General features: G+C 64.6%; 41 protein-coding genes, 4 pseudogenes and 1 other annotated feature (2 of these 46 cut by a window edge). Of the genes and pseudogenes, 18 read left to right on the top strand and 27 right to left on the bottom strand.

Annotated features, from left to right (window positions below):
• Positions 1 to 833, bottom strand: partial view of a sensor histidine kinase gene (locus tag ACORJG_RS11445; protein WP_427789136.1) — the start only. Its footprint begins 988 nt before the window's first position; 833 of the gene's 1,821 nt are visible here — the first part of the coding sequence; it begins with the start codon at positions 831 to 833; its stop codon lies off the left edge, out of view.
• Positions 834 to 1,088: 255 nt separating this feature from the next.
• Here ACORJG_RS11445 and ACORJG_RS11440 point away from each other — a divergent pair, with 255 nt between their 5' ends.
• Together ACORJG_RS11440 and ACORJG_RS11435 are read left to right on the top strand one after the other, a co-directional pair.
• The gene (locus tag ACORJG_RS11440; protein ID WP_427789135.1) at positions 1,089 to 2,444 is read left to right on the top strand and encodes a dicarboxylate/amino acid:cation symporter; all 1,356 of its coding nucleotides are present in this window, start codon (positions 1,089 to 1,091) and stop codon (positions 2,442 to 2,444) included.
• Between the two features lie 217 nt (positions 2,445 to 2,661).
• A complete protein-coding gene (locus ACORJG_RS11435) occupies positions 2,662 to 4,548 on the top strand; it encodes a gamma-glutamyltransferase family protein (protein WP_427789134.1) in 1,887 nt (628 codons plus the stop codon).
• 62 nt (positions 4,549 to 4,610) lie between these two features.
• Here the strand turns inward: ACORJG_RS11435 and ACORJG_RS11430 are convergent, their stop codons facing one another.
• Positions 4,611 to 6,335: a S1 family peptidase gene (locus tag ACORJG_RS11430; protein ID WP_427789133.1), complete on the bottom strand. Its 1,725-nt coding sequence runs from the start codon at positions 6,333 to 6,335 to the stop codon at positions 4,611 to 4,613.
• Positions 6,336 to 7,164: 829 nt separating this feature from the next.
• On the opposite strand from ACORJG_RS11430, the gene ACORJG_RS11425 reads away from it, so the two are divergent.
• Positions 7,165 to 8,148, top strand: coding sequence for a hypothetical protein (locus ACORJG_RS11425; RefSeq protein ID WP_427789132.1), 984 nt, complete (start codon positions 7,165 to 7,167; stop codon positions 8,146 to 8,148).
• A gap of 1 nt (position 8,149) precedes the next feature.
• Positions 8,150 to 9,139, top strand: a complete 990-nt coding sequence (locus tag ACORJG_RS11420; RefSeq protein ID WP_427789131.1) for a hypothetical protein — start codon at positions 8,150 to 8,152, stop codon at positions 9,137 to 9,139.
• 551 nt (positions 9,140 to 9,690) lie between these two features.
• Here the strand turns inward: ACORJG_RS11420 and ACORJG_RS11415 are convergent.
• The 6 genes and pseudogenes from ACORJG_RS11415 to ACORJG_RS11390 all read right to left on the bottom strand — a co-directional run bounded on the left by ACORJG_RS11415 (position 9,691) and on the right by ACORJG_RS11390 (position 15,368).
• Positions 9,691 to 9,819 carry a hypothetical protein gene (locus tag ACORJG_RS11415; protein WP_427789130.1) on the bottom strand — a complete coding sequence of 43 codons (129 nt, stop codon included), beginning with the start codon at positions 9,817 to 9,819 and terminating at the stop codon, positions 9,691 to 9,693.
• A 144-nt stretch (positions 9,820 to 9,963) separates the two neighbouring features.
• On the bottom strand, positions 9,964 to 10,146 hold the full coding sequence (locus ACORJG_RS11410; RefSeq protein ID WP_427789129.1) for a hypothetical protein: 183 nt from the start codon (positions 10,144 to 10,146) through the stop codon (positions 9,964 to 9,966).
• A gap of 500 nt (positions 10,147 to 10,646) precedes the next feature.
• On the bottom strand, positions 10,647 to 12,212 hold the full coding sequence (locus tag ACORJG_RS11405; RefSeq protein ID WP_427793028.1) for a hypothetical protein: 1,566 nt from the start codon (positions 12,210 to 12,212) through the stop codon (positions 10,647 to 10,649).
• Positions 12,213 to 12,269: 57 nt separating this feature from the next.
• Positions 12,270 to 13,136 (bottom strand): annotated as a pseudogene (locus tag ACORJG_RS11400) (hypothetical protein); the annotation flags it as partial.
• Positions 13,137 to 13,279: 143 nt separating this feature from the next.
• The gene (locus ACORJG_RS11395) at positions 13,280 to 14,413 is read right to left on the bottom strand and encodes a helix-turn-helix transcriptional regulator (RefSeq protein WP_427789128.1); all 1,134 of its coding nucleotides are present in this window, start codon (positions 14,411 to 14,413) and stop codon (positions 13,280 to 13,282) included.
• A gap of 247 nt (positions 14,414 to 14,660) precedes the next feature.
• Entirely contained in the window at positions 14,661 to 15,368 is a 708-nt protein-coding gene (locus ACORJG_RS11390; RefSeq protein WP_427789127.1) for an SDR family NAD(P)-dependent oxidoreductase, read from the bottom strand.
• A gap of 75 nt (positions 15,369 to 15,443) precedes the next feature.
• Here ACORJG_RS11390 and ACORJG_RS11385 point away from each other — a divergent pair, with 75 nt between their 5' ends.
• Positions 15,444 to 16,373, top strand: coding sequence for a LysR family transcriptional regulator (locus ACORJG_RS11385; RefSeq protein WP_427789126.1), 930 nt, complete (start codon positions 15,444 to 15,446; stop codon positions 16,371 to 16,373).
• A 395-nt stretch (positions 16,374 to 16,768) separates the two neighbouring features.
• Here the strand turns inward: ACORJG_RS11385 and ACORJG_RS11380 are convergent, their stop codons facing one another.
• Both ACORJG_RS11380 and ACORJG_RS11375 read right to left on the bottom strand, forming a co-directional pair.
• Positions 16,769 to 17,980, bottom strand: a complete 1,212-nt coding sequence (locus ACORJG_RS11380) for a dipeptidase (RefSeq protein ID WP_427789125.1) — start codon at positions 17,978 to 17,980, stop codon at positions 16,769 to 16,771.
• A gap of 41 nt (positions 17,981 to 18,021) precedes the next feature.
• Positions 18,022 to 20,340 (bottom strand): TonB-dependent receptor domain-containing protein, encoded by a 2,319-nt coding sequence (locus tag ACORJG_RS11375; RefSeq protein ID WP_427789124.1) that lies wholly within the window; start codon positions 20,338 to 20,340, stop codon positions 18,022 to 18,024.
• A 331-nt stretch (positions 20,341 to 20,671) separates the two neighbouring features.
• On the opposite strand from ACORJG_RS11375, the pseudogene ACORJG_RS11370 reads away from it, so the two are divergent.
• Positions 20,672 to 21,094 (top strand): annotated as a pseudogene (locus ACORJG_RS11370) (transposase); the annotation flags it as partial.
• Positions 20,954 to 21,070: a sequence feature (AL1L pseudoknot), on the top strand. It overlaps the preceding pseudogene by 117 nt.
• A gap of 566 nt (positions 21,095 to 21,660) precedes the next feature.
• Here ACORJG_RS11370 and ACORJG_RS11365 read toward each other — a convergent pair.
• Positions 21,661 to 21,864 carry a helix-turn-helix domain-containing protein gene (locus tag ACORJG_RS11365; RefSeq protein WP_427789123.1) on the bottom strand — a complete coding sequence of 68 codons (204 nt, stop codon included), beginning with the start codon at positions 21,862 to 21,864 and terminating at the stop codon, positions 21,661 to 21,663.
• A 462-nt stretch (positions 21,865 to 22,326) separates the two neighbouring features.
• Between ACORJG_RS11365 and ACORJG_RS11360 the strand changes: the two genes are divergently transcribed.
• The 5 genes from ACORJG_RS11360 (at position 22,327) to ACORJG_RS11340 (ending at position 29,192) form a co-directional block, all read left to right on the top strand.
• Positions 22,327 to 22,827: an RNA polymerase sigma factor gene (locus ACORJG_RS11360; RefSeq protein WP_427789122.1), complete on the top strand. Its 501-nt coding sequence runs from the start codon at positions 22,327 to 22,329 to the stop codon at positions 22,825 to 22,827.
• Positions 22,824 to 23,825, top strand: coding sequence for a FecR family protein (locus ACORJG_RS11355; protein ID WP_427789121.1), 1,002 nt, complete (start codon positions 22,824 to 22,826; stop codon positions 23,823 to 23,825). The genes ACORJG_RS11360 and ACORJG_RS11355 overlap by 4 nt, the downstream gene beginning before the upstream one ends.
• A 129-nt stretch (positions 23,826 to 23,954) precedes the next feature.
• The gene (locus ACORJG_RS11350) at positions 23,955 to 26,648 is read left to right on the top strand and encodes a TonB-dependent receptor domain-containing protein (RefSeq protein WP_427789120.1); all 2,694 of its coding nucleotides are present in this window, start codon (positions 23,955 to 23,957) and stop codon (positions 26,646 to 26,648) included.
• 98 nt (positions 26,649 to 26,746) lie between these two features.
• On the top strand, positions 26,747 to 28,423 hold the full coding sequence (locus tag ACORJG_RS11345; protein ID WP_427789119.1) for an alkaline phosphatase D family protein: 1,677 nt from the start codon (positions 26,747 to 26,749) through the stop codon (positions 28,421 to 28,423).
• A gap of 7 nt (positions 28,424 to 28,430) precedes the next feature.
• On the top strand, positions 28,431 to 29,192 hold the full coding sequence (locus tag ACORJG_RS11340; RefSeq protein ID WP_427789118.1) for an acid phosphatase: 762 nt from the start codon (positions 28,431 to 28,433) through the stop codon (positions 29,190 to 29,192).
• Positions 29,193 to 29,254: 62 nt separating this feature from the next.
• Here the strand turns inward: ACORJG_RS11340 and ACORJG_RS11335 are convergent.
• From ACORJG_RS11335 to ACORJG_RS11325, 3 genes are all read right to left on the bottom strand, one after another.
• A protein-coding gene (locus tag ACORJG_RS11335) for an IS5 family transposase (RefSeq protein ID WP_427789117.1) occupies positions 29,255 to 29,973 on the bottom strand; the annotation gives its coding sequence in 2 pieces (ribosomal slippage) (positions 29,255 to 29,676 and positions 29,676 to 29,973; 720 coding nt in all).
• Between the two features lie 128 nt (positions 29,974 to 30,101).
• Positions 30,102 to 31,292: an acyl-CoA dehydrogenase family protein gene (locus ACORJG_RS11330; protein WP_427789116.1), complete on the bottom strand. Its 1,191-nt coding sequence runs from the start codon at positions 31,290 to 31,292 to the stop codon at positions 30,102 to 30,104.
• A complete protein-coding gene (locus ACORJG_RS11325) occupies positions 31,289 to 32,359 on the bottom strand; it encodes a phosphotransferase family protein (RefSeq protein WP_427789115.1) in 1,071 nt (356 codons plus the stop codon). Before ACORJG_RS11325 ends, ACORJG_RS11330 begins: the two co-directional genes overlap by 4 nt.
• A gap of 113 nt (positions 32,360 to 32,472) precedes the next feature.
• On the opposite strand from ACORJG_RS11325, the gene ACORJG_RS11320 reads away from it, so the two are divergent.
• The 3 genes from ACORJG_RS11320 (at position 32,473) to ACORJG_RS11310 (ending at position 37,169) form a co-directional block, all read left to right on the top strand.
• Entirely contained in the window at positions 32,473 to 33,954 is a 1,482-nt protein-coding gene (locus ACORJG_RS11320; protein ID WP_427789114.1) for a carotenoid oxygenase family protein, read from the top strand.
• A gap of 108 nt (positions 33,955 to 34,062) precedes the next feature.
• Entirely contained in the window at positions 34,063 to 35,931 is a 1,869-nt protein-coding gene (locus ACORJG_RS11315; protein ID WP_427789113.1) for an AMP-binding protein, read from the top strand.
• A 17-nt stretch (positions 35,932 to 35,948) separates the two neighbouring features.
• The gene (locus ACORJG_RS11310) at positions 35,949 to 37,169 is read left to right on the top strand and encodes an acetyl-CoA acetyltransferase (RefSeq protein WP_427789112.1); all 1,221 of its coding nucleotides are present in this window, start codon (positions 35,949 to 35,951) and stop codon (positions 37,167 to 37,169) included.
• Between the two features lie 6 nt (positions 37,170 to 37,175).
• Here ACORJG_RS11310 and ACORJG_RS11305 read toward each other — a convergent pair whose 3' ends face one another.
• The 10 genes from ACORJG_RS11305 to ACORJG_RS11260 all read right to left on the bottom strand — a co-directional run bounded on the left by ACORJG_RS11305 (position 37,176) and on the right by ACORJG_RS11260 (position 49,374).
• On the bottom strand, positions 37,176 to 37,661 hold the full coding sequence (locus ACORJG_RS11305; protein WP_427789111.1) for a PaaI family thioesterase: 486 nt from the start codon (positions 37,659 to 37,661) through the stop codon (positions 37,176 to 37,178).
• On the bottom strand, positions 37,658 to 38,605 hold the full coding sequence (locus ACORJG_RS11300) for an NAD(P)H-dependent flavin oxidoreductase (RefSeq protein ID WP_427789110.1): 948 nt from the start codon (positions 38,603 to 38,605) through the stop codon (positions 37,658 to 37,660). The genes ACORJG_RS11305 and ACORJG_RS11300 overlap by 4 nt, the downstream gene beginning before the upstream one ends.
• Complete coding sequence (locus ACORJG_RS11295; protein WP_427789109.1) at positions 38,602 to 40,329, bottom strand: class I adenylate-forming enzyme family protein; 1,728 nt, start codon at positions 40,327 to 40,329, stop codon at positions 38,602 to 38,604. The genes ACORJG_RS11300 and ACORJG_RS11295 overlap by 4 nt, the downstream gene beginning before the upstream one ends.
• A gap of 37 nt (positions 40,330 to 40,366) precedes the next feature.
• Complete coding sequence (locus ACORJG_RS11290) at positions 40,367 to 41,845, bottom strand: class I adenylate-forming enzyme family protein (protein WP_427789108.1); 1,479 nt, start codon at positions 41,843 to 41,845, stop codon at positions 40,367 to 40,369.
• Complete coding sequence (locus ACORJG_RS11285) at positions 41,842 to 43,071, bottom strand: thiolase family protein (RefSeq protein WP_427789107.1); 1,230 nt, start codon at positions 43,069 to 43,071, stop codon at positions 41,842 to 41,844. The genes ACORJG_RS11290 and ACORJG_RS11285 overlap by 4 nt, the downstream gene beginning before the upstream one ends.
• On the bottom strand, positions 43,068 to 44,750 hold the full coding sequence (locus tag ACORJG_RS11280; protein ID WP_427789106.1) for an aldehyde dehydrogenase family protein: 1,683 nt from the start codon (positions 44,748 to 44,750) through the stop codon (positions 43,068 to 43,070). The genes ACORJG_RS11285 and ACORJG_RS11280 overlap by 4 nt, the downstream gene beginning before the upstream one ends.
• Positions 44,751 to 44,753: 3 nt before the next feature.
• Positions 44,754 to 45,899 carry an acyl-CoA thiolase gene (locus ACORJG_RS11275; protein ID WP_427789105.1) on the bottom strand — a complete coding sequence of 382 codons (1,146 nt, stop codon included), beginning with the start codon at positions 45,897 to 45,899 and terminating at the stop codon, positions 44,754 to 44,756.
• Positions 45,900 to 45,903: 4 nt separating this feature from the next.
• Positions 45,904 to 47,364, bottom strand: a complete 1,461-nt coding sequence (locus tag ACORJG_RS11270) for a carotenoid oxygenase family protein (protein ID WP_427789104.1) — start codon at positions 47,362 to 47,364, stop codon at positions 45,904 to 45,906.
• Between the two features lie 91 nt (positions 47,365 to 47,455).
• Positions 47,456 to 48,355, bottom strand: a complete 900-nt coding sequence (locus ACORJG_RS11265) for an SDR family NAD(P)-dependent oxidoreductase (protein WP_427789103.1) — start codon at positions 48,353 to 48,355, stop codon at positions 47,456 to 47,458.
• Positions 48,352 to 49,374 carry a DUF1295 domain-containing protein gene (locus ACORJG_RS11260; RefSeq protein ID WP_427789102.1) on the bottom strand — a complete coding sequence of 341 codons (1,023 nt, stop codon included), beginning with the start codon at positions 49,372 to 49,374 and terminating at the stop codon, positions 48,352 to 48,354. The genes ACORJG_RS11265 and ACORJG_RS11260 overlap by 4 nt, the downstream gene beginning before the upstream one ends.
• Positions 49,375 to 49,447: 73 nt before the next feature.
• Here ACORJG_RS11260 and ACORJG_RS11255 point away from each other — a divergent pair, with 73 nt between their 5' ends.
• Entirely contained in the window at positions 49,448 to 51,649 is a 2,202-nt protein-coding gene (locus ACORJG_RS11255) for a TonB-dependent receptor (protein ID WP_427789101.1), read from the top strand.
• A gap of 57 nt (positions 51,650 to 51,706) precedes the next feature.
• Here the strand turns inward: ACORJG_RS11255 and ACORJG_RS11250 are convergent, their stop codons facing one another.
• Positions 51,707 to 52,657, bottom strand: coding sequence for a winged helix-turn-helix transcriptional regulator (locus ACORJG_RS11250; RefSeq protein WP_427789100.1), 951 nt, complete (start codon positions 52,655 to 52,657; stop codon positions 51,707 to 51,709).
• A 486-nt stretch (positions 52,658 to 53,143) separates the two neighbouring features.
• Between ACORJG_RS11250 and ACORJG_RS11245 the strand changes: the two are divergent.
• The 3 genes and pseudogenes from ACORJG_RS11245 to ACORJG_RS11235 form a co-directional block, all read left to right on the top strand.
• Positions 53,144 to 53,303 (top strand): annotated as a pseudogene (locus tag ACORJG_RS11245) (IS6 family transposase); the annotation flags it as partial.
• A 65-nt stretch (positions 53,304 to 53,368) separates the two neighbouring features.
• Positions 53,369 to 54,558, top strand: a protein-coding gene (locus ACORJG_RS11240; RefSeq protein ID WP_427788494.1) for an IS3 family transposase whose coding sequence is annotated in 2 segments (ribosomal slippage) — positions 53,369 to 53,621 and positions 53,621 to 54,558 — 1,191 coding nt in all. Because the reading frame shifts where the segments join, the coding sequence is not laid out codon by codon here.
• 28 nt (positions 54,559 to 54,586) lie between these two features.
• Positions 54,587 to 55,185 (top strand): annotated as a pseudogene (locus ACORJG_RS11235) (IS5 family transposase); the annotation flags it as partial.
• Between the two features lie 9 nt (positions 55,186 to 55,194).
• Here the strand turns inward: ACORJG_RS11235 and ACORJG_RS11230 are convergent.
• On the bottom strand, positions 55,195 to 56,952 hold the full coding sequence (locus ACORJG_RS11230) for an acyclic terpene utilization AtuA family protein (RefSeq protein WP_427789099.1): 1,758 nt from the start codon (positions 56,950 to 56,952) through the stop codon (positions 55,195 to 55,197).
• Positions 56,949 to 57,671 carry the 3' portion of an enoyl-CoA hydratase/isomerase family protein gene (locus ACORJG_RS11225; protein ID WP_427789098.1) on the bottom strand. Its footprint extends 30 nt past the window's final position, so 723 of the gene's 753 nt are visible here — the last part of the coding sequence; the start codon falls outside the window, past its right edge; it ends in the stop codon at positions 56,949 to 56,951. Before ACORJG_RS11225 ends, ACORJG_RS11230 begins: the two co-directional genes overlap by 4 nt.

Here is a 57,671-nt window from a genome sequence, read left to right as displayed (position 1 = left end):
CGCGCGTGCATCCATTGTTGACCAGTTCCTGCCTGTCCGGTGCGGACAAGACGGGTTGCGCCGTCTTCGGGCGTCAGAAAGGGAAGGGGCTCAAGTGTTCCATCGCCCAGGGTCTGGTCTGCCAAGGTTAGTTGGCGGCTTTCGGCGTTCATCGGCCTCAGGGTCCGGAATCGCCACTGCGGGATATTGGTGATCAAGACCACTCCGCCGGGATCGACGACATAGGCCGGTTCCCCGGAGGCGCGCCATTCGCTTTCCAGGGCGTCAAACTCGACCTTGACGACCACCACACCGAGGTGGCGACCATTCAGGACGATCCGTCGGCTGAGAAACAGGCCGGGCTTGCCGCTGGTGGCGCCCAGTGCAAAAAATTCCGCAGACCCATCCCGCATCGCTTTTACAAAGTATCGACGGAAACTGTAGTTGGTTCCCATGAAACTGACCGGTTGGTTCCAGTTGCTGGCGGCGTAGGTCACTCCGTCCGCCCCGATGACGTAGATGGCTGAAGCGCGTGTCTGACCGGCGAGGTTTTCCAGGCGGCGGTTCAGGGCGTCGGGGTCGGAATGTCGGTTCAGCAAAAGCCGCGACACATCAGGATCAGTCGCCAGGGCAGGGGGCAAGGCATGGTATTTTTCAAGTTCGCTACGCAAAACTGCAGCGTGCAGGGCAGCGGCCGATTCAGACTGCTGCTCCAAGAGCGCGGTCGCCTCATTGCGTGCGGCTTCGCCTACCCCCCAAGCGACGCCGCCAGAGACAGCCAGCCATAACAGCAACAAGGCGGTCCACGACGCGGCATGGCTGTGATGGAGACTTCGCCGGCGCGCGGATTTCATATCCCTCATCATGCCTCATCATGCATCATTGTGCGAAATTGCGCACACGATCGCCATGTCGGTGGGCGAAATATTGCACAAAAATCCCGCAACCATGTCCTGTGGAAAAAAATTATCATTAAAATCAGAAGATTGTTTTGAGTTCTCGGGCCTCTTCCTTCTTGGAGGCCGGTGTTTTCATACTCGGGTCGAAGCACGGCGTAGACCGTGTCGGGAAGAAATCCGCGAGCCGCGCTCGCTTCCAGGAGCGACCTTTTGATTCCTGCAGCCTCAGAGACGGCGTTCTTGCGCCGGCGACCCTTCTACCGGCATCTGTACTTTCAGGTGTTGATCGCCATCGTCGCGGGCGGCGCCATCGGTCACTTCTGGCCCGATCTCGGCGAGAGCCTGAAGCCTCTGGGCGACGCCTTCATCAAGCTGGTGAAGATGGTCATCGCCCCGGTGATTTTCCTGACCATCGTTACGGGCATCGCCGGAATGCGCGATATCGGCCGCGTCGGCCGCGTGGCGGCCAAGGCTTTCGGCTACTTTCTGGTCTTTTCGACGCTTGCCCTGATCGTCGGTCTGATCATCGCAAACGTCGTGCGCCCCGGTCATGGGCTGAATATCGACCCGGCTACGCTGGATCAGGGCGCGGTCGCCCAATACGCTCAAGCGGCGCATGAAAGCACCATTGTCGGCTTTCTGATGGGCATCATTCCCGACACGATCATCAGTGCTTTTGCGACGGGCAACATCCTGCAGGTGCTGTTCGTATCCATACTTTTCGGAATCGCACTGGCCATGGTCGGCGATCTGGGCGCTCCCTTGATGAAGATTCTGGAGTCGGTCAGCACGACCTTCTTCAAACTGGTGGCCATACTGATGAAGGCGGCGCCGATCGGCGCTTTCGGGGCCTTCGCCTTCACCATCGGCGCCTATGGCATTTCATCCGTCGCCAATCTGTTCGCCCTGATCGCCACCTTCTATCTGACAGCCGTAATCTTCGTGGTGGGAGTGCTCGGGTTGGTGGGCGTCGCCAACGGGTTCAGCATCCTGAAGCTGATCCGCTACCTCAAGGAGGAACTCCTGCTTGTGCTGGGCACCTCCAGTTCGGAAGCGGCCCTGCCAAGCCTGATCTCCAAGATGGAGCGCGCTGGAGCGTCGAAGTCCGTGGTCGGTCTGGTTGTGCCGACCGGCTATTCCTTCAATCTGGACGGCACCAACATCTATATGACGATGGCGGCCCTGTTCATCGCGCAGGCGCTGAACATAGACCTGAGCCTGCAGGATCAGGTGCTGTTGCTGTTGGTGGCCATGCTGTCGTCCAAGGGCGCGGCCGGCATTACCGGCGCGGGCTTCATCACCCTGGCGGCGACGCTGTCGGTCGTGCCCAGCGTGCCGGTGGCGGGCATGGCGCTGATTCTCGGCATAGATCGTTTCATGAGCGAGTGCCGCGCGCTGACCAACTTCATCGGCAACGCCGTGGCCACCATCGTTGTCGCGCGCTGGGAAGGCGAACTCGACCGTGATGCGTTGAGGGCGGCGCTGGATGGCGGATCGCAGCCATTGGCCGCCGGGCCGGATCCTGCTGCGGGGCCAGGCGACGATCTTGTGCTCGCAGATGACTGACCACCCTGTCGTGGCGTGTTGCGATAAAAAGTCAAGTGTTCAGGTCCGGGGCCCATTGAGGTGAGGCGTTGTATCAGCCTCAGTCCAGATACTGGTGCGTAATGTCCGAGAAATTTCTGATTCCTGCTCTTTTCTCTATGAGATCTTGGCTTGTGGAAGTCGTTTTGTACGATCATTCAAGTGAAATAACTTCAGATAATCGAGTGGGGAGCGAGACATGACAAAGGCGCTGACGAAAACCCTGGCGAGGCAGACTGGTCGCTTTGGCATCGGTCGCCGCCAGCTGCTGGTCGGCGTGGGCGGCGCGACGCTGGCCGTGGCGCATGGTCAGGACGCGATCGCCCGCACCGCCTTCCAGACCGGTGTCGGTCGTCAGGCGCCGGACGCTCCGGCCAGCGGTGCGGCGTCTGTCTCTTCGCACCGGGTTGAGGTTCCCTTCCCGCACGGCGGCGTGGCGGCGGGGCATCCGCTGGCCTCGATGGCGGGGGTGCGGATGCTGATGCAGGGCGGTTCGGCCGCCGACGCCGCCGTCGCCGCCATGGCTGTGCTGAACGTCGTAGAACCGTGGGCGTCCGGCGCGGCGGGCAACGGTTTCGCTACCTGTCTGGACAAGAAATCGGGCGAGGTCCTCTCACTCGCCTTCACCGGCGCCGCGCCGGGACTGCTGGACAATCAGATCGACCCGGCTGAACTGAACGCCGGGCACAAGGCTGTGGTCACGCCCGGCGCCTTCGGCGGCTGGATCGAGCTGGCGCGCCGCTTTGGCCGCCTGCCGCTGTCGGTGTTGCTGGAGCCCGCCATAGGCTACGCCCGCGACGGCCATCCGATGGACGTCTCCATCTCGGCCACCATCCGCCGTCAGCAGGCCGCGTTGGCCCGCTATCCGACGACGGCCGCCATCTATCTGCCCGGCGGCCAACCGCCTGCGCCGCGCTCCCTGTTCCGCAACCTGCCGCTGGCGCGCACCTTCCAGGCGCTGGCCGACGCTGAAAGCGCCGCGCTGAAGGCAGGCGGCGACCGCAATGCCGGGCTTCAGGCCGCCTATGACTACTTCTATACCGGCCCCATCGCGCAGGAGATGGCCCGCTTTTCACAGGCGGGCGGCGGCTGGCTGCGTATGAAGGACATGCAGGACTATCGCCCCAAATGGCAGGCGCCGGTCAGCACCAATTACCGCGGCGTCGATGTCTATTGCAGCCCCGTCACCTCGCGCACAGGGCTGGAGATGTGCGAGCAGCTGAACCTGCTGGAGGGCTTTGACTTCGGCGCCCTGCCGGCCGATGGCGCACAGGCCGTTCACCTGCTGGCCGAGACGATCAAGGTCGCCAAGTCCGACGTCTATCGCTACGCCGCCGATCCCGCATCGGCGCCCACGCCGACCGAGACGCTGATCTCCAAGGCTTTCGCCGATCAGCGCCGTCGCCTGATCAATCCGCAGGCCGCCATCGCCTATCCGACGGGAGCCGACCTGATGAACCGCGCGGCGGGGCTGCGCCGCCGTCCGCGCGCCGCCAGCGTGCCGGGCGACACCACCAGCCTGTCGGTGATCGACAGCCAAGGCAACGCCATCGCCTGCACCACCACCCTGGGCGGCGGCTTCGGCACCCTGCTGGTGATGGGTGAGACGGGGCTGATCTGTAACAACGGCCTGCGTGTCGGCTCGACCGCCCCCTATCGCGACCATCCGAACTTCGTCGCACCGGGGCGTATTCCGTTGCTGGGGAACTGCCCGGTCATCGTCAAGGACAACGGCCAGCTCAGGATGATCTTCGGCACCCCGGGCGGCGAGACGATCGGCCAGACCCAGTTCCAGACTCTGGTCAACGTCATCGACCGTGGTCAGTCGATCCAGGAAGCCATCGAGGCGCCGCGCATCGCTGTGGACGCCGATCCCGGCTTCTACACGCCCGGCGCTGCTATCCGTCTGCAGATGGAGGCGCGCTTCCCGGTCGAAACGATGGCTGAACTGAAGGCGATGGGCCACACCGTCGAGCCTGTCGGTCCCTACGCCATCGGCAGCATTCAGGGCATCCTGATCTCTGCGGACGGACAGCCCATGGCCGGCGGCGATCCGCGGCGCATGGGGTATGCGGTCGGCTATTGAAGGGCCGCCCCTACGTTTTAGGCTCAGGATCCGTAGTCCGCGCCGTTGCTATGCGCTTCGGCCTATGAGCTCTGATTGTGGGTCTGTTTCGCCAGAAAGGTGCAGCGCCATACAGACTCGCGCGCTGGGCGCCGGGGCAGGTCGGGCCGCACCTGCCTGGCCTGGGCGTCCAGGCGGATGCCCAGGGCCTGGATGTCGTCGGCGCTTGCGGGGCATTCCGGCTTGCCCAGAGCGTCCAGGGCGGTGCGGTGGCGCCGCCATGCTGCATCAGAGACGAAATAGGACGATTGGGTGAAGGTCGTGAGATCGTCCGATAAGCGGTTGATGGTGATGCGCGGTTCGGTTTCCGACACCAGCAGGCGCTCATATCCGCCGGGAACTTCGGCGTAGGGTGTGCGGCCTGCCACGCAGGCTCTGGTGGTGTCGAACTGGAAATCCAGGCCGTCAGTTTGGGTCGGATGGCCGTGGCTGCGGTCAGCGTCCAGCCGGCAGCGCAGGTTGTAGACCGTGCTCATTTCGCTGTCCTCGGTTCTCGGGGGCGCGGCAGGCGGTCGATCCGCATCGACGGCGGCCTGCGGCCCCCAGCCGGACCCGGCCCAGATGAGAAACAGGAACGCTCCGCCGACAAGGATGGCGCCTCCTGCCGCCAGGATGATGTGTCGGGCAGGCAGAGGCGCCGTGCGGCCCTGGCGGGCCAGAAGACGGTTCAGCGGTTTCGCTCCGCGTTGTTGAGCCAAGCCGCGCCGGCGGGGTCGCGGTCCGTGAGCGGGGCGACGCCACGCCACCATGCCCAAGCCGATCAACAGGGGCAGCGCCGTCAGGCCTGCGCTCATGATCATGAGCCGCCACATGCGTTCTGTGGCCTTTCGGGCCTGCGAAGCGGTTTCGAGAACGCGAGCCTCGGCCGCGCGCCGGGCCTCTTCGGCGTTCTCAACGGTGCGTTTGAGGGTGTCGATCTGGTCCTGGACGCCGGAGGGCACGACCGGCTCCAGCACGCAGGACTCTGTCGCCAGCCGAATATGCGCGCCCGCTTCCTTCAGCAGATCGATGACCGCCTCGGGGTGGGGCGAGATCGACAGGGGCGACGGCGTGTCGATCTGCCCCTGCGCTGTGACTGCGCTGCCCGAGACCCAGGTGTTGACACCCACGACCCGGCCGCAGTCATCGACCAACGGGCCGCCGCTGTTGCCCCCGCTTATCGCAGCGCGGTGGAAAATGGTGCGGATCGGAGCGCCTTCGGGCGTTCGGTCGGCGAAGCGTGAAATGGCGCCCGAAGAGAAATCTGGTGTCGACGGCGCGATTTTCTCGTCGGCGGTGCAATGAAGCAGGACGCAGGGAAGCCCCGGATAGCCCATGGCGTGCACCATCCCCATGTGGGCCGGTGGCTCAATGGCGATGAGCGCGGCTGGCGCCTGAAGGCTCGGCGCTTGGATCACTGCCAGGTCAGCGGCGGAATTGTAAAGGGTGATCCGCCCGCTAGCGGCGCGTTCGCCCAGACCTTCGTGCGGCGTAATCCAGACGAACAGATCGGAACGTCCGTTGGAGGCGCTGACCACATGCCAATTGGTGACCACCATTCCCGGCGCAGCCACGAAGCCGCTGCCGTGACTGTGAAGATATAAGTCGCCCTTTTCGTCGCGCTCGATAAGGCTGACGCGCACCACCGAGCGGGCTGTCTGCGCCAGGTCTGGGTTGCCCTCGGCTCGTGCTGGGGTTGCGGCGGCGATGCACAGAAGGCTGACGCCCAGCGCGCTGGTCGCCACGCTGATCTTCAGGGCGCGCAACATACGCCGCAGACCCCTGCCAAGCGCGCGTACACCGCCCGTCGTCTCCATCACCCGCACTCTCTTTTTTGTTTGATTTACGCGATCTGACCCGTGGCAGATAACACCGATCGTCGGCCGTTCGACAATGAGCGGATGGACCCTGTTCCCTGATAAAACGCGTCAGCTTGGAGCACGGGAGTCCGGCTGAACGCCGGCAACTGACAAGACACGTCATATTCCAGTTTCAGGTTGCAGTGTTGAGCTCGCCTCCATCATCGTAACGACGTTCACCGTCATCCGCCGTCTCACACGAGGGATATCCTGGGATGAGCGGTCATCGGAACGCGCCATCAAGACCGATAATGTGAGAGCAGCCATGAACCATATCATTCAGATCGACAGCCGAGGCTGGACGATGAAGACCTAAGGGCCGCGGCGCCATGAGCAGTGTTCGCATGAAGTCGGTTCGAATGATGGGCGGCTTCATCTGCTTTGCGGCAATACATCTAATGACTGCGGCTATGCCTGATGGGGCCGGGCGAGCTTCCGGGGAGGGCGGGTCCCGTGCCTGGAATACTGGAATTTCTCGGCCGCCTGACGCCCCGTTTCGGTCGCAGGCCTCCAGTCAGGCGCAGACCGGCTCTGACCTGGTTGTCATGCCGATGGCCGCCAGCGTGCTGCATCAGGGTGTTCGTGCCGTTCAGCAACAAACCGAAGGGACGCCCTTTCATACGAGCAGACTTTCCAAGGAATGTTGGCTAAAATGATCATGAACAGAGGTCTTCTGGCCGGAGCGGTTCTGGCTCCCTTACTTATCCTGTGGGGATGTTCTGGACCTGCTGATCCGGTCATGGCTTTTCTGGAGCGGGCGGCCACGACGCCATTCGAATTCTTCGAGTTGTTCGAGGGATACAAGATGCGGCGCAACGGTTCATACTACCTGCTGGAAGGCGACCCTTTTAAGTTCGCCGATGAAACGGCTGACAGGGTCCGCGAGCTTGAGACGGAAGTGAAGGCCTTCGCGCGGGACGGCGGCGATCTGCACGAAGCTGGCTTCGTCGCATTGTGCACCTATCGGTATAATCAGCGACGACAGCGCCTCTATCTGGTGCCGGTCGATGCGGTGCGCCCCGGCGCAACGGAACGCATCGCCCAGTTGTATGAAGCCGCCGCCGCCGCCTATGATCGTGAGAATGCGGCGGAGGAGGGCAGCCGCACGCCGCCTGCTGCGGCCTGGCCGCCAACCCACGGGCCTTATGTCCCGGTCGCGCGTACCGTGGCCAGAACCGAGGCGGACCAACCGCTGACGGAATGCTTGCGCGCCTTCTTCCCCCACGCCTCCTTGTCGCCCGAAGTTCAGGCGGCGGCGCTGCAGCGCGCCCAGCGCACCGAACGCCTGACCTGGGAGCGTCTCGAAGATTTGAGGTTGGGCGCCCGCGCCGGCGCCCAACAAGCGCGACTGTCAAGCACGGTTTATATGATGACTGGATCGTCCGTCGTCTTCTATTCAGCGCAAGATGGGTGGCGCGGAACATCCCTCCAACCAAGCGCTGACCAGTGGATGTCGACTGCTGCAGCGCTGATGCTGAATGATGTCAGTCTTAAAAATTGTGGTTTCTTAGGCAATGCGGGCGGCATATCTAGTTTGTTTGAGCAAGCCTGTATGAGCAGGATCAGCATCGATGATGGATTCAGTGATCTGGTAGGCAAGAGAGACTTTGATACCCGGGCGATGTTAGCCATGAAAAACGGTTTCGGGCTGAATGAAATTCTGACGGGTTATGAATTGGTAAGGTCAGGACGAATTGAAGTTCAGGTCCGGGGGGATGACTGACATGGTCAAACGCCTGTTAACGGGAACTGTTCTGGCTCTGTTACTGGTCTTGGCCGCGGCTTGCGGCGAGGGCGATCCTGACGATATCGGGCTTCCGTCCGGAGTCCTGCTGACCGAACAACCTTTACGACCCACAGGCAAGGGCGCTGCGTTTGATCTCGGTGACACGGTCTGGCGAATGGATGTCGGCAAGGGGGACGCAGCCAGGCCTGTTCTGGTGTGGTTCCAGCGCGAAGGAGCGAGGCTGATCCCCCGCCTGATCGATGTTGACGGTTATCTGGACCCGCGAGACATTCTTTCACCCAGAGAAAGCGGGCCTTTGGCTGCTGAGGTCCTCGATCGTGGGCGCGAAGAGGCAGAGGCGCGCGGCCTGGAGGCCAGCACAAAACGACATGACTATGCCGACGGGGTTGTGGCGGCAAATCCTGACGCATCCGCAGCTAAGGCCCGCCTGGATCGTTCGGCCTGGGTTTCCGCAGCCTATGGTCAAAGCGGCCTGTTGCCGGCCGCCTTCGATCTCCTGCCGACGCGGGACGGCGCAGTGGTGCAGACGCGTTACGGCAAACTGATCATCCTGACCTATCTGGGGGGCGAGGCTCAATCAGGCAGGCTCCGGCTTTATAGTGCGCCCAGCGCCCTCGGGATGGGCTCCTACTTTCCCGACAGGCCCGGGACCTGGACAGCTGTGCGTCGCAATGTGGCGTCGGTTCTGCCGTGGATGTCGCCGCCCCTGCCGCGATATAAGCGCGCTGCGGACCTCGTCCCCTTTGGTTTGGCCGATTTGGCCGACCCTTCCATGAAACTCGACTGGCCGTTGAGTATCGTCCTGAAGGAAGGCGGGCGTAAGGGGACACGTTTCCTTGACGCAGTGGGCGATTTTGGTTGGTACGCCCCAGACCATGTCGAGCTGCGTGCGACGACATTGGCCCCGCCAACCAGCATTAATAATGTTGATTTTCTGGCGGCTCACTTACGCAAAACGTCCCGGTAGTCTCGGGGGATGGATTGATTTGGTCCAGCAGCTATCAGCGGCGGTGAGGTTCGCGTCATGGAATCAAAGTCCCGACCACTACAGACTCCGGTGACGGGAGATGGCGTAAATACAGTTCCCGCTCACGCCGTAATCGTTCAAAATACATCGCTTTCCGCATTCGGTAATCGGTCAGGCGGCGCCGCTGTATTTCCGCTTCATGCTCAACATCCGCGATGTTGAGGGGGTGATGGCGGAGCGCGATATTGTCGTCAGCAGGGAGACGGTCCGGCGCCGGGTGACCAAGCTCGAGGCGCTGATTGCGCCCATCTGCGCCGTAGCCCTGAACGGCCAACGGTCGTTGGCATCTGGATAAGGCGGTCGTGAAGATCGGCGGGCGTCGATAGCTTCTCCTTCGTCATAAACGCTCTCGTTCAGAAGGGGCGGAACAAGGATGCGCCGATCCGACAGCGAGCTATCAAACCATCGAAACGGGTTGTCGCGCCTGGCCATGAGGCCGCGACTGACCGAGTCAGTCAGCCGCGTGCGATGGTTGGGCTGACAAGGCTGGATCAGGCCGCGAAAAGGCGACGCTGGATCATCAATGCGGCGACGACGCCCAGGATCAGCCCGTACAGGACCCTGGCCCAGTCGGTCATGGTTGGGATGGGGGTCGGCGTGGGCGCGGGGATAAAGGTCATGTTGGTTACGTAGCGCCCGGTCGTCGTTGAGACATCCAGGCTTGTGCAGGTCGCCCGATTGCAGTTTCCTTCCACCAGGCTAGAGGGCATCGGGTTGGCCGAGCCCAGTTCAGATCCAGGTGTCTGGAACCTCAGAAGCGCCCCTCAATTACCGACCATCACGGGATGGGTGGTCGCAGCGATCCAGTTGGCAGAGACGGGCAGGGCCAGAATGTAGGTATTGGCGGGCAGGCCGGTTACTCCACCGAGAGCCTTGCCCTGGGTGACGTGCATCGTGATGGCGGAGGTGATGCCGGTTGCCTTGTCGAAGGTTACGGAACCCGACACGGAACCGGTGGCCGGCGCATCGAAGTTCCCGCTGAAATTGTAAGTGACCCGCGCTGCCATGGCGGCCGACGCCGTAGCCATCGCGGCCCCTGCAGCGATTACTGCCAATACTCTATCCCTGAGTCCCTTTTCTGTGCGGACTGAGACAGCGCGGCCCTAAACCTGAAGGACGGTTTCGTATCCGACCGCTGAGCCTGGCTCGTGTGCTGTGAGCCGAGTAAAAAGAGGTTTTGGTTAGGATCGGGCGTCGGCCGACAGGCGATCGGCATCTTCGCCCCCATCGTCTCGGCCCAGCGGCATGGCCCGCCGACCGTCGCCCAGCCGTGCTCGCCCGAGCCATCCAGCGCAATCATTACGGGACCTTCCCATAATCCAGGTCTGGAAATCCGGTGATCGAGACCAGGACGACGTCTATTGCCCCGATCGTCATATTTATCTTTGGTTTGCGATTGTCTTCTCACGCTTTCGACGCTCCATTCAAAGGGCCAGGCCACGTGTGTTCAGAACCCGATGGCGACGCCGACGCGGCCGCCAGTCGTGCCGCGAACCGTCGAACCGGCGACGCCGCCGTTGACATAGACACGCGGCGCCGCGCGCCAGACGACGTTGCCCGAAAAGCCCTGTTCGTCGCGGTAGGTCGAGACGTTGAATGAAACGGAAAACCGGCTGTCCGGCACGACCATCGCCCCGCCCAGGGCCATGGCGGCCGCCACGCCGCCCGTTGCCTGACGATGCGCGCGATCGGTCAGGACCGCCATGGCGTCCAGCCGGTCTTCAAAACCGTCGAGTGTCGCGTCCACGGCCGCGAAGGCCGAGCCGACATTGTGATAGGCTGCGCCCTGTATGCCGTAGGTCGGCTGGGTGAAGTCGCCGGTCGCCGCATCATAGGCTGCACCGCCGCCAAGGGCGGTCGCCGTTGCGGCGCCGAGGGCGTCAGAATGGGCCAGGGCTGTGTTCGCCGTGGTATGGGCGGCAGCGGCTTCTGTCCGGGCCAGATTGGCCGTTCCTTGAGCCGTAGCTGCGTTCGCCATGGCTGTATTCGCCGTTCCCTGAGCCGTAGCCGCGTTCGCCATGGCTGTATTCGCCGTTCCCTGAGCCGTCGCCGCGTTCGCCATGGCTGTATTCGCCGTTCCTTGGGCGGTCGCCGCATTCGCCATGGCTGCGCTCGCCGTTCCTTGGGCCGCTGCTGCATCAGCCAGGGCGGCGTCGGCGGTCCCCTGGGCGGCGGCCGCGGCGCCGGAAGCCCCGGCGACCGCCGTGTTCAACTGGCGCATGTTCACGCTGTCGGTGTCGGCGACGCCATCGGCCAGGTTGACCAGGCGGCGTTCGGAACCGGCGGCGCCGATCGAGACGACATTGTCCTGATCCGCGACCGAACCGACGCCCAGGGCGACGCTGTTCTGTCCGCTCGCCAAGGCGTTCCCGCCGATGGCGACCGAACCGTCGGTCAGGGCCGAAGCGCCGTTGCCCATGGCGACCGCTCCTGATCCCGTGGCGGTCGAAGCGTTGCCCAAGGCGACAGCGCCATGGCCGGTCGCGGTGTTGTCGGCGCCGATTGCGACCGCGCCGGTTCCGACTGCCGTATTCGGATCGCCGATGGCGACGGCGCCGTTTCCGGTTGCTTTCTGGCCCAGGCCGATGGCGACCGCCGCCCCGCCGCCCGCGTTGCTGTTCGTACCGATAGCGACAGCGTCCGCCGCGCTTGCGATCGTGGCCGGTCCGCCCATGACAATGGCGCGGTCCGTGGTCGCGCTGGCGCCCGCGCCGATGGCGATGGCGTCCAGGCCGGATGTTGTGGAACGCGCCCCCAAAGCCGTGCCGCCATGGGCGCTGACGTTCGAACCGGCGCCGATGGCGGTGCCGCGGTTTACAGATGAATTCGACCTGCGAAAACCGACTACGGCGAAACCGCCCAGCGCCACGCTGTCATAGCCGCCAACGCGAGAAAGCTCGCCGATGGTCACGGAGGCGATTTCGTCTGCAACCGGCGTGAGAGCAATCGTCTGTTCCCCGGCGCCGTTGGCGAAGGCACGGTTGCCGATGGCTATGGCGCCATCGGCCGACACGGCTGACTGAGAACCAATGGCGACGCCGCTGGCGGCTAGACTCTGAACGTTGCGGCCCAGGGCGATGCTGCCGGCTCCGTCCGCTCGACTTTCCGAGCCAAAGGCGAGCGCGTTGACCGCGCGAGCCTCGGCCGCATATCCGAGCGCTATGGCCTTTTCGTGCGCGGCCGCTGTTGTATCGCCTCCGATGGCTATGGACCCGAACTCCGAAGCGTTCGTTCCTCTTCCCAAGGCTACGCCCTGGCTGCCGCTTCTGGCTTTGGACCCTACGGCGACTCCCCCCTTGGCGGACGTCTGTGCGCCTATGGCGGTGGAGTGGTTTGACGCGGCATGCGCGTTGTTGCCGATGGCTGTGCCGTTCTCGATGCTGGAGAGATTGAAATCCACGCCCTGGCCTGCGCGAGCGTTTGTGCCTATTGCGACATTTCGGGTTCCACTGGCTCTGGACACCGTGCCGATGGCCACATTGCCCGTATAATCGCTATACTGGGGCGAGGTCGCCACCGTTTCGGCCTGGCGTTCCACAGCATAATTGCCGATGGCGACGCCATCCGAATCCGCACTCGCTGTGGTTCCGACTGCGGTTCCTCCGCTATTGGCATGGGCGCCGGCGCCTACGGCGGTCGCCCGGCTTCCCTTGGCTTCAGAGCCAGCGCCGCACTCCGTCGTCTGTTGATGTGCCGGGTTGGCGTTGCATTCCGGCGTTGGGTCGGCGCGGGCGACCGAGGCGCCCAAGCTGGCGCAGGCCAGGGGGACCAGGGCTGCAGTGGCTAGCAAGCCGGCCCCTGCCGCATCCCTACGCCATAGGCCCTGTGCAGAGCGGAACTGTCCCTGAAGAGGTGAAGCGGTGTTCTCGGCGAGATCCCGGTTGAGCCCGGTTTTTGAAACCACCGGATTGGCGACGCGAAACGAAAGAAAACGCATGATGAAGCTCCCACGGATTGAACGGCTACGGGGACTTCGATTGTCTTTTCAGCAAGCGTCGCCCGATCCTTCGTCCTTAGGCTTAGCCGCCGACCCAGGCTTTGCGCGTCATAGGATCGTATGACGAAATCACGTCCTGAAGGTCAAAGGCGGGACGCAGGCGATCGCAGGGCTTCGAATAGCTTTTCCAGTTCCGCACGACGCGTGACATTGAATTTGCGGAATATGCGGTGCCTGTACGTGTTGGCCGTGGCAGGGCTGACGCCCTCCCGGCGAGCGGTTTCAGGCACGCTCAGGCCGCTCAGGATATGGCGCAGGTGTACTCGCTCCACCAGGGTCAGTCCGACCATGGCGGAAATAGCTTCCAGTCCGTCCGTCACCGCCTGCGGCCCGGGCGTCACGAACACCGCTGCTGCGGCCTCGCCGAATATCGGTCCAGCATTGATTCGCTTCAGAGACAGCACATAGGCCATCACCGGCGGCTCATCGGGACCGGACAGGACGACGCCGGTGCTGGCGGCCTCCTGCCCCAAAAGGGCCTGTTCTATAGCAGCCTTTAATGGCGTCGCCGCATTGCGTCTCACGGCGGCCAGCCGTCCCTGCCGCTCAACCAGAAGCCCGCCTTGCCGGATGCGGGTTTCGGCGGCGGCGTTGAAATCCGCCACGCGACCTGTCGTTGAAATCAGGAACACGCCGGCTGACAGGGTGTCGGCCAGGGATTTCCAGTTGTTCCGTTCCACTTTTTGCATGTCCAGAATGCTGGACATGGCCACCGCCCGACGAAGATGCGGCGTCAGCAGCCGAGCACGATTCAGGGTCTGCTCGTCGCAAAGACCTGCGGCGCGCTCTCGATACAGAGCGATATCGGCGATGCGGCTGGGTTCGCGAAGCACGATCATATGGAGCGAATCGACCAGGCCCCTCGGCTGCATGACTTCTGTCGCCCAGCGTGTGCGGGAGAACGCTTCCGGCGCCTCGCGCATGGATGAACCCGGCTCATTCAGATCCCGCGCCCAAAGGTCGGTGACGCTCGACCAGACCTGTGCGCTCTCGGCGCTGAACTCGGGTAGACGCTCGATCAGCGCCGCCTCGAAATTCCAGCTCTTGACGGTTCGTAATCGCTGCTGGGCCAGATCCGTCATGACCAGGGTGCCGTTGCTGCAATCCAGGAAATTTCCCATGACCGCGAGCGTCGCCGGCCACAAGTCGGGATTCAGGACGCAGTCATAGATCGCGCCGATGGCGTCAGACAGAACCTCCTCATAAGAACGCGACACGACAGAACCCCCCGGAACCGATCAGATGCAAACTGCGCGTGGTCCGGCTGATGAGTTCTGAACCGAGCCCAAGCGGCATGCTGCAGTCCCTGTATTACCTCAGGTGAAAAGGCGTGTCGCTCGCCTCGTCAGCATCTTTTGACGCGGCTCATCCTGTGCTTATCATCTGATCTTCAGGTGTTCATTCCCGACATCTGGACGGCGCAGGCGCAGACGACTTCTTTTCGCGTGTTTTGCCGGTTTGCAATCAACGCAGACTATAGCCGCCGTCCGCGAACAGGGTGGCGCCGGTCATGTTGCGGTTATCGAGCAGGAAGAGCGCTGCATGGGCCAGGTCGTGGACGTCGCCGGGACGCCCGACGAGGCTGAGGCGGCTGAAGGCCTCATAGGCGGGCTCGCGCATTTCGGCGGGGCGACGTCGCCAGAGGTCGCTGTCCACGGTGCCGGGAGACAGGCAGTTGACGCGAATGGGAGAGAGTTCCTGGGCCAGGGCGCGCGTCAGGCCTTCAATAGCCGCATTGCAGGCGGCATAGGCCGGATGCCCCATGGGGCGGACAGAAGCCGCCCCTGACATCAACACAACCCCGGCGTAGGGCGTGAGGCGCGGCAGGGCGGCGTGGATCGCCCAGTACTGTCCCCAGAACTTGGAACGGAAGGCGCTTTCCGCCACCTCGGGCGTGGCTTCTGCGAAGGCGCCGGTGACATAGGCGGCGCCGGGCGTGAACAGGCCCGAAAGCGGCGGCGCCATGTCGAAGAAGGTCGTAAGGGCGGGCCGGTCGGCGATGTCGACAGGCTGTGTGACGGCTAGCGGACCAAGCCGATGTCGCGCCTGCTCGAGACTGGAGGGCGAACGGCCGCCGATCAGGACATGATCGCCGCGCGCGACGAGGGCCTGGGCCAGGGCGAAGCCCATGCCCGATGCGCCGCCGATGATTGCATAGGTTTTCTGCGCCATGACGCCGAGGATAGTGCAGAATGAAACGATCCAGTTTGGATCATTTGTCACCTCAGAGCCGAAGATAATTATGCAATGACCATGGACGATGTCGGCCCCGGCGGTGTGATCAGGGTCTTCCTGGCCGTCTGCGATCAAGGAGGCTTTGCACGGGCGGCACGGCATCTGGGGCTGACGCCCTCGGCTGTGGCCAAGGCGATCGCCAGACTGGAGGCGAGGCTCGGGACGCAGTTGTTCGAGCGCACGACCCGAAGCTTCTCCATGACCCAGGAGGGGTGCGCCTATGCGGCCGTATGCCGACAGGCCATGACGTCGATCCGACGGGTCGAGCAGGACATGATCCTGGCGGCTTCCGAGCCGGTCGGCGTGGTGCGCGCCTCTCTTCCGCCATTGTTCGGGGCCGAGGCGGTGGCGCCCGCCCTCTACGAACTGGCGGCGCAGCATCCGAGACTGGCCTATCACCTGTCCCTGAGCGGCGATCCCGTCGATCTGTCTGACGGGGCCTTTGATCTCGCCGTCCGCATCGGCGAGCCGCCGGACAGCGCAGGCGTTAAGGGACGGCTTATCGGCCAGCAGCGCCTGAGCCTATGCGCCGCGCCCGCCTACCTCGCCGGTGCAGGGCGTCCGGACCGATGGCAGGATCTGTCCGGTCATGACCTCATTGCTTCGGCGTCACGCGGCAGGGTCGCGCCCTGGCGTTTCAGGACCGGAGAAGACGAGGTCTCATGGACACCGCCCGCCCGCCTTGTTCTGGAAGGCAGCGCCCTGTCGCTGACCGCGATCCGGGCAGGTCGGGGCATCGGTATGGCGCCGACCTGGCTGGTCGCCGATGATCTGGCCGCCGGGCGGCTGGTCGCCGTGCTGGAAAACCAGATCGCCGGCCACAGGCCCGTGCATCTGCTGTGGGCGCAGACGGCGAGCACCAGTCTGCGCCTGCGGGTGACCATCGACGCCATCGTGCGGGCGGCGGCGCGCGTCCTGGGGCGAGGTGCGAAGGAAAGCTGAAAAACCCGGCAGTATTTCTGCATTGGGCTTTGGGGGCGGGCATGAAAGGCTGAGGCGTCTCTCCCCAAGAGACGTTTCCTCCCATGAAACTGGCGGGCCGCGAATGCAGCCCGCGCTTTTCCTCATGTTGCGGGCGCGTCCCGGGCTGACCCGCGATTATAGGGTCTTGATCTTGGACAGGAGGCCCGACGGTGCTGAACCAGGGGATCTTCTCCAGCGACCTCTGAAGCCTATCGACCAATTCCCATCTCGGGCTTCAGACATCCCTCGCAGGCGCCGAGGACCTGCGCCTATGCTTCGCCATAGCCGGATGCGGTGCTTTACGAAGCTGCCTTCGTGCAGGCCTGATCCGCCCTGCGACGATCTTGGACGCAGGGCGGACCCTTGGGCCGGCGTCAATTGCGGCGCGCGGCCTCGGCGGCGCGCAGGACGCGCAGGAAGTTGCCGCTCCAGATGGCGCCAACCTGTTCTTCAGTATAGCCGCGACGCAGCAATTCGGCGGTGACGTTGGGGGCGTCCGCTTCGCTGTCGAAGCCTGTGACGCCGGCGCCGTGATCGAAATCCGTGCCGACGCCGACGTGGCGCCAACCGATCCGCCTGGCGATGTAATCGATGTGATCGACATAGTCCGAGATCGTCGCGCGGGGCACGATGGGCGCGAGTTCGTCCAGGAAGGCCTGTTGCGGCTCCGGGGCCAGGGAGCCGTAGCCGTCGTTGGCGGCGGCGAAGGCGGCGGGCAGGCCGTGGCGGACGCGGACCGCCGAGATTCTCTGCCGCTCGGCCTCGCTGGGCTGGCGCGCCAGATAGGTATTGAATGGCGAGACTTGGACCACGCCGTCGTTCTTCTTGATGGCGTCCAGTTCCGCGTCCGACAGGTTGCGGCTGTTGTCGACCAGGGCGCGGGCATTGGAATGGGTGGCGGCCACCGGCGCCCGCGTCAGCGCCAGGGTCTGGGCGAAGGCGTCGCTGGACAACTGCGATACATCGATCAGGACACCGAGATCGTTCAGTCGGGCGACGGCCTGCCGGCCGATGGGCGACAGGCCTCCATGTTCGGAAGGCGGGGTTTCGACAGGGCGTGAAGAATCCGACCAGCTGTTGTGACCCGCATGGTTGAAAGCGAAGACGCGCACGCCGTCGCGATAGAGGGCGTCGATCTGGCCCAGGTCGTCGCCCAGGGAACGGGCGTTCTGGAAGCCGATCAGAACGGCGATCTTGCCTTCGCCCGCCAGACGTTCGACGTCGTCGGCGCTGAGGGCGATGCCGACGCGCGTGGGGTTGTCGGCGGCGAAGGCGCGGATCTTCGCCAGTTTTGCGTTCACATCGGCGCGGGCGGCGGCGATCCCGGCGGCGTCTCGCGGCCCCGGACCAACCGCCAGCGACAGGACCACGGCGTCGACCTGGCCGCGGGTCAGATGATCCAGATCGACGCGGGAGCCTCCATCCGGCAGCCAGTAACGGGCTGGCGTTGAGGGCAGCAGGACGTCGGCGTGGCCGTCCAGCACCAGGGCGCGGCGGTGGACGGCGTCGGGGGTTTGCGCTGAGGCGGCGCTGGAGATGAGCAGCAGGGCGGCGGCTGACGCGCCGAGAAGCAGGCGGGAGGGCATGGGATTTCCTTGGCTGGCTGGGGAGACGTAAGGGGTGTCGGTCAGAAGGCGGCCGTCAGCGACACCTGCACTGTGCGCGGCGGGCCTGGACGGAAGGTGGCGGGGGTATTCACCGTGGTGGTGATGGCGCCGAGGTAGTCCTCGTCGAGGAGGTTATCGACGTTGAGGCGCAGGCCCAGCTCCTTCAACGGCCCCGCGCTCCAGCCGCCTCCGAAATCGACATAGGCGTTGACCACGGTGTAGGCGCGCGTCCGCTCCGTATTGGTGAAGTTGGAGAACCTCTCGCCGATGTGGCGGGCCGAGACGTTGGCGACGATCCAGGAGGTCGGCTCGATCGTCACCCCGCCCTGGATGATCCACTCGGGGCTATCCGGCACGGTGTTGCCGGATATGGTCAGAGCCGCGCCCGTGCCGGGGGTGAAGCCAGGGAGGTCGTCCTTGAACTCCACGATGTTGTAGCTGGCGTTGGCGTTGAAATAGGCCTTGCCGCCGGTCCATTCGGGCTTCCAGACGCCGCTGAACTCGGCGCCGTGGGCCTCTACCGCGCCGACGTTCTGGAAGAAGTTCTCGGTCGTGCCGCTGCCTGGAATGGTGACGGCGTAGGACTGGAGCCGGTTGTCGAAGGTGGTCTTGTAGAGCGCCAGCGCCGCGTTGAAGCTCGGCCGGTTGGTGCGGACGCCCAGTTCCCAATTCTTCGAGATTTCCGCGTCGGGCGTGCGCGCCGCTGGGCTGGCCAGGGCGAAGACGTCGTCGGCGCCGCGCGGCAGGGCCAGGTTCTCGGCGTATGAAGTGAAGATCTGCTCGGTGCGGCTGATGTTCCAGGTCAGGCCGATATTGGGCAGGAAGCCGTCCTTCCAGTTGTCGGAGATCGAGGGCTGGCGCTGATTGATATAGTCGGCCGGGTTCCGATAGCCGCTGATCTGGTAATCGATATCGAGGGCCTTGACGCCCAGTTCGATCTTCAGCCGGTCGTCCAGCAGATGGATGACGTCCTGCAGGAACAGCTGCCGCGTCTCGCGCGTCGAGACGAAATCTCTCTGACGATGGACGGCTTCGTTCAGCAGGGGATCGCCGTCGGGGCTGCCGTCCGCCTGATTATAGCGGGTCTGGGTGCGGTGATAGTCGTCGGTCTCGATCCAGACGCCGCCGGTCAGGCTGTGGCGGCCCACCTCCCAGATGGCCCGGGCGACCAGGCCCTTGCGTTCGCCGTCCACGGTGGAAAGGCCGTACTGGAGCCCGCGCGGGGCGGCCAGGCCCGGCAGGATCAGGCGCTGGTTGTTGTAGCTGGTCAGGGAGGCGGCGTAGGCTTCGGGCGAGACGCCGTAGCCCTCCTTGTCCTCATAATAGGCTGTGCCTTCCAGCCGGAAGTTCTGGCCCAGGGGCAGGGCGCCGGACAGGCGATAGAGCGTGTCCGTCCGGCTGTTCACCGCCTGCTTGTAGTACTGGTTGTAGAGCGGATTGGAATAGACGACGCCCGTCGTTGTCTGCGGCAGGACCGGCACATGGCCCAGATAGGCGAAGTCGCGTCCGCTGCGGCCGAAGGCGTCGCCAGCCGCGCCCGCGTACTGGGCCTTGGTGATGGCCGGGGCGTCGTAGTCGAAGTAGTCGTTCCAGACGACGCCGAAAACCGCCTCGGCGCAGTTGCTCGCCTGATAGCGCAGCTTGCCCTCGGCGTGCTTGCGGTTGAGGTCGCCCGGTCCGCGCCACAGGTCGGCTGAGAAGTCGGAATAGCTGATATAGGCCGAGGCGCCGCCATGCTTGCCGGTGTCGACCCGCAGAAAGCCGCGTTTCAGGTTGTCGCTGCCCGTTGTCAGCGTGGTGGCGACGCCGAAAGTTTCCGCCGGATCAATCGTCACATACTGGACGATGGGGCCGAGTGAGGAATAGCTGGGCTGGGCGACGTCTCCGGCGCCCTGAGAGGCGGTGACGCGCGCCAGATTTTCATTCTCGACGTAGCGGAAGATGGGGCTGCCGCCGAACTGGTCTGAACGCCCCGTCGGCGCCCCGTCCAGCACGAAGCCGATCTGCTGGAAGTTGAAGGCTCGCACCGAGACCGAGTTGCCGAACTCGTAAAGCCCCAGGGCGTCGTTGGCCTGGACGTTGAAGCCGGGCAGGCCCTCCAGCATCTTCAGGCCCGAGACGCCCGCCGGAGCCGACAGCAGGGCTTCACGCGTAATGGAAATGGTGTTGGAGACCTGGTCCGTTCCGATGGCGAGCGTCGCCTCGGAGGTGCGGCGCCCGGTGACGACCACATCCTCGACCTGCGCCGTGTGCGGATCGGCCTGGGCGAGGGCCGGACCTGCGCTCAATGTCGCCAGCGCCGCCCCCGCGGCCCACTGAAGCGCTCGAAACTCTTTCATGATGGACAGCCCCCGCTGTGGCGCTCAGTCCGGATGGACTGACCTCTGATCTCGCTGTTGCGAGAAGGGGAGTGTTCCGGCGGGATGGGAACCCTTGCAAACGAGAAAATGGCAGTAATGTTGTAGAAAAACTGCGTATATTCTCGCGCGACATCTTATATCGAAGGTCGTGTTCGCATGGCCTTGAAGCCTGTCGATCAGATTATCTTCAGAAAGGACGGCGGCTCGGCTTGCTCCCTGGGCGCGGCTGTGGAGCGTATAAGAGTGTTTGGTCCCATTGAACCGCTCTGGGGTTCGCGGAGGCTCCAACACCTGAGTAGGCTGGAGCCCGATGAGCAAGACAACGAACAAGTCTGCACCTGAGGTCCGCGTTCGCGCGGTTCGGATGGCGCTGGATCATGGCGGAGAGCCTCCGACACGCTGGACGGCGGTTGTTTCGGCAGCGAATAAGATCGGCTGCTCGGCGCATACGCTGAACGAGTGGATGAAGAAGGCGCAGGTAGACAGCGGCCGGCGCGCCGGCGTTCCGACGGATCTGGCCGAGAAGCTCAAGGCGCTGGAGCGGGGAGAACTGGGAGCTTCGTCAGGCCAATGAGATCCTTCGCAAGGCGTCGGCCTATTTCGCGCAGGCGGAGCTCGGCCGCTCGTTCAAGCGATGATCGCCTTCTTCGACGATCACCGGCACGTCTATGGGGTCGAGCCGATCTGCAGGGTTCTGCCGATCGCCCCGTCGCCCGGTCACGAGCATGTCGCCCCGACGCCGTGATCCAAGCGCACCGTTGATCTGCGCCTCATGGAGGCGGACATTCACGCTCCTTGCCTAGATAAAAACGGACCCTCATTCAAAGCTCAGATCAAAAGGAAGGCACCTCCCACTGCCATCGAGCAGCCTGTCCGTAATTTTTTCGTAAGAAGTTGAGGTACATCGGCTCTGTTACGTCTGCGAACCAGATTGATCAGCAGAAACCGTTGGCGCCGCGCACCTTGCAGGAGCAAGTCAGGATATGAAGGAACCTCGGTCAGATGCGGACGCCGCATCGGCGACGACGCGTTCTGCGCGCATCGACAGCCTGAGTCGGCGTAATCGCACCGCATTGATCCGCTTCTTCAGCAGCCGAACTACTGTCTCCACGATCAACATCCCATTCTCGCCAACTGATCAAAACCAGTCGGCCGACTATAACCTCAGGATGAAGGGGTCCTTTTTGCACGCTGATCACCCCACGAAGGGGGGGCCTATTGCACACTGATCCTCACCTTAGGCGCAAGTCGGGCAGGCAATCTGGATGAATTAGCCGCCGCAGCACAGTTGAGGGAGGGTTAGGCGAAGAGGTCGCCGATGACGCAGCCTAAAGCCACCGCCAGTCGTTGGAGCACGGTGGCGGTGGGATTGCGCACGCCCCGCTTGATCCCCGACAAATAGGTCCGGTGCATGTCGGCCTCAAAGGCCAGTTGCTCTTGCGACAGGCCTTTAGCCTCCCTCAGTCGCCGTACATTGCGGCCATTTCGTTTGAGCACGTCCATCCCGGGGATGGACGGCTAACGTAGCCAATGAGGCTGCAGACGATGAGTCATATTCAAGCTTGACTGCCGCCTTTGTTCCATGGGTCCGAGCTTATCCATATGTGACTTATAGAATGCGGCGCCCGGACCCGATTGCTGACGGTTATGGGCGTTACGTTCAACTGAGCGGTGTTTGGCTATGGAAGGGCCCTCAAACCACTGCGTGGTTTCTAAGGACCATCGCGTATTATCCGATTTCGGCGCTCAGCGGCAGTGTCGAATAGCCGAACCCCGCGGGCGATAATCTATCGGTGGGTGCCGGGCCGCGCCGGAATGAGATACGGCGAAGGGTGTCTTTGCAAAACTGGCGCGATGGTGTGGGCGATCTGTCGCAAATCCCGGGCAAGTTAGCAGTGGGGATGAAATTGCGGCAAGTCTATGGGAACCCAAGGCGGGGCAAGCGGTGGGCGTGACGGCCGCTCATTGAACTATCTGCTGGCTCGTTACGGGGTGGATATCCGCACTGCGCTGGTCCGGCGCTATGGTCCTCAGCAGGATGGAGTGGACGACGCCCTTCAGCAGGCTTTCCTGCGGTTCAGCACGCTGGAAAATCGGGAGGGTGTGGCGGATCCTCGGGCCTTTCTGTTCGTCATGGCGCGCAACGCCCTGAAAGACGCCATCCGTCGCGCCGATAGCCAGAAGCGGCGCTGGAAGGCGCTGGCCGACACCGCGCCGCCGCAACATGAAATCAGTCCTGAGGAGGTCCTGTTGAGGCGCGAGGAACAGGAGGCGTTGGATCGCAGCATTCAGGCGCTGGACCCCGATGCGCGGGGGCTTTTGCAGATGAGCCGGATCGAGGGGCTGACCTATGCGGAGATCTCGCGCTTGACGGGGCGCTCTCCGGCGGACATCAGCCGCACGATCGCGCGGACGCTGATCGAGTTGCGTCGCGCTGTTCAGATACGTGGGACGAAGGCGGCATGACGGCGCGGAATGATGCGCCGCCCATCGAACAGGCGTTGGAATGGTTGGCGCTGCAGTGCGGCGGGCCGATCAGTGCGGCGGATCGCCGGGCGTTCGAAGCCTGGCGTTCGGCCTCGCCGGATCATGCGGCGGCCTATGCCGAGGCTGAGGCGCTGTGGGCGCGGCTGGATTGGTCGGAGGCGTTGAACCAGCAGAGTATGGGTGCGACGCAGGTCGCGCCGCCCACATCGCCGCGTGCCTTGCCGCGCGGGGCGCCGCGTCGTTGGACGCCGCCGTCGCGCCGGGGCCTGATGGCTATGGCGGCAGGGATCGGGGCGCTGGCGGTGACGCCTTTGGCTCTGCAGATCGTGAGCGGAGAGCGACGCCGGTTCGCGACCGAGGTGGGCCAGATCCGTCATCTGTCGCTGGAGGACGGTTCGCGCGTGTCGCTGGGCGGGCGTTCGGTTCTGGCGACCCGCGTCGGCGACCGGGTGCGGCAGATGCGGCTGGACGCGGGCGAGGCCTTCTTTGATGTGGCGCGCGATGAGACGCGCATCTTTACCGTGGTGGGCGCCGGGCTGAAGGCTGAGGCGCTGGGCACGGCGTTCGAGGTCCGGCTGGGCGAACTGGGACCGGAGGTCTTTGTTGAACAGGGGCGGGTGCGGGTGACCGCCACGGCGACGGGCGAGCAGACTGTCATCGGCGCGGGTGAACGCGCGGCTCTGCGCGGCGGGGCGTTGAAACGGGCTGCGATCAATCCGGCGGGCGTCGCCCCGTGGCGGCGTCAACGCTTCAGCTTCATCGACCAGCCGCTGTCGGAAGTTGTGGCCGAGGTGAACCGCTATTACCGTCCGGGCGTAACGATCGCCTCGCCCGAGCTGGGCGCGCGCAAGGTGACGGCGGCCTTCACCATTGAGCAGATTCCGCAGGCTCTGGAGAGTCTGGCGCAGGAGCTGAACGGCCATCTGGCGCGCCGCAGGAACGCCGAGGGCGAGATCCAAATGATGCTGAAAAGCTGAGTTATCTTGAAGCTTTAATGAAATCGCCCGCTGGGCTGGAAGGGTGAGGATCGGCCTGCGTCTTGGGGATGTCGAAGCTGTTGGGGGCCGTGTCGGCTGCTGGCTTCGCGCATTGCTCAGGGGATAGAGTTGATCATTCGTCGTTCCACGCTGAAGGCCGTCGCCACGTCTTCCGCCGCCGTTTTTGTGCTGGCCGCCGCTGCTACGCCCGTGTTGGCGCAAGTCCAATCCGCCCCGGCTGCAGCCCAGGTTCACGCCGTCCGCATCGAGGCCCAGGCGCTGGACCGCGCGGTGGTCGCCCTGGCTGAGCAGACGGGTGCGGTGATCGTCGCCGCAGGCGTTTCACTGGATAACCGCCGCTCGGCCGTGCTGACCGGCTCGATGACGGCGGCGGAGGCGCTGGCCCGGCTGCTGGAAGGCACGAACCTGACGTTCCGGCGCGACCCGAACGGCGCCTTCGTCATCGTTTCGGCCGCCGAGGCTCGGGCTGAAACGACCCAGATCGGCGACGTGGTCGTCACCGCCCGTTTCGATCCGCTGAGCCGTCTTCAGAAGGGCGCGACCGACAGCTTCACCGGCCTTGATCGTTCGCTGCTGGAGACGCCGCGTTCGGCGTCGCGCGTCAGCTCGGACACCATCGCCCGCTATGGGATGGAGAACGTCGACGATCTGGTCGCCGCCGTGCCGGGCGCCTATACGGCCAGCTTTTTCGGCGTGCCCGGCAACCTGAACGTGCGCGGCACCCTGGCCGACACCTATTTTCAGGGCTTCAAGCGGATCGAGAACCGGGGCAGCTTTTCGTCCAACCTGGGCGCCGCCGCCTATGTCGAGGTGCTGCGCGGACCGTCCTCGCCCATCTATGGCCCCGGCAAGGTCGGCGGCCTGCTGAACTTCGTGCCCAAATCGGCGCGCGGCGTCGATGCGCGCTATGCCGATGAGATGAGCGGCGGCGTCAATGTCACCGTCGGTTCCTATGGGCGACGCAATGCGGCGGCGGACATCGTCGTGCCGGTGGGCGAGGGCGGCTTCGCCTTCTATGTCGAGCGCGAGGACTCCGATTCCTATTACCGCAATGTCCATCCTGAGCACTTGAACCTTCAGGCCACCTATGTCGGCGACTTCGGCGACGGCTGGTCGGGCGAAGTCAATCTGATGCACTTCAAGGAGTCGGGTCGCATCCAGTCGCCGGGCTGGAACCGGGTGACGCAGAACCTGATCGACAACGGCGTCTACATCACCGGGCGCGATACCGATCTGGTCGATCTGGATGGCTCGGGCATGATCGAATACGGCGAGATCGACGCCGCCTTCGGCGCCTGGGGCGGCACGTCCAACATCCGCCAGATCCTGGAATACGGCGGCAAGAACAATCCGAAGTTCGCCCTTGATGAAGGCGTCGGCACGACCCGCTTAAGCCGCCGCAACGTCATGGCGGATGACGCCGACTATAACGACAGCCGCACCTTCACCGCCTATGCTGGCCTGCAGAAGGAGATGGCGAACGGTTCGGTGCTGGCCTTCAAGGCCTTCATGGATGACATTGAGAATCAGCGTTTCAACAGCTTCGGTTTCGCTGCCGACTATGACGCCCGCGCCCTCGAGGGCCGTGTAACCTACAGCTTCCCTTCGCGCTTCGGCCAGCACGTCAGCGCCGACACCGTCATCGGCGCCGGTTATCGCGACCATACGGCCAAGCAGTATGAAAGCTTCCTGTCCGGCTATATCGCCCTGAACCGTCGCGACCTGTCGCACGGCTCGACGGCGGGCGATCGCATCGCCGCGCCCCTGATGAAGAACGGGGAGCAGATGTGGGACTCGCGGCATGAGATGGAGTGGAACAGCCGCTCGGTCTTCGCCATGAGCGACATCACTATCTTCGACCGTTTCAGCATCCTGGCCGGGCTGCGCTGGGACGATTACGACGTGAAGGCGATCAACAAGGGCGAGACGGTCTTCGGCCTGAAGGATACCTGGGTCGAGAACAGCAAGGACGCCGTCACCTGGTCGCTGTCGGCCCGCTATGAGACGCCGTGGGGCCTGACCCCCTATGTCACCGTGGCCGAGCCGCGCTCGCTGGAATCGAGCCAGACCGGCGGCGTGTCGGTCGGCACGGTGACCAGCAATCTGTTCATCTCGCCGTCGGAACTGAAGGAAGTCGGCGTCAAGTTCTCGCTGTTCGACGGCGCTCTGTTCGGCGGCGCAGCCTATTATGAGCAGTTCCGCCGCCAGACCGACATCATGGGCAATGTCAGCGGCACCACCTCGGACGGTTTCGAGCTGGAGGCCCACTGGCTGGCCAGCGACAAACTCAGCTTCACCACCGCCCTGACGCTGCAGGAAACGCGCGTGGATGCGCCGGGCAAGGGCAAGGGCGAGTATCTGGAACTGCGGCCCGAACAACTGGGCTTTGATCCGGTCCTGTCCTACGGCGGCACCTTCGCGGTGAACAATGCGGGCAGTTTCCCGGAACTGGCGGACGGCTATGTCGTGCGCACCATGCCCGACACCGTGTTCAGCCTGTTCGGCGCCTATACGACCGAGCCATTCAACCTGATGGGCGCCGAGGCCAGCGCGGGCTTCACCGCCGGGGCCACCTATGTCTCGGAAACGGGCGGCATTCTGGAAAGCAGCCTGCGTCTGCCGGGCTATACGCTGGCCAAGGCGGCGGCCTATGTGAAGGTGCGCAACGTCACCGTCTCGGCCAACATCGATAACCTGTTCGACGAGGAATACTTCACCCCCTCGGCCGAGGTTTACAAGGAAGTCGCCGTTATGCCCGGCCTGCCGCGCATGTTCCGGGTGAACCTGGCCTATCGTTTCTAAGGTCCGATGATCTGTCCGGCGGCCGGGATGAACGGCCGCCGGAAGGCTTTATTCCGCGCCGCCTGCACGGCGCCTCTCGAACGAAAAGAGTATGTTCGATGACGCAGAACCTACGTCTGTCGCGCCGCGGCGCCCTGGCCCTGATGAGCGGGGGCGCGGCGCTGGCCGGTCCCGCCGCCGCGCGCGCGCCGCTTGATCCGGCCGTCTTCACCCATGGTATTGCGGCGGGCGATCCGACGCAGGGCGGCTTTGTCATCTGGACCCGGGCGACGGGGCAGGGCGGCGTGGTCAATCTGCGTTGGGAAGTCGCTGAGGACGAAGGTTTCACCCGCATCGTCCAGTCCGGCACGGTTCAGGCTGCGGCTGAGCGCGACCACACGGCCAAGGTCGATGTGACGGGTCTGCGCGCCGGGCGTGAATATTTCTATCGCTTCCGCAGCGCCGATGCGGTCTCAGCCATCGGTCGGGCGCGCACCCTGCCGGGCAGCGGGGTCGAACAGGCGCGGCTGGCGGTGGTGTCCTGTTCCCACTACGGCTTCGGCTATTTCAACGCCTATCGCGCCATCGCCGATCTGGAAGAGCCGGTGGACGCGGTCGTTCACCTGGGCGACTACATCTATGAATACGGCGTCGACGGCTATGGCGGCGAAGAAAGCCGCGCACTGGGCCGCGAACACGATCCGGCGCATGAGATCGTCACCCTGGACGACTATCGCCGTCGCTTCGCCCAGTATCGCACCGACCCTGACCTTCAGGCCGCCCACGCCCGCGCCGCCTTCATCACCGTCTGGGATGATCACGAGACGGCGAACAACAGCTGGATGGGCGGCGCGCCTGACCACGATGAGGATACTGAAGGCCCGTGGGATCGTCGTCGTGATGCAGCGATCCAGGCCTATTTCGAATGGCTGCCCATGCGTGATCCGGCGCCGGGCCGCCCGGCCCATGTGCTGAACCGCGTCTATGATTTCGGCGACCTGCTGTCGCTGATCGCGGTCGAGACGCGCCTGACCGGCCGCACCAAGGCGCCCAGCGCCTCACGCGAGATGATCTTCGACGCCGAGGGCCGCCCCGACGCCGCCCGTTTTGAGGCCGAGGTGCTGAACCGCCCAGAACGCTCCATGATGGGCGCGACGCAGGAAGCCTGGCTGGAAGACGCCCTGACCGCCTCTGTTCAGCGCGGAGCGACTTGGCAGATGCTGGCCAATCAGGTCGTCGTGGCTCGGATGCGGGCGCCGGACTTCATGTCCGTCATGCCCGAAGACCTGCTGGAAGAAGCCATGTCGCGGCCCGGCTCGCGCCGCTGGCTGGAAAGCACCCGCCTGGGCCTGCCGATCAATCTGGACGCCTGGGACGGCTATCCGGCGGCGCGCCTTCGCCTGTATGACGCCGCCCGCCGCAGCGGCGCCCGAATGGCCATCCTCAGCGGCGATACGCATATGTTCTGGGGCAACCGCCTGCACGATCCGCGCGACGAAAGCTTCGTCGGCGTCGAGTTCGGGACCGGCAGCGTCACCTCGCCCGGCGGCTATGAAACCATCAGCCCGGACCCCCGCATCTATGAGGTCGCGGAAAAGGCTCTGGTCGCCAAGAACCCCGACGTCCGTTTCGCCCACGTGCGCGATCATGGCTTCCTGATCGTCAGCATCACGCCGGACGCCCTGACGTGCGACTATCACCAGGTGGCGGATATCGAGACGCGTGACGGCCGGGCGTGGCGCTTCGCCCGCATCACGACGGATCGCACGGGCGACTTCCAAGTGACGGAGGGCTGAGATGCGCATGCGGTCTTTGGCCGCCGCTGCGCTTGGTCTGGTTATGTCGGCCTGCGCCTCCGGTCAGGACCCGTCGCTGTGGCAAGGTTACGCCGACCACCCCGAAGGATATCTGGTGGCGAACAGCGACTTTGAGGCGCTCGCCTTTCTGCCGCCGCCTCCGGAAGACGGCTCCTTGAGGGCCCAGAACGATCTGGCGGTCTATCGCGCGACGCGAACTATGAAGGGGCAGGCGCGCTGGGCCCAGGCGACCGCCGACGCGGAGATCGTCACGCCCTCAGCGCCCGAAGTCTTCAGCGAGGCGCTCGGGGCTCGTTTTGATCCCAGCCGGACGCCGACGCTGGCGCTGTTGCTGGGCCGGATGCACGCCGACCTTGAGATGATCCAGGCCTCGGCCAAGGCGCGCTATGCCCGGCCGCGTCCCTTTGTGTCCGAACCAGCAGACATCTGCGTCGAGGCGGCTCCGTGGTTGACCGAGAGCGGTTCCTATCCCTCAGGTCATGCTGCCATGGGCTGGGCGTGGGCGTTGATCTTGGCGGAACTCGCGCCGGACCGCGCTGAAGCGATCCTGACGCGTGGTCTGGCTTACGGCGACAGTCGAACGATCTGCGGCGTCCACTACGTCAGCGACGTGGAGGCGGGGCGCCTGGTTGGGGCGGCCCTGGTGGCGCGATTGCTGGCTGATCCGGCATTTCGGCGCGATCTGAAACGCGCTCAGATAGAATGGCGGCGGAGCTGCTTGCAACCCGCCTCCGTCATCGCGCCATGAAGCAGATCTATCCCATGATAGTTTAGCGACCGTCGCCTAATCAGTTGTTCTAGGGTCCGGACTCATTTGGTCCAGAGGGTGATGGCGGCGACGAGGCATAGGCCAGCGAGGTAGTTTCTGGCGGTCTTGTCGTATCGGGTGGCGACAGCGCGGAAGTCCTTGAGGCGGCAGAAGGCTCGTTCGACGGCGTTTCGGAGCCTGTTGGCTGCGGCGTCGAAGGGATGGCGGTTCACGCGGTTGATCTTGTTGGGGATCACCGGGGTTGTGCCGCGTTCGGTGAGCAGACGGCGCAGAGCGTCGCCGTCGTAGGCGCGGTCGGCCAGCAGGCTCTGGCTGGGCGCACTGGCGAGGACCAGGTCGTGAGCCGCGACGATGTCCGGCGCCTGGGCCGGCGAGAGCTGGAGCACGCGAGGCCGTCCGGCCTTGTCCACCAGCAGATGGACCTTGGTGGTGCGCCCGCCGCGCGAGCAGCCTATGGCTTGGGGCGAGGCCCCCCTTTTCCACCGCTTGCCGACCGGTGCGCCTTGACGGAGGTCGCGTCGATCATCGCCGCCACCGGCGGATCGGCGTCCTCGTTCAGGGCCGTCAGGATCCGCTGCCACAGGCCCCGTTTGCTCCAACGGTTGTAGCGGTTGAACACCGTCGTGTACGGCCCATAGACCTCTGGCAGCGCCCGCCAGCGACACCCCTCGAGCAGGCGATGCACGATCCCCGAGATCACCCGACGATCATCCACACGTCGCTTGCCCGCATAGACCTTGGGAATGTGCGGCTCGATCACCGCCCACTGCGCGTCCGAAAGCCAAAGTGATCCGCCATGTCCAAGCCTCCCTGGAAGCTTGAATCACAGCCGACCCTTCAACTCAATTGGGTACAGACCCTAGATCCGCACGGCTTCATTTGACGGGTTCAAGTCGTTTGAACTGACAGGCCCTGACGCTTGACGGCCTTGGCCAGGCTCCAGCGATGCACCTCGCTCGGCCCATCATAAATCCGAAAGGCGCGGACTTCGCGGAAGATCTGTTCCACCACAGTATCGCCCGAGACGCCGGATCCTCCCATGATCTGGACGCAGCGGTCAGCAATACGGAACAGGGCTTCGGATACTGCGACCTTTGTCATCGAGCTTTCGGTTGTGCCTAGGGCGCCGGTATCCAGAACACTGGCGCACCAGTCGATCATCAGTTCGGCCTGTTTTAGCTCGATCATATTGTCGGCCAGCATGAAACCGACACCTTCGTGGTCGATCAGGGGCTTGCCGAAGGCGTGGCGTTTGACCGCGTAGGCGGTGGCGATTTCCTGCGCGCGGCGGCAGGCGCCGAGCCAGCGCATACAGTGGCTGAGACGGGCAGGGCTGAGGCGAACCTGGGCATATTTGAAGCCCTGATGCGGTGCGCCGAGAATCTGGTCGCCGGGTATGCGCAGGTCTTTCAGAGCGATGATGGAATGGCCGCCGGGCATGGAGGAATCAATCGTCTCCATGACCCTTTCGACGCGCACCGCCGGATGCGGAAGGTCGACCAGGAACATGGTGGCGGCGACCTTGCCGTCTCCGGCGTCGGTGCGGGCCATGACGATGCCGACAGAAGCGCCGACCGCGCCGGTGATGAAGGCCTTGCGACCGTTGATGATCCAGTCGTCGCCGTTCTGGACCGCCGTGGTTTGAAGCATGGAAGGATCGGCGCCCGCTCCGCCGTCCTCGGCCGGTTCGGTCATGAAGAAGGCCGAGCGGGCCTCGCCGCTGACCAATGGATCGAGGAAGCGACGCTTCTGAGCGTCGTCTGCGACTCTGCCCAGCAGATACATATTGCCTTCGTCGGGGGCCATGACGTTGAGGGCGACCGGGCCCAGAGGCGACAGTCCCGATGCCTGGAGCGCCAGCGCCGTCGCCCGCTGTGACAGGTGAGCGCCGTCAACGCCGATATGGGGCGTCAGCAGTTGGGCCTCGCGGGCCAATCCGCGCAGTTCAGCGACGAGTTCGTCAGTAGGCCCGTGCGCGGTGGCGCGTGGATCTTTTTCATAGGGTATGACGACATCACGGACGAACCGTTCGATGCGCTCGGCGATGGCGCGGCCCGGGTCGAGGTCGGTCTGGCTCATGGTGTCGTCTCCGTCTGGGCCCAGGCGAGGGCGGCGAGTTCGGGCAGGTTGTCCGCCATGGTCTGGGCGTGGGCCGAGGCGGCGGTGCCGCGCGCGATCCGTCCCTTGATGCCGTGGAAAATAGCGGCCAGCCGGAACATGTTGAAGGCCATGTAGAAGCGCAGTTCCTGCGCTGTGGGCGGCGTGCGTCCGACGCGCTCGCAATAGGCGGCCAGATAGTCGGCTTCACTGGGGATGCCCAAAGCCGCCAGGTCTGCGCCCGCAAAACCGCCGATCATGTGCGGCGGCAGGCGGTACATCATCAGGTGGTAGGTGAAGTCGCCCATGGGGTGTCCCAGGGTGGACAGTTCCCAGTCCAGCACGGCGCGCACTTCGGCCCGGTCTGGCGCGAACACGGCGTTGTCGGCGCGGAAATCACCGTGGACGACGGAAACGGTCCCGTCGTCCGGCGGGGCGTGCTTCGGCAACCAGGTGACGAGGCGGTCCATGTTCGGGTCGCGTCCGGCCAGGTCGTCCTCAAGATACTGGCGCGACCAGCGAGTGATCTGGCGGGCGAAGAAGCTGCCCGGTCTGCCATAGTCGCCAAGGCCGATGGCTTCGACATCCAGACAATGCAGGCGGGCGATCGTGGCGTTCAGAGCGTCAAAATGCGCGGTGCGGCCATCAGGGGACAGATCGGGCAGGGTGGGCGACCAGAAGATGCGCCCCTCGATCATCTCCATAAGATAGAAGGGCGAGCCGATGACGGCGTCATCCTCGCACATGATCAAGGGGGCCGGCACGGGGAAGCCGGCCTGTCGTAGCGCCGAGATGACCCTGAATTCACGATCGACCGCGTGTGCGCCTTTCAGCACGGCGCCGGGCGGTTTGCGGCGGAGGACAAGGGTGCCGGTGTCGGTGTCCAGACGATAGGTCGGATTGGACTGGCCGCCGTTGAACTGTCGGACATCCCTGAGTTCACCCACCGCCGGAGCATGACGCCGCAGCCAGTCGCTCAGGCGATCCTGCGGCAATTCGTGGCCTGCGCGGATCGGGCTTGCGCCCTCAAATGCAGCTTGTTGGGTCATGCGTCATCCTGTGGCCTGCGCCAATGTCGCAAGCGTCCTCAAAAAAGACTCTCATATAACTTGCGTAAATAGACCAAAAGCGCGAGGGTTCGTCCAGAGCCAGGAGACGAACCATGCAGATCGAGCGGTTGTCGCCCATCAACGCGACCCTCAAACCCAGCAACCATCCCTATCTCAGCGGGCCATGGACCCCTCAGCATGAGGAGGTGAATGCTTTTGATCTGGAAGTGATCGAAGGCGAGATTCCGACAGACATCGACGGCGTCTACATCCGCAACACCGAAAATCAGGTGCACACGCCGCTTGGGCGGTATCACCCGTTCGACGGCGACGGGATGCTGCATCAAATCAGCTTCCGCAATGGCAGGGCTGACTATCGGAACCGCTTCATCCGCAGTCGCTGTTTTCAGGCGGAGCAGCAGGCTGGCGAGAGCCTGTGGGGCGGTATGATGGATGGGCCGGAGGTGTCCAGACGCCCCGGTTTCGGTGCCCATGGTGGGCTGAAGGACTCAGCCAGCACCGATGTGGTGGTCCATGCAGGCAAGGCGCTGGCGACCTTCTATCAGTGCGGCGAGGCCTATCAACTGGATCCCAACACTCTGGACGATGAAGGCGTGGCGTCCTGGGCGCCGCTGGACGGGGTGTCGGCCCATGCACGGGTGGATGAACGGACCGGCGAGCTGCTGTTCTTCAACTACTCCAAGCACGCGCCCTATATGTACTATGGCGTGGTTGCGCCAGACGGGCGGCGGACTCATTACACGCCGGTCCCCCTGCCAGGGCCGCGCCTGCCGCATGACATGATCTTCAGTGAAAACTATACGATCCTGAACGATTTCCCGATGTTCTGGGACGAACGGGCGTTGAAGGCAGGCTATCACGCCGTGCGCTATCGTCCCGACATGCCGTCGCGCTTCGCCGTCATTCCTCGTTATGGTGAGACGAAGGACATCCGTTGGTTCGAGGCGGCGCCGACCTATGTCCTGCACTTCCTCAATGCCTATGAGGAAGGCGACGAGATCATCATGGACGGCTATTTCCAGGAAAAGCCGATGCCGGATCCACTGGCTGATCTGCCGGAGATTCATGCCGAGCACGCCCACATGATGGCCTTTGTTGATGAGAACAGCTTCCGGCCGAAACTGCATCGCTGGCGCTTCAATCTGAAGGACGGCACGACGAAGGAAGAGCGGCTGGATGACCGTCTGGTCGAGTTCGGCACCATCAATCAGCAATACGCCGGTCAACCCTATCGTTACGCCTACAGCACCACGACGAAGCCCGGCTGGTTCCTGTTCAACGGCTTCATCAAGCATGATCTGAAGACCGGCGAGTCCTGGACTGTGAACCTTCCGGACGGCCGCTATGCCAGCGAGGCGCCGTTCGCGCCGCGCATCGGCGCCACGGACGAAGACGACGGCTATCTGGTCAGCTTCATCATCGACGAACACGCGGGTCGGTCGGAATGCGCGCTGATCGACTGCAAGCGGTTCGACGCGGGACCGGTCTGTCGCATCGCCCTGCCGCACAAGATCAGCTCCGGCACCCATGCTTGCTGGACGGATCGTCGCTTTCTGCCGGACGGGGATATCTGAGGCGGGCGCGCGCTGCGGATGGGGCGGGTCGCTTGACCGGAGAGCAAAACCCACCTCATCTTACTTTTATTAGCAGACCGTCTTCAGGCGGCGATCGGGAGGGGTTTCATGACGTCTTTGAGCACTGGAGAGGCGTCCGCGCCTTGGCGGGCGGCGCCATTTCGGGACGCGGGCCTGCTGCCTGTCGACCTGGATGTGCAGCGGGCGGCGGATGGCGAACTGCGGATGCGGACGCGCATTGCGCTGACCGACCATGACTGGAACCTGCCGCGAGCCTTCGCCGAGGTCGCTGCCCGTCAGGGCGAGATGACGGCGCTGGCGCGGCGTGACCCCGCCGCGGGCGGCGTCTGGACGGCGCAGACCTACAGCGAACTCAAGGCGGCGATGGACGCCGTCACCCAATGGCTGCTGGACCATCCGCAGCATACGGGCGGCCCGGTGATGATGATGGGCGCCAATAGCCTGGCCATGGCGGCCTTTCTGTTCGGCGCTTTGGCGGCGGGCGTACCGACAGCTCCGGTCAGCGCCCATTACGTCATGCTGGGCGGTGATCTGGGGCGGCTGAGGCATGTGATCCACAGCCTGAAGCCTTCGATCCTGCTTGTCGAAGACGCACGCATGGCTGCCGCCGCCATTGATGGGCTGGGCCTCGAAAACACTGTGATCATCACAGCGACGCCGGAAGCCCTGTCGCGGCCTAGCGTGTTGCTGGCCGACGTCATGGCGACACGTCCTGGTCCTTCTGTTGCGGCGGCGATTGCCGAGCTGAAGCCCGATCAGATTGCGCAGTTCATGATGACCTCCGGCTCGACGGGCCTGCCCAAGGTGGTGCCGCTGAGTTTGAGGGCGGTCGCGGCCAATACCGCTCAGGCGGCCCAGGTGGTTGGCGCGGGCTACGCGTGGTCAGGCGATATGCTGGGCTGGATGCCTTGGAACCATGTGGCCGGAGCGGCCACCCTGCGCGCGGTGCTTTTTGCGGGCGGCGCCTTCTATATTGATGACGGCAAGCCCATGCCGGGCCTGTTCGAAGAGTCGATCCGCAATCTGCGCGAACGTCCTGTGCGCTATTACATCAATGTGCCGACGGGCTACGCCATGCTGGCCGATGCGCTGGAGGCTGACGCCGAACTGCGCCGGACCTTCTTTTCGGAACTGCGGGTCATGGTGTTCGGCGGTGCGGCTCTGTCTCAGTCGGTCAGCGATCGGATACAGGCCATGGCTGTGGCCGAGACAGGCCATCGCATCATGCTGACCTCGGCCTATGGCGCGACCGAGACGACAGCGGGCTTCATGGTGGTGCATCAATACACCGATCAACTGGGGCTGGGACTTCCAGCGCCGGGGGTCGAGGTGAAGCTGGTTCCGCACGATGACGAGCGGTTCGAGGTACGCGTGCGCGGTCCCAACGTCATGGCCGGATACCATGATGATGCGCAACGCACGGCCGAGGCGTTCGACGATGAGGGCTTTTATCGCATGGGCGATCTGGCGCGTCTGACGGATCCGGCCGATCCGACACAGGGTGTTTTCTTCGCCGGGCGCATGGCCGATCAGTTCAAGCTGTCGACCGGATCATGGGTGTTCGGCGCTCAGATGCGCGAGGCGGCGTTGCAGGCGCTGGCCCCTCTGGTCGCCGAGGTAGCGCTGTGTGACGACAACCGGCCCTGGCTGGGCGCGTTGGCCTGGCCGTCGCCGGCGGGGATCCAGACCGAGTTGGGGATGGAGGTCGGCGAGGCTCTGGCTTCCGGCGCTCTGGCCGAAGCGGTGCGTGAACGCCTGGCGGCCCACAACGCCACGGCGCACGGCGCCAGCGCCCGCATTGCGCGCCTGGCCTTCCTGACCACTCCGCCCGACCCGAATGCTTACGAAGTCTCGGACAAGGCGACGATCAACCGCCGCGCCGTCATCGACAACCGCAGGGCCCAGGTCGAAGCCCTCTACGCCGAGCCTGCCGGGCCGGGCGTCATCGTCGCCTGAAACAGGGAGAATATCCGATGGTCTATATTCTGGGCGGCTGGCAGTCCGACTTCAAACGCAACTGGGCCCGCGAGGGGCTGGAGATCGGCGACGGCTTCACCGAGGCTTTGCGGGGCGGTCTGGACGCCGTGGACATGGCTCCGGACGAGATCGAGGTCGGCCATGTCGGCAACTTCGTCGGCGACCTGTTCTCGGGTCAGGGGCAACTCGGCGGCTTCTTCGCCATGGCGGAACCGGCCTTCGACGGCGTGCCGACCTCGCGCCATGAAGCGGCCTGCGCCTCGGGCAGCATCGCCCTGCTGGCGGCGATGGCGGATATCGAGTCCGGTCGCTACGGAACCGCCGCTGTCCTGGGGCTGGAGATGATGCGCAACGTGCCGGGCGAGACGGGCGCCGCCTATCTGGGGGCTGCCGCATGGGTGGGGCATGAGTATCAGGACGCGCGCTACGTCTGGCCGCGCGCCTTTTCCGAACTGACCGACGAATACGACCGCCGCTACGGGATCGACGAGGCGCATCTGCGCCGCATCTCTCAGATCAACTTCGCCAACGCCAGGCTGAATCCCCAGGCCCAGACGCGCGACTACGTCTTCACTGACGCCAGCTTCTCGGCGGATGACGAAGCCAATCCGGTGATCGAGGGGCGGGTGCGCAAGAGCGACTGCGGTCAGGTGACGGACGGCGCGGCCATGGTGGTTCTGGCCTCGGCCGAGCGGGCGGCGGACTACGCCCGGCGGCGCGGGGTTCCGCTGGAAAGCCTGCCGCGCATCAAGGGCTGGGGCCATCGCTCGGGGCCGATCAGCTATCAGCGAAAGATCGAAGCCAGCGCGGCGGCCGACTACGTCTTTCCGCAGGTCAAACGCGCCATTGACGAGGCTCGGGCGCGCGCCGGTCTGTCGCTGGACGGCATCGACGCGGTGGAGACGCACGACTGCTTTTCCATGACCGAGTACATGGCCATCGACCATCTGGGCCTGACGGCGCCGGGCGAGAGCTGGAAGGCGGTCGAGGCCGGGGATACCGAGATCGGCGGACGGCTGCCGATCAATCCGTCGGGCGGGCTGATCGGATGCGGCCACCCGGTCGGGGCGACCGGGGTGCGGATGGCGCTGGACGCCTTCCGCCAGACCACGGGGACGGCGGGCGGCTGTCAGGTCGAGGGGGCGAGAAACGTCCAGACTCTGAACATCGGCGGCTCGACCACCACCACTGTCAGCCTGGTGATCGGCCGGGACTGAGTTGACTCAGCCGTCCTGACGCCGGACGCGGATGGCGATGGCGGCCGAGCCGTGGGCGATGGTCAGGCCGTCGGGCGTGGAGACCGTGACTTCCGCCACGACCTTTCGCGTGTCGGCGTAGACGGCGCGGCCTTCGGCGATCAATCGCCCGCAGCCGATCGGCGCGGCGTTCAGAAAGCGCACCGACAGATCGGTGGACAGCAGGAACTCGCCCGGCTTCAGCAGGGTCATTGCCGCTCCGCCGCCGACGATGTCGACCAGGGCCGCCGTCACCCCGCCATGCACCAGGCCGACGAAGTTGGAGTGGCCGGGGTCTATGTCGCATTCCACCTGCATGAAGCCTTCGGCCGCCTCGACCGGCCGGGTGGCCAGGCGGTTGACGAAACCGCCCGGCCATACGGTTTCGATCCAGCGGCGCGCCAGTTCCAGCCCGCTCAGCGCCGGATCAAGGGCGAAGGCGGGCGGCTGGATCATCTGCGGCGAAACGCTCATGCAGCGACGCTCCGGGGCGCGCTCACGCGGGCGAAGCGAGCGGCGGCGGCCCGATACTCGGCTTCCAGCCGGTCCACCAGGACGGCGGTCGGCTCCACGGCGTTGATCTTCTGCAGGCCCTGACCGGCGGCCCAGATGTCGCGCCAGCGCTTGTGCGCGGCGTCGCCGGAATAGTCGCGGGTGATCGGACCGCCCAGCGCATCCGGATCCATGCCCGCCGCGCGCAGGCTGGGCTTGAGCCAGGAGGCCGGTGTGCCGGTGATGGCCGATGAGACGATCAGGTCGTCCGGCCCGCAGTCGACGATCATCTGCTTGTAGGGATCCTGCGCCCGGCTTTCTGCGGCGGCCAGGAAGCGGGTGCCCATATAGACCATGTCGGCCCCCGCCGCGATCGCGCCCGCCACGCCTGCGCCATCGGCGATGCCGCCGCCGATGGTCAGCCAGCCGTAGAAGAACTCGCGCACCGCCGAGACGAAGGCGAAGGGCGACAGGTGGCCGGTGTGGCCGCCTGCGCCGGCGCTGATGCAGGCCAGGCCGTCCACGCCCGCGTCAGCCGCCTTTTTCGCCAAGGCCATGTTGACCACGTCGGCGAACACCAGACCGCCATAAGCCTTGACCGTCTCCATCACCGGCTTGGGCGAGCCCAGGGCGGTGATGACGATGGGCGGCTTGTACTGCGCCACCAGCCTCAGGTCTTCCTCGAGCCGGGCGTTGGTCGAGTGGGTGATCAGGTTGGCCACCCAGGGGCCGTCGCCCGGCGACAGGGCGTCGGTGATCCGGCCCATCCAGGCGTCAAGATCGGCGATTGTGCGGCAGTTGGGCGTGGGGAAGGCGCCCCCGACGCCCGCCTTGCAGGCGGCGATGACCAGTTCCGGCCCGCTGATCAGGAACATGGGCGCCGCGATCACGGGCAGGCGCATCGGGTGGGGGAAGGCGGTGGTCATGCGGATTTCAACTGTTCAGTCTGGTCGCCGAGGGACTGGCGCAGTTCGCGCTTCAGCACCTTGCCGACGGGGTTGCGTGGCAGGATGTCGATGACCTCCAGCCGTTCGATTTGCTTGTAGACGGCGACGTGTTTGTCGGCGGTCAGGAAGCGGTTGATGTCGGCGAGGTCGGCGGTCTGACCCGGCTTGAAGACGATGAAGGCGCACAGGCGCTCGCCCAGATTTGGGTCGGGTGCGCCCACCACGGCCACGTCGGCCACGGCGGGATGGCCCATCAGATGGCCTTCGATCTCTTCGGAGGAGATATTCATGCCGCCGCGGATGATGACGTCCTTCAACCGCCCGACGAAGCGGTAGAACTGCAGTCGGTCGCCAGCCAGTTCGAACAGGTCTCCGGTACGGAACCAGCCGTCTTCGTCAAAGGATCGCGCATTGATTTCGGGCGAGCGCCAATAGCCTGAGAAGATGGTCGCGCCCTTGACGCGTAGCTCGCCGGTGACGCCGGCTTCGGCGATTTCCTGCTCGGTTTCGGGATCGATCAAGCGGGTGAAGATGCGATCATGCAACAGGGCTTTCCAGCGGAACCCTTCGCCCAGGCGCGGAAACAGGGCGGCGCGTTCGGCCGCGTCCGGCACATCCTTCTGGGCGCTGGGAAAAGACGCGCCTTCATTAGAGCCGAAATAGTTGACGATCTGGGCGCCGTACTTCTCGTGGAAGGTACGCACCATCCATTCTGACAGGGGCGCTGAGCCGGATCCGATGGACCGCAGCCGGTCGAAGTCCACGCCTTCCAGCAGAGCTTCATTCTGTAGCAACAGGTTCAGAACGGCGGGCGGGGCGACGGTGTAGTCGATCTTCTCGGCGCGGACCTGTTGCAGGAAGATCTGCAGGTCGAACGGTTGGTGCTGGATCAGCCGCCCGCCCAGCAGCAGCCAGGAGACGAAGCTGGTCGAAATGCCCGCCATATTGACCATGGGGAAGGGGTTCAGCAGCACCGCGCCGGGTTGCAGGTCGGCAGCGTCGGCCACGCCCGCCCCCATGATGATCCACTCATTATGGCTGCGCGGCACGCCCTTGGGTTGGGCCTCGGTGCCGGAGGTCCAGCAGATGGTGACGATGTCGTCGGCGCAGATATTGGCATTGCGAGCGGCGACGCGACCGGCCTCGATCGCGGCGGCATTCAACGCAGATGCGCGGGAGTCGAGGTCGATGGTTCCAGCGGGGGCGTCGCCGCCGACCACCAGGACAGTTTTCAGAGTGGGGGCGCCCGTCTGAACCGACAGCATCATCTCGGCATGGGCGTGCTTGCCTATGCGTGCGGCGGTCACCACGGCCTTGGCGTCGGTCCTGGCGACGATATTGACCAGTTCATGCTCGCGGTACTGGACGGGCGCCGGCGTGATGATGGCGCCCAGACGGATGCAGGCCAGATAGATCAGGCCCAGTTCGATGATGTTGGGCAGTTGCACCACCACCACATCGTCACGCCCCACGCTCATTGCGTGCAGGACAGCGACATAGCGGGCGACCCGATTCTCGGCCTCGGCCCATGTCAGACGAGCGGGGGCGCCGCCCATGATGGCCTCGCGGTTGATGGGGTCGACCACGGATTCAGCGTCCGGCATGGCGGCGACGTGACGACGGAACAGGTCATCCAGCGTCTCTTCGCCCCACCAGCCCCTGGCCTTGAAATCGCGGATGCGCTCCTCCGGCACGACGATCATGCGGTCTTCTCCCTGGTTTTCTTTTTGGGTCTTCCGGTCATTGAGGCGCCGGATAGATCAGTGACTTCACCTCGCCGCGCACCACCTTGCCGACCGGATTGCGGGGTAGGGCGGCGATGACGTGAAGAGCCTTGGGCGTGCGCACCGGACCGACCGTCTCGCGCACAAAGGCGATTAGGGCGGCGGGTGTGACTGCGTAGTCATGGAGGGCGACTACAGCTTCCAGCCGCTCGCCCCAGACATCATCGGCGATACCGAAGGCGCAGGCTTCGCGCACCGCCGGGTGGGCGTTCAGCGCCGCCTCCACCTCGCCGGGGTAGATGTTGTAGCCGCCGCTGATGATCAGCTCTTTCGAGCGGCCCTGCAAATATAGATAGCCGTCCGCGTCCAGCCGCCCGATGTCGCCGGTCTTCAGCCAGCCGTGGTGGCGAGCGCGCGCAGTTTGCTCTGGATCGTCCAGATAGACGGTGGCGGTCAGGTCGCCGCGAACCAGAATCTCGCCTTCACCCTCTTCTGTTCTGATCTCGCCATCGGCGTCCAGCAGGGCGACCGGGGTGTGCGGGAACAGCCGTCCGACCGAGGCGTACAAATCGGGTCTCGCCATCTCTGCGGGTGACAGGCCCGCGATGGTCATGGGGGCTTCGGTCTGGCCGTAGAGGGTCGAGAGCACCGGCCCGAACCGGGCCAGTGCTTCGGCGATCCGTGCGGGCGGCATGGGGGCGGCGGAATAGGTCAGGTGGCGCAGTCGGGCGAAGTCGCCGGGGCCAAAGCGGCCTTCCTCCATCAGCAGATAGATCAGGGTTGGCGGCATGAAGACAGTGGTGATCCGGGTCTTCAGTTCGCGCAGGATGGCCTCGCGCTCGGGCTTGTCCAGCAGAACATGGGCCCCGCCCGCCGCCAGCACCGGCACGATGTAATGCGAGGCGCCGTGCGTAAGAGGCGCGACGGCCAGGTTCACGTCGTCAACGCCGAAATTGTAGAAGTTCTGGAGCGAAGCTAGGGCCGCGGCGGCGCTGCGGGCGCTTTGCAGCACGCCCTTGGGTACGCCGGTCGAGCCCCCGGTGAACTTCAAGGCGAAGGGCCGGTCGGGATCGTCGCACATTGGAGGCAAGATCGACGGATCGACTGGGGCCGGGCGCCAGTCGTCGAGCGCCAGAGGGAGGGTCGTTTCGCCGATGGCATCTGCGGAGGCGGCGTCGTGCAGGGTCAGCTTTAGACGGGCGCGCTGCTGGAACAGGCTGTTCAGCTGCGCTCCGTTGCGCGGGTTCAGCGGTGTCCAGACCGCCCCGGCGCGCAGGATGGCGAGATAGGCGATTACATGATCGGCGCTGTTGGCGGCGCATAGGCCGATACGGTCACCCGGCGCCACGCCGCGTACGATCAGGTCAGCGGCGCCCGCCTCCACACGGTCGATCAACTCGCCATGGCTGATCGTGTGGTCGCCGTTGAACAGGGCGGGGCGGTCGCGCTTGTCGAACTGGCCGTTGTAGAGGGCGCGGATCGGGTGCCGGATCATACCGCCGGGCACTCCAGGATAGTGACGACGGTCGCCGCCTCCTCGACGCCCAGGAAGCCGCCGCCGTTCTCGGCTACGGCGATGCGGGCGCCTTCGATCTGACGCGCTCCGGCTTCACCGCGCAGGTGCTGGATCAGTTCGTAAAGTTGACCGATGCCCGTCGCGCCGACCGGGTGACCCTTGGCCACCAGACCGCCGGACGGATTGACCGGGGTGCGGCCGCCTAACGCGAAATCGCCCGCCTTCAGCCGCGCGCTGACCTCGCCCGGGACGGCCAGACCCAGGTTCTCGATCTGCTGAACCTCGGCATAGCTGGTGGCGTCATGAACCTCGGCCACATCCACTTCGTCGGCTCCCAGACCGGCTTGCTCGTAGGCGGCGCGGGCGGCGCGGCGGCCTATGTGGTTGGCGTAGTCGTCGGGCGCGCGGTCGGCGGCGCTGACCAGGGCGCAGCCGCGCACCCGCACGGCGCGGGATGCGGCGCCCAGCCGGGTCAGCCCTTTGGCCGAGCAGACCACCATGGCCGCAGCGCCGTCGCTGACGGGGGCGCACATGGCGCGGGTGAAAGGGAAGACGATCGGCTTGTCGGCCAACACCTGTTCGACCGTCATGGGCGTCCGGTACTGGGATTTGGGGTTGAAGGCGGCGGCGCTGTGGTTCTTGGCGGCGATGCGGGCGAAGTCTTCCTGCGTCGTGCCGAAGCGCGCCATGTGGGCGCGGGCCTGGGCGGCGTACAGGTCCATGAACAGGCTGCGGCCCTCGCACGGCGCCGCGCCGCCCATGGAGGCTATATAGGCCAGTACGCCCTCGCGATCATGGATATCGGTCCCGCCCATGAAGGCGGCGGCGACACGTTCGGGCCGGTCTGGAAAGACCATTTTTTCGGCTCCGACGACCAGAGCGACATCGCCGGCGCCCGCGCGCAGCCACTGGATCGCCTGATAGAGGGCGGTCGAGCCTGAGGCGCAGGCGTTCTCGACATTGGTCACGGGGATGTTCGTCAGGCCCAGCGGACGCAGGGCGATCTGGCCACGCACCGTGTTCTGACCCTCCAGCATGGGCTGGCGGGTGTTGGAGAACCAGGCGGCTTCCACGTCGCGGACTTCAGCGCTCGCATCGGCAAGGGCGTCCCGCACGGCTTCGGCGGTCAGGCTTTTGACCGTGTCTGCGGGTCGCTTGCCCAGAGCGGTCATCGACACGCCGGCGATGAACACCGGCTGGCTCATTTCGCTGGCCGGCGACGCTGGACGATGCGGAAGCGCGAGGCGACGAAGGCGAGGTCGGCGAGGCAGGCGTTGCCCGCCGGGTTCAGACCGCTGACGTGATAGTCGCTATAGGCGGCGGCGAAGTTGATCCACATCGCCCCGGTCAGATTGATCGTCAGATTGGCCCCGGCCTGCTCATAGAGCGGCGTTGAACGGTCGATGAAGGCCTCGTCCGTCGAATAGAGGTAGGAGGAGATCGAGCCTTTGGTGCGGGCCAGATGGGTCGCCTCGGCCACGGCGGCGTCAGCCTCCATCACCACGACGAACAGGACCGGGCCGAAATGCTCTTCCGCGTAGAGGTCGGGCGCCGACCCATCGACGCCCAGCACCAGTGGAGTCAGGGTGCGGGCCTTGGGGAATTGCGGGTGAGCATAAGGCGCGGCCTCACGCAGTACGCGGATGCCAGAGCGGCCTGCGACGGCGGCGCGTACGTCGGCCACAGCCTTCAGGCTGACCTCGCCCTGGATCGCGCCCATGATCCCGGCGGCCATGGCTGGGTCGTCTGCAATGGCGTTGATCTGGGCGACCAGGGCGTCGGCGAAGGCGTCGGCCAGTGGCGGGGCGACATAGACGACTTGCGGGCTGGTGCACATCTGGGCCGAGAACAGGCTGGCGGCGCGGGCCACGGCGCGGGCGGCGGCGTCCAAATCGGCGACGGACTCGACCACCACGGTGTTGACGCCCGCTGTCTCGGTGAACAGCAGCTTACCCGTCACCGACCGTTCCAGATGGCCGCCGTAGCGGAGGCTGCCGGTGAAATCGACGATCTGGACGGCGGGATGATCGATCAGAACCTGGGCCACCGGCTCAGCCAGGGTGTCGACGGCCAGGGTGATCAGGTCGGGAGCAAAGCCGAAGTCGGCCAGAACGCGGCGGCACTCACGCGCCACGATGGCCATGGGCAGGATGGCGATGGGGTGGGGCTTGAGGATCACCGGATTGCCCGTCGCCAGACTGGCGAAAAGGGCTGGATAGGCGTTCCAGGTCGGGAAGCTGGCGCAGCAGATGACCAGACCGAGCCCGCGCGGGACCAGGGTGTAGATCTTGTTGAGGCTGACGGTGTCGCCCGCGAAGTCGCGTTCGTAGCGAGCGCTGCGCGTCACGTCGCGCATGGCCTTGGCGGCATAGGCCAGGGCTTCGATGCCCCGGTCCAGGGCGTTGGGGCCGGAGCCGCTGAAGGCTTGCGTATAGCTCTGACCCGCGACGTGCATGACGGCCTGAGCCATCTCGAAGTTCACGTCATACAGACGGGTCGCCATCTCGGCGCACAGGGTCAGACGCAGTTCGGGATCAGCCGCACGCCAGTCGGGCCAGGCGGTCTGGGCGGCGGCGATGAGAGACTCAGGATCGCAACGCGGATAGGTGATCCCCAGCGCCTCGCCGGTGAAGGGCGAAACTTCGGAGCCGACACGGTCGATCATACCGGGCTGGTCCAGATCGAAAGGACGCTTCAGCTGGTCTTCAAATGCAGCCTTCCCCGCAACAGGCTTGTCGGGACCGTGGATTCTGGTCGATGGCGAATCCTGAAAGGGTGACCAGGCGGCGCGGCTGGCTACTGCCTTGATGGCTGAAGCTATCAGATTGGCATGGCGGTCGATGAGGGCGCGGCGCGCTTTGTCGACGGGAAAGGCGGCGTTCATGGCTCAACCCATCCGTTCCACGATCATGGCAGATCCGACGCCCTGCGCGCCTGAGGCGACGACCAGGCCGTAACGACCTTCGCAGGCGTCCAGCGCATCGAGCAGGGACGACAGCAGGATGGCGCCGGTCGCCCCCATCGGATGTCCCTTGGCCAGATGGCCGCCGCCGACGTTTGTTCTGTCAGCATGGTCCGGGTGCTCGCGCAGGAATTTGGCGATGACGACGGCGAAGGCTTCCATGAACTCGATGCGGTCCATGTCCGCCAGCGTCAGCCCGACCTTGTCCAGCACGCGCTCCATCGCCGTGAAGCCCGCGGTCAGGGAGGCGGCAGGGTCGCCTCCGGCTTCGACCCAGCCGAGGATGCGCGCGCGCGCGCCTTCGGCTGAACCGGACACCAGGGCCAGACCGGCGCCGTCGCTCATCGGCGGGGCGTGGGCTACGGTGTGGCGGTGATCAAGGGCGCGGCCTTCCAGCGCGTCGGTATAGGGCGCGGCCAGGGTGGAGAAGGCGCAGGGCAGAGCGGCCAGGCTGTCAGCCGTGGTTTTGGCCCTTGCGCCTTCTTCGCGGTCCAGACCGTTCAGGGGAATGCGCGAGGCGTTCAGGGCTGTGCCTTCTGCGGCCGCGGTGCGCTGCTGCGAGGTCAGGGCGGCAGCATCCAAATCGGCGCGGGTGACGCCTGTGTCTTCGGCCAGACGATCGGCGGCGACGGCGACGGGGATGTAGCGGGTGCGCGGCGGGAAGCTCGCATCCTCATAATAATCGGCCTTGTCGCCCATAAAGGGGACGCGCGACATCATCTCGACGCCGCCTGCCAGTGCGGTCTGGACGGCGTCGGTCTGGACCATGGCGGCGGCCTGTCCCACGGCTGTCAGGCCCGAGACGCAGAAGTTGTTCAGGCTGAAGGCGAAGGCGCCGTCGTCCAGCTCTGCGTGCAGCTTGGTGATCAGGGCGATATTGCCGCCCTGAGCCCCGACCTGGCCGACGCAGCCAAGGATCAGGGCGTCAGCGGCGCGGGGCGCGCTGCTGCGTGTCTCCATGGCGTCGACCAGACCTGTGATCAACTCGTGCGGCTTCAGGGCGGCCAGGCCGCCGTCGGGTCGGGCCTTGCCGCGCGGGGTGCGGACGGCGTCGTGAATATAGGCGTTCATCGGTCTATCCCTTCGCCATCTGGTCGCCACGCGCCCAGGTTCCATGGAAGCCGGCAGGCACCCGTGCGGGCAACAGCACGCGGGCGACTGGCCCGGCCTCGAAGTTCTGAGCGTCGATCACCTGGACCTCGGAGCGGCCTGTATTCTCGTCGGTGGCGAAGACGATGACGTAGCCGTCGTCTTCGCTCTCTGGGTTCAGGCGCGGGGCGAAGGCGGGTTCTGACCCGAACATCTGCGGCTCGAAGTCATAAGTCCGCGCGGCGCCGCTGATCAGGTCGTATTTGATCAGGCCCTTGAAGCGCTGCAGCTCTGTCTTCGACATGGCGACGTGATAGGACCAGCGGGTCTGGCGTGACGCGTAGTCGAGATTGACCACGGGAAACTCGCCGATGCGGTCGTCCAACTGGCGCTTCTTCACCTCGCCTGTCCGCATGTTCATCCGCCATTCGACGGGCACGGCGTTCAGCGCCAGCACGTTCACCATGGCCGCATAGGGGCCGTAGTCGGGATTCAACGGATAACCGTTGGGCGTCATCATGCAGGCGGTCATGACGACCTCGTCGCCGTCCTCCCAGCTGTTGGCGACGTGATAGATGTAGCAGCTGTCGGTCTCGAACCAGCGGATCTGGTCGCCTCGGCCCCGACGCGGAGCCACGCCGAATCGCGCAGGCTGGTCGGCGAAGTGGATGTTCCACTGGCTCTTGCGCAGGCCCGCCTCGGTGAAGACCACCGGCAAGTCGTGCAGGATGACGTAGTTTTCGGTCAGCCCCATATCGTGCGGCAGGCGCGGACCGGGCAGTTCGACGCGCTCGAAATGAGTCAGCTCATTCTGGGCGCTGACCGTGCCGTAGGTCATCCATGGCTCGTAGAGGGAATAGTCGAAAAAGACGAACTCGCCGGTGCGCGGGTCGATCTTGGAATGGGCCGAAACGTGGCGGGGCAGCCTGCCGCCAAAAGTCTCTATGCCGATGGTCTCCAGCGTGCGGGCGTCGACCCGGACCGGGTGGCCCGAGATGTACCACAGGGCCATCAGCGAGCCGTTGTGCAGGACGACATCGGTATTGGCCGTGTCTTTGTAGACCTTGTCCCCGCGCGTTGACGACGGGTCGATCCGGGCTGATGGATACATGACGCCGCCCGCGCCACAGCCGCCGCTCAGGTCGGCTATATTGTCCGGCGAGCGGACGAAGCGGTTGCGGTATTCGGCCTTGCCGTTCTCGAAATAGATGGCGTGCAACATTCCGTCGCCGTCGAACCAGTGATGCATCCCTTCGGGGGCGCGGGCTGGGTTCGGGCCGTTACGATAAAAGCAACCGTAGAGGTCCCGGGGTATCTCTCCGATGACCTCAAGCTCCAGGGCTGTCGTCTCGCGCGCCACTGGCTCGAAGGCTCCCTGAAGGTAGGGGTTCAGCGCGTTCAATGAACTGAGCGGGCCTGTTTCGATCCGGCGTGCATCGTCGGCCATGACGGCGTTTCCTTCCCTGTGGGCGAGTTCGGTCGGACCGCGCCCATCCTTGTATAAACAGACCATGGGCAATGCAGTCGCTTAACGCAAGTTAGTTTGTAGAGGCCTTTGGGGGTATGGTCTCCATCAGTTGGTCAAAGGCGGCGTTGCCGTCGCTGAAGGTTTTCCAACCGTTCAGTTCCATCAGTGCAGCGGCTTGGGCTGACAGTTCGTCTGGTGTCGGCGCGGCCGAAAAGATCAGCCCGGCGCCTTCTATGCGGGCGGCCGGGCGCACGGCTCCGGCGCCGGCGACCAGGGTCTGGCCGTTCAGGGGGCAGGCGGGCGACATCAGCCAACTGGCGACCGGCGCGACCCGATCCGGTCCCATGCGAACAGCGTTGCCCTCATCGAGGTAATTGGCCGTCATGCCGGTCGCGGCGTAGGGCGCGATGGCGTTGCAGGCTACGCCATGCTCGGCGCCCTCCAGAGCGATGACCTGCGCCAGTCCGATCAGGGCCGCTTTGGACGAGGAATAGGCCGCCATGCCGTGCACGCCGTGCAGGCCCGCCGCTGAGGTCGACATCAGGATGCGTCCTGATCCCTGGGCTCGTAGATGACGATAAATGGGCAGTGTCGGCGTGAGTGAGCCGAAGAAATTGACCTCGAACACCTGTCGGAAATCTTCTGCAGTCTGTTTGTGCAGTGTTTGGGCTTCTGGCGCGCCGGCGTTGTTCAGCAGCCCGTCGAGGCGGCCGAAAGCGTCCAGCGCAGCGTTCAGCAGTCGCTCGCCGGAATCTGCCTCCTCTACCGCCAGGGGCATGGCTATGGCCTGACCGCCGAGAGCATGGATCTCATCCACGACTGCTTCGGCGGATCCAGCTGCAGTCGCCGCCCTTGGCCGTGTGTTGACGATGATGCGGGCGCCGCGCCGCGCCAGATCTAGCGCATAGGCGCGGCCCAGTCCTCGACCCGCGCCGGTGACGATAATGACCTGACGTTGAAGCGTGCTCATGCGTCGGCTCCTGCGGATTTAGCGGCCTTGGGGCGGGGCCAGGGCAGGAAGCGCGGCGTGCGGGCGCAATAGGCGGCCCAGTGCTCGGGTCGGGTGCGCGCCATGTGCTGTTCCTTGAACGGCGCCGCTGAGGCGTAGCCCATGAACCAGCCTGTATAGAGCGGGGCCAAAACCGTGACCCAGCCCCAGGGATGGGTGAGGGCCAGCACGAACCAGCCTGCCCACATGACGCTTTCGCCCAGATAGTTGGGATGCCGCACTATGGCCCAGACGCCGTAGTCCAGCAGGCGGCCCTTATTGGCGGGGTTGCTCTTGAAAGCCGCAAGCTGGCGGTCAGCCGACGCTTGAAGCGCGAACCCGCCCAGCCAGATCGCGAGGCCGCAAACCATCACGATCCAGGGATGTGGCGTGGGCGCAGTCAGGATGAAGGCGAAGGGCGCGCACCATAGCCAGACGGTCACGCCTTGCAGCAGATGAACTTGAAAGGCGCTCCACCATAGCCAGGACGATCCGAAGTTCTTGCGCCAGTAGGCATAAGGCTGACGCTCGGACCGGATATTATGGCCCCAGGTCTGAACGACCAGACGCAGGGACCAGATGATGAGACTGCTCAGGAACAAGCCGCTGAGCATATCCAGCGCGTGTCCCGCCAGGATGAATACGGTTCCCGCGGCGGCCAGCGGCGCCAGGGGATAGACGACGTCCATCAATCCATGGTTGTGCCGAAGGGTTCCTACCAGCCACCCAAATGCGAGGACAGCCAGCACGCCGCCGCCGCTGGCGATCCAGATGAAGAAGCTTTCACGAAGGGGAGAAGGCGGAGTCGCGAATGCTATGCCGAAGACTACAAGCGGCGCCGCCATCATCGCGTAATGCCATGCTTTGCCGCGTGTTTTTGCGGGCATGGCCATAAGCCAGATCTCCACGAGACAGCCCCAGCTGAGTACGGCGAACGCCCATCCATCCCACTCCACGGCCTTTCTCCCCCTTATCACTTGCATAAAAAGACTTGCAAACACGGTTCGCTAGCGCAAGCTTCATTCGACCGAGGAGCATCCGATGAACGGAGCCGGGGAGGTCAGGGAGGGAAACATGAGAAAGACCGCATTCAGCGCGTCGGCTGTTACGCTGCTGTTGGCGGCGGGACTGGCCGCGCCGGCCATGGCGCAGTCGGCCCAGTCCGAAGCCGCCGTCACGGTCGGCGACGTCGTCGTGACGGCCCAACGCCGCGAACAGAGCCTTCAGGATGTGCCGATCGCCATCACCGCCTTCAACGCAGAAGCGCTGGAGCGCACGGCCGCGACCGGAATTCAGGATGTGGCGGGCAAGGCGCCGGGCGTGACCCTGACCCAGTTCAACATCGGCGAGCCGCAGATCTTCATCCGCGGCGTGGGTACGTCCAGTGATTCCGCCGCCAGCGACCCGTCGATCGGGGTGTCGATCGACGAGGTGTCCATAGGCCGTTCAGGCGGAAGTTCGCTGGGCTTCCTTGATATCGAGCGGGTCGAAATCCTGCGCGGGCCGCAAGGCACCCTGTATGGGCGCAACGCCTCGGGCGGGGCGATGAACATCTATACGAAACGGCCGCGTTTCGAGAATTCGGGCATGATCAAGGCCCGGGTCGGCAGCTTTGAGGATCGCGGGCTGGAGTTGATGCTCAACCGGCAGTTCAGCGAAGAAACGGCTGGTCGTATTGCGATGCAGTGGAACGACAACGACGGCTACGCCAAGAATGTGACGACCGGCGGCGGGTTGGAAGGCGGCGAGCAATTCGGCGTCCGCGCTCAGGTTCTGCATGAGAAGGGCGACTGGAGCTTCCTGGGCGGCGTCGACTATTCAAAGGATGACATGCAGGGGCACGCTCGTATCCCTGTGATCGCATCCTCGACGTCTCCGGTCTTTGTAAGCATGATCGACCGCATCCGTCAGGGCATGGATGTGCGAACCAGCTATTCCTCGGCCGACAACTATCAGGTGCGTGAAAACTGGGGCCTGACCGGGCGGGCGCAATGGTCGGGCGGGCGGCATTTCGACGTTATCTCCCTGTCGTCCTATCGCAGCAATGACTATAGCTGGCGGGACAATCTGGGCGGCATTCCGTTCCCCGACTTCCCGTTGGCCGTCGACAACAGCGCCAGTGAAGCGGCCACGCAGTTCAGTCAGGAACTGCGTCTTGCGTCCAAGGCGGACTCGCGCATCGACTGGGTCGCCGGGATCTATTACTTCCGTGAAAAGGTCGATCGTAGCGAACGCTATGAGGTTCAGACCGCCTTGCCGATCGCACCGCCCAACTTTGGCGGGGATACGGTGTTTGATCAGTATGCGACCAACACCAGCTATGCGATCTTCGGGCAGGCGACGATTCCATTCGCCGAAATCTGGGAACTGACGCTGGGTGCGCGCTGGACGCACGACAAGCGCGACGTTCACCAGATCGCCATCGACATGGAGGGCGGCGCTAATCCGCCGGTCGGCATCCCGCTGGGGCCGACAGGCAGCCCGTTCGACACAAAGGGCAGCGCATCCTTCGAGGAGCCGACCTGGAAGGTGGCTCTGGCGGTTGAGCCGGTCAAGAATATGCGTTTCTACGCCAGTTATGATCGTGGTTATAAGGCCGGCGCCTTCCCCAGCACGGCGCAGACCGCCGTTCAGGCCACGACGCCGTTGCGTTCAGAGCTGCTCGACAACTATGAAATCGGGGCCAAGACGACGCTGGCGGGTGGTCGCCTGCGCCTGAACGCCGCGGCCTTCATGCTCGATTACACGGATCTGCAGGTCTATGAGTTGCTGGGACTGACGCTGGTGACGTCCAACGCAGGCGCGGAAATCAAGGGCTTTGAGCTCGAAAGCGCCCTAGCGGTGAACCACAACATCACCATTGGCGGCTCCTACACACAACTGGACACCAAGTTCACCTCTGACGCCGTGTCGGGCAATCTTGCTCTGCCTTACAAGGGCAATGCCCTGTCGCGTTCGCCGGAAAGTCAGTTCACGTTTTATGCGGACGGTCAGTGGGATGTCTGGGGCGGCATCCTGTCCGCTCGTGCAGATTACCAATGGACGGATGACTTCTATTTCGATCCGTCGAACGCCCCGGAAGTTCTGGTGTCTTCCTATGGTCTGATCAGCGCTTTTGCATCGTGGGAAAGCGCTGATGGCCTCAAGTTCTCTGTCTACGGCAAGAACCTGGGCGATACTGAGTACCAGCAGCACATCATCAAAAACGCCAACATCGGATTCAGCGTTTTCGGCGCGCCGCGTTCATTTGGAGTGGCGGTCAGCAAGACATTCTGATGTAGGCTAAGCAACTGAAATATCCGCCTGCCTGGCTCTGTTCCGGCGGGCGGATATCTAGTTGAGAGGCGGAGGGGAGGCGGCTTCGACCTCCCAGCGAATACGGCGAGGGTCCATTGGCTCACCGCTGTCGATGTCGCAAACTACCGGTGTGATCGCCTCGCCGCTGATACGGTCCACCAGGCTCAAGGGAGCCTCTTCAGGTTTGACCAGCCAGCGCTGGCTCCAGCCGTGCATGGCCAAGACTATGGGATATAGCGCCAATCCAGCTTTGGTCAGGCGATACTCGTACCGCAGGGGCGCGGTTTGATAGGGCCGTTTTTCCAGCACGCCGTGCAGCACCAGGCGATTCAGCCGGTCGGCCAGAATATTGGTGGCTACACCCAAAGCGGCATGAATTTCATCGAAACGGCGTAACCGGAAGTAGGCCGCCGACAGAACCGCCCAACTCCAATAATCACCCATGATGTCGGTTGAGCGATCGATAATCGGGCGATCGGTTTCTATTGGTTTAGATCGTCTGCGGCGTGACGTTGGCGCAGGTATGACCACAAGACCGGGTCCAGGCCGCCAATCTACATTTTCTGCGCGCACCTCGCCGCCGTGTGCGCGGGTGAGGACCGCAGGCCTTAGTCGGCGTCCTGTCTCACGATCATAAAAGGCGATGGCGTAACGTTCTTGAAGCGGAGACTGCGCCCAGACCCTCTCCCACTGGCCCTGGACCACCGCCACACCGAACATGTCGATGCCCATTTCGGTTAGACGGTATTCTGTGCGCTTGCCTGTATCGATCTGAGTTTGAGCGAGAAGACCTGCCGCGACAAGTTTCTGTAGTCGGTCCGTCAGTACGCTGCGGGGAGCGCCCAGGCGCTCACGCCAGACGCTGAAACGACGCACTCCATAGAAGGCTTCCCGCATGATGAGTTGGGTCCAGGCATCTCCGATGATGGCGAAGGCTCGCGCGACGGGATTACCCATGATCAGGGAGCGGATGTCAGGTTCTGTCAAATTTCCTGCCTAGACTGGCGTAGCCTGTGGCTCCTGTGCGCCAGCAAAAGACGCTTCTGGCCGCGGCAACTATATGCAGTTTGTAGCGGCAGACCTACTGCCGGTCGGAACCGCCGTCAAATAGGGTTATGGACTGGAAAAAAGACGGATCGCCAATACGCATTGGTTGATGCATGGAATTCAAACCTGAAAATCGACCGCCATCAGAAGCTTAGTGGTGGCATGATAAACTGGCAGGAAATAGTGCACCATTCGAACTGGCGGGGTCGTTTCGTGGAATGGCCACAACGGGGAGCCGTCCACACTTGGCGCATATCCGTCTGCGGCGTAATCGCAAAGCTATGGTCATCCAAACTTGGCGCGAATGTAGTCGAAGCGTGAGCGAGCGATCATGAACCCGCCCTGGTGCTGTCAGTCTAACGCTAACTTGTCTCCACTGAAGGTCGGCGTAAACGGTTGATCGGGAACGCATTTTATGAAGCTTCTATGTTCAGGCACCATCGGTTCCCGGCGGATGTGATCCGTTAAACGGCATGGCTCTACTTCCCGCCTCAATCTGAGCCTGCGCGACGTCGAGGAAATGCTGGCCCAGCGTGGAATCGAGGTCAGTTACGAGACGATCCGGAGCTGGACGCGGGAGTTCGGACTGACGTGACCCCCTGAATCTCCTCCAGGAATAACTAGAGTCCGCCCTAAAGAAGGACGGACAGAATGAAGCGATCAAGGTTCACAGAAGAGCAGATCATCGGGATTCTGCGGGAGCAGGAGGCCGGTGTGACGACGGCGGAGGTGTGTCGGCGTCACGGGGTCAGCTCGGCGACCTTTTACAAATGGAAGGCCAAGTTCGGCGGGCTCGACGTGTCGGAGGCTCGGCGGCTGAAGACGCTTGAAGACGAGAACGCCCGGCTCAAGCGGATGCTGGCGGACGCGATGCTGGACAACGTGGCCCTGAAGGACCTGCTGGGAAAAAAGTGGTGACGCCCGCCGGTTGGCGCGAGGCGGCTGGTCATCTGCAGGCCGCCTACGAGTTGAGCGAAAGGCGGGCGTGCCGTGCTCTGGGCGTCGATCGGACGAGCGTGCGCTATCAGGCGACGCGGCCGGACGACGGCGCCCTGCGCGACCGGTTGAAAGCCCTCGCCCAGGAGCGTCGCCGGTTCGGCTATCGCCGCCTGCACGTCCTGCTGCGGCGCGAGGGCCATGCGGTCAACAAGAAGCGGGTCCAGCGGATCTATCGCGAGGAACGGCTGACGGTGCGCCGGCGCGGCGGGCGGAAGCGAGCGATGGGCACGCGGCGACCGCTGGACCTGCCGCTGGTCGCCAATCAGCGCTGGTCGCTGGACTTCGTCGCCGACCAGATGACGGACGGGCGGCGCTTGCGCATCCTGACGGTGATCGACAACTGCACCCGCGAATGCCTGGCGCTGGTGGCCGATACCTCGCTGTCGGGCGCGCGAGTGGTGCGGGAGTTGGACGCCGTCATCCGGCAGCGGGGCCGACCGGACACCATCGTCAGCGACAACGGCACGGAATACACTTCGAACGCCGTCCTGGCCTGGGCCGACGACACCGGCGTCGGCTGGCACTACATCGCACCAGGCAAGCCCCAGCAGAACGGCTTCAACGAGAGCTTTAACGGGCGCCTGCGTGACGAGTTGCTGAACGAGACGCTGTTCCGCTCCCTGCCGCACGCCCGCGCGGTGCTGGAGGTTTGGCGGCGCGATTACAACGAGAGGCGACCGCACTCGAAACTCGGCTGGCTGACGCCGCAGGCCTACGCGCACACCCTTGCTGGAAACGTCGGGCGGTCTGCTGCGCTGGTTGAGGGCTGCGCAGGCCGCCCTATTGCCAACCCAGCCAACCTCTACTCAGATCAACCTCGGACTCTCGTTATGGCTGGATGAGAAACGGGGGTCACGTCAGGCGGCGGCCTACGGGCCGCACAAGACCCTCTACAACCGCTGGAAACGGTGGAGCGAGGCTGGTGTCTTCATCCGGATGATGGAGGGCCTGTCCGGGGCTCAGACCGAACGCCGCACCGTCATGATCGACGCGACCTATCTGAAGGCGCACCGCGCGGCTTCGAGCCTACGGGTAAAAAAGGGGGCCTTGGGCGGCTGATCGGACGCACGAAAGGCGGCATGAATACCAAGCTTCACGCAGTGACCGATGCCAGCGGACGCCCCTTCAGCCTGTTCATGGCGGCGGGCCAGGTCAGCTACTACACCGGCGCCGCCGCTCTGTTGGACAGCCTTCCACGGGCGCAGTGGCTACTGGGTGATCGAGGTTATGACGCCGATTGGTTCAGGGACGCCTTGCAAGCCAAGGGGATCACGCCATGCATCCCTGGCCGCAAATCCCGCACTGAACCCATCCGCTACGACAGGCGCCGATACAAACGGCGCAACCGTATTGAGATCATGTTCGGCAGGTTGAAGGACTGGCGACGGGTCGCCACGCGCTATGATCGCTGCCCAACCGTCTTCCTGTCCGCCATATCCCTCGCCGCTACCATCCTGTTCTGGCTATGAGTCCTGAGCCTAGGCGAGACTCTGCAAGGGCAGGTCCAGAAGCATCTGCGCCACCGCCTTGCCTTGAGCATCGAAACGCAGATTCGCCATGCCGCCGCCTTTCAGCGCGCCATGAAAAAGAAAGTTGAGCGACCGACTGCCGGGCAGGCTGAACCGTTCGACCCGATCAGCACCGAGATGGTCCAGGTACGTCCCTACCCGGTCTGCCGTCAGGTGATGGAGCAAGATATCGAACGCTTCTGCCGAGCGCGCGGCCACGCCGATGTTGATGATGTCGCCCTTGTCGCCGCTGCGCGCCACCGCCAGATCGATCAGCGTTCCATCCAGCGGGGCGCGTGGGGCGTCGTGGCGCGCGTCGGCGAGATCGTCGGGATGAGTCGGAGCGATACTGAGAGAAGCAGCATCATTTACGGCAACTGAACGAGACACGCCCCGCATGTGCACGGCGACGGGCGTGGCGGCGCGGGGCGCCAGGACAGCACCGCCACGGATCAACGGAGAGGGCGAGGGCCGCCCTCCCGCTACGCCGGTGATGCCGGGCGCCATCGCGGTGGCCGAAGGAAATATCTCGCGCGACAAGAGCTGCAGAATAGCTGGATCTTCGGCGGTCGCAGCGATCTTCAACACCACTTCGCGCGTGTCTCCGGTTCGTGCATGAGGCCCGTAGCTGACCTCAGCCCCTAGAGGCTCTATATCCGTGCGGACAAGCGGCGAGAGGCCTTGTCGGGTGCCTAGGCGTTGCGTCCGCTCCAGGATCGCTTGGCCGACATGGCGGGCCTTGGCGCAGGCTTCCCGTCCGCCGATCATGAGAATGGCTGTCAGTCTCCAGCCGTCCTGCCAGGTGACGCTGATCTTGTAGTCGGCTGGAGCGGGCGTGCCCCGAGCGCCGCAGACGCGCACCTTGTCCGGGCCGGTCTCGACCAGGCTGACTTGACGAAAGTCGCAGACGACATCGGGCAGGCGGTAGTCTGCAGGATCGCCGATTTCATACAGCATCTGCTCAGTCAGGGAGAGCGGGGTGATCCGGCCGCCGGCACCTTCGGGTTTGGTGATCTCGAATGCGCCGTCCGCCGCGCACACAGCGATCGGGAAACCCATCTCGCTCCAGCCGTCGCAGACTTCACGCCAGTCGGTGAACAGTCCGCCTACGCCTTGCGAGCCGCACTCGATCAGGTGGCCGGCCAACGACCCCTGCGCCAGACGGTCCCAGTCGTCGAAGGCCCACCCGAAATGATGGATCAACGGCGCCAGCGTCAGCGCGGAATCCGCACAGCGTCCAGTGATCACGATGTCGGCGCCCTCGGCCAGGGCTGCGACCATTCCTGCGGCGCCCAGATAGGCGTTGGCGCTGAGAATTTTCTCCGGCAGAGGCCGCTGGTTGAACATGTCGACGGCGCCGACGGGCAGGGAGTCCATCACGTCGTCGCCCGTGACTGCCGCGACGCGCAGGGGCACTCCGGCCGCAACCGCCGCCGCCTCAAGCGCCTGAGCGCAGGCCACGGGGTTCAAGCCGCCTGCATTGGCCAGCAGGCGCACGCCTCTGGTCTTGATCGTCGCCAGATGGGGGGTGATCGCGCGCTCGAAGTCGGGGACATAGCCGCCTGTGGGGGACTCGGCTCGCGCTCTGGCCAGCAGAGCCAGGGTGATCTCGGAGAGATAGTCGTAGACGATGTAGTCTAACTGCGGACAGGCCAGCAGCTGTTCCGTAGCGGCGTCGGTGTCGCCCCAGAAACCCGATGCTCCTGCGATGCGGATGGTCTCGGTCATGACAGGCTCCAGTCAGGGGCGCGACGCTCACGGCGGGCGGCCAGCCCTTCGGCGGCTTCGGGGCTGGATGACAGGGCACGGAATGCGTCGGCCATGGCTTCGTCCGGACCATTGTCGGATGAGATTCGTCGCAGGAAGGCGGCGCGACCGGCCTTCATGGCCTGAGGCCCCATGGCGAGGATCGCCTGCAGGCTTTCTTCCACATGCGTCTCTAGGCTGTCGGGGGACGCCACACGGGTGAAGAAGCCGGCCTCAAGCGCTTCGTCGGCCGCCAGTCGACGCCCCGCATAGGCCATTTCCGCCACTCGGCGCGGCGAAGCCACCCGCAGCAGATAGGGCAGGATCATGAAGGGAAACAGGCCTACGCGGCCCTCCGGCGTAGCGACGGAGGCGGTCTGTGACGCAATGGCGATGTCGGCGGCGCAAAGCAGCCCTACGCCCCCGCCCGCTGCGGCGCCGTTGACTCTGGCGATGATAGGGGCAGGGCAGTCGTCCATGGCCGCCAGCAGTCGGGTGAACTCGCTCGCTGTCTTCTCCGGCAAGGCGCCGGACAGGTCGGCACCGGAACAGAAGGCCCTTTCGCCAGCGCCGGTGAGAACCACCACCCTTGCGTCTTCGGGATCGGCGAAGGCGTCGAACAGGGCGTTGATGGCAGTGCTGTCCAAAGCGTTGGCGCGTTCCGGCCGGTTGATGACCAAGGTCAGTACCGGCCCTTCCCG

This window comes from Brevundimonas diminuta (genome assembly GCF_050310045.1).
Lineage (GTDB): Bacteria > Pseudomonadota > Alphaproteobacteria > Caulobacterales > Caulobacteraceae > Brevundimonas > Brevundimonas diminuta_F.
The sequence above is the reverse complement of the archived record's forward strand: the minus strand, read 5'-3'. Positions and strand labels throughout refer to the sequence as shown.

Bases quoted from the DNA above. Each gene is read 5' to 3' on its own strand.
- ACORJG_RS11435 (WP_427789134.1), top strand. From the start codon at position 2,662: ATGACAAAGGCGCTGACGAAAACCCTGGCGAGGCAGACTGGTCGCTTT.
- ACORJG_RS11430 (WP_427789133.1), bottom strand. From the start codon at position 6,335: ATGTTGCGCGCCCTGAAGATCAGCGTGGCGACCAGCGCGCTGGGCGTC.
- ACORJG_RS11425 (WP_427789132.1), top strand. From the start codon at position 7,165: ATGGCTTTTCTGGAGCGGGCGGCCACGACGCCATTCGAATTCTTCGAG.
- ACORJG_RS11420 (WP_427789131.1), top strand. From the start codon at position 8,150: ATGGTCAAACGCCTGTTAACGGGAACTGTTCTGGCTCTGTTACTGGTC.
- ACORJG_RS11415 (WP_427789130.1), bottom strand. From the start codon at position 9,819: ATGACCTTTATCCCCGCGCCCACGCCGACCCCCATCCCAACCATGACC.
- ACORJG_RS11390 (WP_427789127.1), bottom strand. From the start codon at position 15,368: ATGGCGCAGAAAACCTATGCAATCATCGGCGGCGCATCGGGCATGGGC.
- ACORJG_RS11385 (WP_427789126.1), top strand. From the start codon at position 15,444: ATGACCATGGACGATGTCGGCCCCGGCGGTGTGATCAGGGTCTTCCTG.
- ACORJG_RS11380 (WP_427789125.1), bottom strand. From the start codon at position 17,980: ATGCCCTCCCGCCTGCTTCTCGGCGCGTCAGCCGCCGCCCTGCTGCTC.
- ACORJG_RS11375 (WP_427789124.1), bottom strand. From the start codon at position 20,340: ATGAAAGAGTTTCGAGCGCTTCAGTGGGCCGCGGGGGCGGCGCTGGCG.
- ACORJG_RS11365 (WP_427789123.1), bottom strand. From the start codon at position 21,864: ATGGACGTGCTCAAACGAAATGGCCGCAATGTACGGCGACTGAGGGAG.
- ACORJG_RS11355 (WP_427789121.1), top strand. From the start codon at position 22,824: ATGACGGCGCGGAATGATGCGCCGCCCATCGAACAGGCGTTGGAATGG.
- ACORJG_RS11345 (WP_427789119.1), top strand. From the start codon at position 26,747: ATGACGCAGAACCTACGTCTGTCGCGCCGCGGCGCCCTGGCCCTGATG.
- ACORJG_RS11340 (WP_427789118.1), top strand. From the start codon at position 28,431: ATGCGGTCTTTGGCCGCCGCTGCGCTTGGTCTGGTTATGTCGGCCTGC.
- ACORJG_RS11330 (WP_427789116.1), bottom strand. From the start codon at position 31,292: ATGAGCCAGACCGACCTCGACCCGGGCCGCGCCATCGCCGAGCGCATC.
- ACORJG_RS11325 (WP_427789115.1), bottom strand. From the start codon at position 32,359: ATGACCCAACAAGCTGCATTTGAGGGCGCAAGCCCGATCCGCGCAGGC.
- ACORJG_RS11320 (WP_427789114.1), top strand. From the start codon at position 32,473: ATGCAGATCGAGCGGTTGTCGCCCATCAACGCGACCCTCAAACCCAGC.
- ACORJG_RS11315 (WP_427789113.1), top strand. From the start codon at position 34,063: ATGACGTCTTTGAGCACTGGAGAGGCGTCCGCGCCTTGGCGGGCGGCG.
- ACORJG_RS11310 (WP_427789112.1), top strand. From the start codon at position 35,949: ATGGTCTATATTCTGGGCGGCTGGCAGTCCGACTTCAAACGCAACTGG.
- ACORJG_RS11305 (WP_427789111.1), bottom strand. From the start codon at position 37,661: ATGAGCGTTTCGCCGCAGATGATCCAGCCGCCCGCCTTCGCCCTTGAT.
- ACORJG_RS11300 (WP_427789110.1), bottom strand. From the start codon at position 38,605: ATGACCACCGCCTTCCCCCACCCGATGCGCCTGCCCGTGATCGCGGCG.
- ACORJG_RS11295 (WP_427789109.1), bottom strand. From the start codon at position 40,329: ATGATCGTCGTGCCGGAGGAGCGCATCCGCGATTTCAAGGCCAGGGGC.
- ACORJG_RS11290 (WP_427789108.1), bottom strand. From the start codon at position 41,845: ATGATCCGGCACCCGATCCGCGCCCTCTACAACGGCCAGTTCGACAAG.
- ACORJG_RS11285 (WP_427789107.1), bottom strand. From the start codon at position 43,071: ATGAGCCAGCCGGTGTTCATCGCCGGCGTGTCGATGACCGCTCTGGGC.
- ACORJG_RS11280 (WP_427789106.1), bottom strand. From the start codon at position 44,750: ATGAACGCCGCCTTTCCCGTCGACAAAGCGCGCCGCGCCCTCATCGAC.
- ACORJG_RS11275 (WP_427789105.1), bottom strand. From the start codon at position 45,899: ATGAACGCCTATATTCACGACGCCGTCCGCACCCCGCGCGGCAAGGCC.
- ACORJG_RS11270 (WP_427789104.1), bottom strand. From the start codon at position 47,364: ATGGCCGACGATGCACGCCGGATCGAAACAGGCCCGCTCAGTTCATTG.
- ACORJG_RS11265 (WP_427789103.1), bottom strand. From the start codon at position 48,355: ATGAGCACGCTTCAACGTCAGGTCATTATCGTCACCGGCGCGGGTCGA.
- ACORJG_RS11255 (WP_427789101.1), top strand. From the start codon at position 49,448: ATGAGAAAGACCGCATTCAGCGCGTCGGCTGTTACGCTGCTGTTGGCG.
- ACORJG_RS11230 (WP_427789099.1), bottom strand. From the start codon at position 56,952: ATGACCGAGACCATCCGCATCGCAGGAGCATCGGGTTTCTGGGGCGAC.